Below are 52,161 nucleotides of genomic sequence, written 5' to 3'. Positions count from 1 at the left end.
CCCTCGAGCAGTGCACTGTCAAATCCACTAAAGCAGGCACAGAAGCGCCTGCCCCTGCCGCCGACCACCAGTCGTGGTACAATGCGCCTCGACGGGTCTATCCTAGTGGAGCCCCTCTCGCAGCGTTGATATCGATTGATGGCCCACATCAAGGGGGATAGATGCATTTTGTAGTGCCACAGCTCAGCGAAGTCCTGTTTGGCGCAGGATGGCTCGCACTGATCGGCGCCATCGGCTTCGCGCTATTTAAGGGGTTCCGAAGTGGGCGCGGCAAGACGGGTGGGGCAAACAAGTGAAAACTAATCGTCGCGCAGGCCCACTGACCGCTCTGCTTATTGCGTTCATTATCGGGATCGGTTTCCCGGCTCATCGCATCTGAGGGTGTAGCTGGTTTCTGAATCCTCCTGATTCGAGCAGGCTGCGGGCGACGTAGTTGGTGAGGTTTCGGAAGCCGAGGGCGGAGCCGCGGAGGTGTTCAAGCCGTCCGTTGATCGCCTCTGTCGGCCCGTTGCTGGTGCCGGGGCGATCGAAGAACGCCAGGACGTCGTCGGCGCGCTTGGTCAGCGTCCGGCCCAGCTTTCCCAGCTCGACGAGGGTGTCTGGGACCTTCGCCCTGAGGGCCGCGATGACCTTCTCCATCTTCGATCTGGCTCTGGCCCGGTCGGGCTCTCGATAGGCGGCGATCATGGCCTGGTGGATCTCCCAAGTAGCCTCGACCGCAGCGTGAGGGTGGTGGGCGAACAGGGCGTTGAGGCGTTCGCGCTGCCGCTGGGTCAGCAGCTTGGTCCCGGTATGGAGGGTGCGGCGGGACTTGTAGAGAGGGTCGTCCTTGCGGCCTCGACGCTTGTGGAGCTTCTGCTGGATCCGCCGCCGGCAGTCATCCAGAGCGTCCCCGGCGAGGCGGACGACGTGGAAGGGATCCATGACCGCGACCGCTCCGGGCAGGGCCTCGCTCGTCGCGGTCTTGAACCCTGTGAATCCGTCCATCGCGACGACCTCGACGCGGTCCTTCCACGCCTTGGGTCGCGCTTCGAGCCAGGCCTTGAATGCCGCCTTGGAGCGTCCTTCGACCATGTCCAGCAGCCTCGCCGGCCCGGTCTTGTCCCTGGCGGAGGTGAGATCGATGATCACGGTGACGTACTTGTCGCCGCGGCGGGTGTGGCGCCAGACGTGCTCATCAACGCCGATCACGCGGACTCCGTCGAAGCGGGCCGGGTCATCGATCAGCAGGCGCTTCCCCTCGGCCAGGACGGCGTCGTTCGCGGTGTGCCAGGCCACGCCCAGCCCGGCAGCGACCCGCGCGACCGAGAGGTGATCGATGACCAGCGCCTCCAGCGCCCACCGGGTCCCGCCCCGGGAGAGCTTCGCCCGCCCGGCCGCTGCAGCCGTGGTGTCTTCGCGCCAGTGGGTTCCGCAGTGGTCACATCGGTAGCGCCGGATTCGCACCAGAAGCGTCGTGGGGCGGTGGCCGAACGGCTCATGCGCCAGGGACCGCGAGATGGAACCCCGCGACGTCGCCCGTCCTCCGCAGGCACGGCACCACGATTCCTCCTCGGCGACCCGACACTCCAGCACCGCTCGATCGGCCGTGAGGTTCTGGCCGACCACGACCAGACCAAGCTCCTCAAGGCGGGTGAAGGTCGTCAGGTCGGGGTCGCCGAAGGTAGCGTTGGGCATGTCGAGGTCTTCCTGATGGCGACCGTGAGAACTTCCATCATCGGGAGACCTCGACGTTTATCCCGGCACCGACGCGCCCACCCCACGCCCCGCAGCTACCCCCTCAACTGCGAAGAGCCGCTTTGATCTCTTCCGGTGTTGACGCGGGTACTAGGCGGCCTCTCTGGCGCCCCCTCGCCTCTCCGCCGAGCTCGTCCTGACGAGGGTCCATTTGGACCGAAACGCGAGCTCGCACACCGAAGAGTCGAGGACGGACCCCGCCTTCGCTAGCTGTCGCGCTGGGGTATACCCCAACGGTGCACCCAAGCCGTGGTGTCGCCCTGGTTGCGGATAGGGCCCCCGCCGGGTGTTTCGTGACAGATCTGCTCGCCGTGCAGGGCCGGGCACCTCAACGGGGATTCCGGGAAGAACTGCCCCGGTACGCAAAGCTCCAGCGTCACCGGAGCATTCGCGCAGGTGGTCCAGCGTCATCGCTGAGGCAGCGCGGGATAGCGTGGCGCCCATGGCTGTGACGACACTGGTTATCCGCGAGGCGCGCGTCGACGATGAGGCGGAGCTGTGGCCGATGGCTTCGGCCCTCGCCACGTCATACGTGCCCACGCGCGAGCGCGTCCGGGCCGGCCTGAGGGGGATCACGGAGGATCCCCGTGCCGCCGTGCTCGTCGCCGACCTGCACGGGCGCCTCGTCGGCTACGTGCACGTGCTCGTCCATGACGCGTTCCATGCCGACGGGATGATCGGCTGGGTCGAGGAGCTGATGGTGGGGGAGGACCAGCGCGGCACCGGATGCGGCCGCGAGCTGATGAATGCTGCCGAGCGGTGGGCCACGGAGAACTTCGACATCGCCTACCTCGCCGTCGCGACCCGCAGGGCCGAGGGCTTCTACCGTTCCATCGGGTACGACGAGTCCGCGACGTACTTCAAGAAGTCCTTCCGCTGATCCCGGGACCGTCTGTGCGCAGCGCTCGCCGAGAGGGCGTCCCCGGGCACTGCGATACCTTGACCCTTCGACCCCCGTGACCCGGGCGGACTTCCCCACGGATGGACCGACGAATGAATGGCCCCCAGATGAACCCGATTCTGCCCGACAGCTCCGAGTCCGACAGCTCCGAGGGAGCGCGTCGGTGAACCTCGTCTTCCTCGGCGCCGTCGTCGCGCTCGTCATCAGCCTGGTCGGCACGCGTTCCTACACCGCCCTCGCGCAGCGCAGGGGCTGGGCCCAGTTCGTCCGGGACGACGGCCCCACCAGCCACCATTCGAAGCGCGGCACCCCGCAGATGGGCGGCCTCGTGATCATCGGGGCCACGGTGGCCGCCTACGCCCTCGCGCATCTGGCCACCTGGAGCGCGCCGACGGTCTCGGGTCTGCTGGTGCTGTTCCTGATGGCGGGGGTCGGGTTCATCGGCTTCCTCGACGACTGGACCAAGATCAAGCGCGAGCGGTCCCTCGGGCTGCGCTCCGGGCAGAAGCTCGTGGGCCAGATCGTCGTGGCGGTCGTCTTCGCCCTCCTGGCCACCCGGTTCCCCCGCGAGGGGATCACCCCGGCCAGCTTCCGGATCTCCTTCGTGCGGGACACCTGGGTGGACCTCGCCGTGCTCGGCACAGTCATCGGCCTGCTGCTGTTCGTCGCCTGGTCCGTCCTCATGATCACCGGGGCGAGCAACGGCGTGAACCTCACCGACGGTCTGGACGGCCAGGCGGCCGGTGCCTGCGTCATGGTGTTCGGCGCCTACGTGCTGATCGGTGTGTGGCAGTGGATCCACAACTGCCAACGGGTCACGTCGACCGGATGCTACGCGGTGCGCGACCCGCTGGATCTGGCGCTGGTGGCGGTGTGCATCATGTGCGCCTGCATCGGCTTCCTGTGGTGGAACACCTCGCCGGCCCGTCTCTTCATGGGGGACACCGGATCGCTCGCGCTCGGCGGCGCCCTGGCCGGCATGGCGATCATGACCCATACCGAGCTGCTCATGGTCATCCTCGGCGGACTCTTCGTGTTCGAGACCATGTCGGTGATCCTGCAGGTCAGCTACTTCAAGGCGACCAAGCGTCGCAACGGCGGCGTGGGCAAGCGGCTCTTCCTGATCACACCGATCCACCACCACTTCGAGATGCTCGGCTGGGAGCAGATCACCGTCTCGATCCGCTTCTGGATCATCTGCGGGATCTGCGTCGCGGCGGGCCTGGGCATCTTCTACGGGGAGTGGGTGCTCCTCGACGGGTGACGCGCTGTGCCGCCGCTCTCCCGAGGGCCGGGCCCCTCTCCCGCTCCCGTGCGAACGGGGATAGGTTTGCTCTGCACGGTGTGTACACCCGTGCACTGCGGCGCATCCCGTCGCCCCGTCGTCGGCCCCGCCGCCCTGCCATCCCCCTCGAGGAGCCCTCGTGCCCATCCCGCTGCGTCGCCGTCGCTGGGCGCTGTACGCGCTGTTCCTGCTGCCCGGCCTGAGCGTCTCCGCGTGGGTCACCCGCACCCCCGTGGTCCGCGACCTGCTGGAGGTCTCCACCTCCCAGATGGGCATGGTGCTGTTCGGCCTGTCCGTCGGGTCGATGATCGGGATCCTCTCCTCCGGCCCGCTCGTGATGCGACTCGGCACGCGGCCCGTCGTGCTGGTCGGGTCATCGCTGATAGTGCTGGCCATGCCCACGATCGGACTCGGGGCGATGGCGGGGCTGCCCGTGCTGGTCGCGCTCGGGCTGGCCCTGTTCGGCGCCGGCATGGGCGGCGGCGAGGTCGCCATGAACATCGAGGGGGCCGACGTCGAACGGATCGGCGGGCGCCCCTTCCTCCCGGCCCTGCACGGCTGCTTCAGCCTCGGCACCGTGATCGGTGCGGGCCTCGGCATACTCGCCAACGCGGTCCGGTTCCCCGTCGCCGCGCACCTGTCGCTGACCGGAGCGCTCGGTGCCGTGCTGCTGATCTGGGCCCTGCGCTCGATCCCCGTCGGCACCGGTCTCGTCTCCTCGCAGCAGCGCACCGAGCAGGCCGCGACGCCCGGCCCCGCGATCTGGAAGGACACCCGGCTGCTGTTCATCGGCGGCATCGTGCTGGCCATGGCGCTCGCCGAGGGCACCGCCACCGACTGGCTGCCGCTGGTCATGGTCGACGGCCACGGCTTCGGGGCGACCATGGGGGCGAGCGTCTTCGCCCTCTTCGCGGCGTCCATGACAGTGGGCCGCTTCGCCGGCGGACCGATCGTGGCCCGGGCAGGCCGCGCCCGGGTGCTCATGGTCAGCGCCCTGTTCGCCGCCGTGGGGCTCGCGCTGATCGCGTTCGTCGACAGCCAGGGCGTGGCCGTGGCCGCCGTGATCCTGTGGGGCCTCGGCGCCTCGCTGGGCTTCCCGCTCGCGCTCTCGGCCGCGGGCGACTCGGGCTCCAACCCCGCCGGACGCGTGGCCCTGGCGTCGACCATCGGGTACCTGGCGTTCCTCGTCGGCCCGCCCACGCTGGGCTTCCTCGGCGAGCACATCGGGCTGCGTCTCGCCCTCGTGGTCCCGCTCGCGGTGGTGCTCGTGGCCGTATTCCTGGCCCCCTCGACCGCCCCGCGCTCCATCCCCGACGAGGACCGGTCCGAGGAGTTCGAACCCGCTCGCTGAGCGTAATCGCGGGGTGGCCGTGCGGCACCGCGGAAAGACGTCGCGCAGCAGCGGATAGCCGTGATCCGATGGGTGCATGAGCACCGTGCAGATCACCGACGTCGATCCGACCCGCGCGGGGGATCTCCTTGCCTGGAACGCCCTGCTGAGAGACGGGTTCATCGCCGGACGCGAGGCCGCCTGGTGGGCGAGCGACGAAGCCGTCCTGGCCCGTTACGGGGACCCGAAGCCCGGCCACACCGCCGTGCTGCTGCTCGCCACTCTCGAGAGCCGACCCGTTGGTGCCGCAGAGGTCGACGCCGGTCCCGGGGAGCCCGCCGAGGTGGAGATCTCCGTGCTGCCCGACGCCCGCCGTCAGGGCGTGGGCACCGCGCTCGCCGAGGCGGTGCGGGAACGACTGCGCGGCGTGGCCGACGTGGTCCAGGCCGAGACGTACTCCGAGGCCGGAGCGGGTTTCGCGACCGAGCTCGGGCTGCGTGTCGGGAACCAGGAGCACCGGCTCCTGCTCGACCTCCCCGTCGACCTGGAGGCGCTGCGTGCGCAGCACCTGGCGCCGTCTGACGTGGAGGTGCGGTCGTGGACCGGGGCCTGCCCGGACGACGTCATCGAGGACTGGGCGCGCCTGACCACGCAGATGGAGGAGGACGTGCCGATGGGCGACCTCACCCGCCCCGCCTCCCGCGGCGACGTGGAGTCCGTGCGCCGCGGGGAGCAGCGGATGGCGGACCAGGGCTGGATCCTGGTGCGCAGCCTCGCCCGGCTCGACGGCGTGAGCGTGGGCTACACGGAGATCTTCGTCAGCCGCCACGACCCCGAGATCATCACACAGGACGACACCCTCGTGGACCGCGACCATCGCGGCCACGGCGTGGGACGGGCTCTCAAGCTCGCCAACCTCGAGAACCTGATGACGCTCGAGGAGACCCGGCGGGCCCGCTGGGTGCAGACCTATACGGCACTGGACAACGCCGCGATGCTCGCGCTGAACCTCGCGTTCGGCTTCCACACCGCCGATCAGCTGACGATCCTCGAGGGGCCCGTCGGCTGATCGGCCCGGAGTTGGCCGTCAGCTGAAGAGCTCCAGCAGGCGCCGGCACTTCGGCGGGTCCAGGGTCAGGCCCTGCTCCAGCCCCCACAGCAGGTAGGACATCGAGCGCACGAGCACCCAGTCCCGTGCCCGCTCCGGCGGGACCTGCGCCGCCTCGACGAAGGCGGCCAGCGCCGCGCGGACGTCTTCCTCGGCCGGCAGCTCGTCCAGGCGCGACCACAGCGCACGGCCGACGTCGTACTCGCGGTTCCCGCGCAGCAGCACCGGGTCCACGACCGTCCATCGATGCCGGGCCCCGGTGAGGACCTGCTGGTCGTGGAGGTCGCCGTCGACCGATCCGTGGCCGGGATCGTCGGCGGTGCGTCGGCCCGCGGCGGCGATCCCGGCCTCCAGGAGCGTGCGCGGAACGGGCTCACCCAGGGCCTCCCAACGGGCGGTGGCCGAGCGGGCCTCGCCGGCGGCGATCTCGTGCGTGCCCGTCGCCGTCCCCGGGGCCGGGACGGCGAGGGTGCGGGTGAGGGCACCGAGCACGGCGGCGGAGCGCTGCGGGGACTGTGCCGACAGGGAGCGCGAGGGGTCCAGGCGTTCGAGCAGCATCACGCCCGCCGCCTCGTCGCTGTCGAGCAGCTCCACGACCCCGCGACCGTCCCAGTGCCGCAGCGCCGCGCACTCGAGAGCCAGATCGTCCCCGGGAGGGGAGAGCCGCAGTGCGGCCTCCTGCGTGCCCCGGCGCACGGGTACGACCAGCGCGTTCGAGCCGTGCACGGGGTCTCCGTCGACCTCCAGGCCCCAGTCCTCGCACCGGCGGGCGACCAGCGCGGGCAGCCGGTCCAGCCACGCCCGTCCGGACTCGTCGTGCCACCAGCGCGGCATCCGACGGAACGAGGAGGGCACGGTGATCATGAGGTCATCCTGCCGTGGCGTTGGCGTTGGCGTTGGCGTTGGCGTTGGCGTTGGCGGCCGGCCCGTGGCCGGCGAGGCGCAGCAGGTAGCGCTGCTCGGGGAGGCTGTGCGTGCCCTCGGCCGCGCGCAGGAACGCCTCCCGCGCCTCCGACTCCCGGCCCAGCCGGGTCAGGAGGTGCCCGGTGATCGCCTGGTGGCGGTGGCTCTGCTCAGGGCTCCGGGCCAGCAGGTCGAGACCGGCCTGCGGCCCCGCCACCTCGGCCGTCGCGACCGCGAGGCCGAGCGCGACCGACGGGGTCGGGTCGACGCGCTCGAGCATCCGGTAGAGCTCGAGGATCTGCGGCCAGTCCGTCGCGGCGAACGACGGGGCCTCCGCGTGCACCGCGGCGATCGCGGCCTGCAGCTGGAAGGCGCCGACGTACCCGGAGCTCAGCGTCGGCACCAGCAGCGCGATGCCCTCTGCGATCAAGTCCTGGTCCCAGAGTCGGCGATCCTGCTCCGGGAGCGGGATGATCTCCCCGTCGCTGTCGAGACGGGCGGGTGAGCGGGCGTGGGTGAGCAGCAGGAGCGCCAGCAGGCCGGCGCTCTCCGGCTCCGACGGTCGCGCATGATGCACCTCCCGGGCCAGCCGCACGGCGCTCTCCCCGAGCAGCGGATCCGCTCCGCGCACACGCTCGGCCAGGGAGTGGTCCTGCGTGTAGATCGCGGCCACGGTATGGCGCACTGCATGGAGCCGGCGCGGGAGCTCGGCCGGGGAGGGAGGGGAGAAGATCGCCCCGTACGTGCGGAGGGTGGCTTTGGCGCGACTGATCCGCTGCGCCATCGTCGGTTCGGGCACGAAGAAGCAGGTCGCGATTTCCGCGGTCGTGAGCCCGGCGACCGCCCGCAGGGTGAGCGCCACCTGCGAGGGCGCGGTCAGGGCGGGGTGAGCGCAGAGCATCATCAGGGTCAGGGTGTCGTCCCCGTCGTCCCTGTTGCCGCTGTCGTCCTCGGGAAGGTTCTGGTCTCCGACGTCGCGGACCTCGAGCCGGGCCGCGCGCTCCTCCCGATCCCGCCGGGAGGCGTCGGCCCGGATGATGTCCACCAGGCGCCGGGAGGCGACCCGGTGCAACCACGCCCGCGGCGTCGTCGGCAGGCCGTCGCGCGGCCACTGCTCGGCAGCGGCGAGGAGCGCGAGCTGGACGGCGTCCTCGCAGTCCGCGAGATCCCGATGGCGGCGCAGCAGCGCGGCGAGGACGTGCGGCGCCTCGTCGCGCCACACGTCCTTCCACGCGTCGGCCTCCGCCATCAGGTCGGGCATGCGTTCAAGACCCGTCGGGCCCTAGCTCATCACCGGGCGCAGCTCGATCGTCTCGCCGCGTGCCCCGAAGAGGTTGGCGATCTCCTCGGCGCGCTCGAGGGTGTCGACATCGATGACGAAGAACCCCGCCAGATGCTCCCTGCCTTCGGCGTACGGGCCGTCGATCGCGACCTTCTGCCCGTCCTTCCACCGGAACAGGCGGGAGGTCGACGGGGCGCCGAGCGCCTCGGCGTGGACGAGCTCCCCGCGGTCCATGACCTCGGCGAACCCTTCGTCGAACGCCTTTCCGCCGGCATCTCGCTCTTCCTGGGGGAGGGCCTGGTGCTCGGGCAGGTAGTCCGCGGTGGGGTGGCCCCAGGGCTGCGGGTTCGAGTGGATGAGGATGACGTACTTCATGACTGCTCCTTCGAAGAGGGGTCGAGAGGAGGCGCCGTGCGGCGTCTCCGTCCGGTGGTCGGAACAGGTCCGGGTTTCTCGACATGTCCGGGGTGGCGGGGCTGCGGCCGGGCCGACGCCGGTCTCTTCCCGTCGGCCAGCCGGTCCGCTAGAGTCACCGGCGATGATGACCAGTCAGGCCCCAGCGGGCCGCTCCCGGAACGGCCACCTGGTCGTGGCCTGATCCGCGCTCCTCCTCGCGTCTGTGCGACCTCGACCCTCGACCCCACAGACCCACGGAGAACCATGACCGCACGTTTCAACCACACCATCATCGCCTCGACGGATCCGGCCGAGATGGCCGATTTCTACCGCGAGCTGCTCGAGGCCGACGACGCCCCGGCCTGGGGCCCCTTCCGCAACCTGCAGATCGCCGACGGCGTGCTGCTCCAGTTCGCGGCACCCCCGATCGACTTCCCGCCCCAGCACTACGCCTACCTGCTGGACGACGAGCACTTCGACCGGGCGTATGCGCTGATCACCGGCCAGGGGCGGGAGCACTGGGCGGATCCTCGGCGAACCCTGCCCGGGGAGATCAACCACGAGCACGACGGCCGAGGGGTGTACCTGCTGGACCCCTCCGGCCACTACCTCGAGCTGATCACCCGCGCGTACCTCTGAGCTCAGGCCTGCTCGGGTGCGCCGATGTTGACCTGCCAGATGATCCCGAACCGGTCGGTGAAGGAGCCGTAGACGTCGCCCCACATCTGCTTCTCCAGGGGCATCGTGATCGAGCCGCCCTCGGAGAGTCTTTCGTAGGCGCTGCGCAGCAGGGTCTGGTCGTCGCCCATGAGCGAGAGGGTGACGTTGGTGCCCTGGACGAAGCCCTCGGGGCTCATGCCCTCGATGACGTCGGAGACGTACAGGCGGATCAGCTCGGTGACCTCGAGCGAGCCGTGCATGATCTTGTCGGCTGCAGGGTTGTCGGCAGGAATGGCTCCGGCCTCGCCGAAGGTCACGAACTGCGGGATCGACCCGAGGGCCTGGCCATAGAACTCGAAGGCCTCGCGGGAGTTCCCCTTGAAGTTGAGGTAAGGGTGCAGGGCTGCGGGCATGGCGTCCTCCTCGACGTCGGCGCGGGCACGATGCCGTGCGCTCAGGAGTGAGCGTAGGTGCCCGGGCCGACGGGCGGAAGACTCAGCAGCAGCTTTCGCCGCCCTCGCTCTCGCCGACCAGTGCGGAGACCGGCTGCTTGCACGCGTCGCCGCGCCACGCCTCGAGGCCCTCGCGGAGTGCGAACACGGCGATCACCAGCGCCGCGACCGCATCGGCCCAGGCCCACCCCAACAGGGAGTTCGCGACCAGCCCCAGCAGCACGGCCGCGGAGAGGTAGGAGCAGATCAGGGTCTGCTTCGAGTCGGCGATCGCGCTCGCCGAGCCCAGCTCCCGCCCCGTGCGGCGCTCGAACCAGGACAGCACCGGCATGATCACGACGCTCACCGCGGCCAGGGCGATGCCCACGGGCGAGTGGTCGGGATCGGCCGCGCCGAGCAGCGAGCGCAGCGCGTCGACCGTGACGAAAGCGGCCAGACCGAAGAACGAGATCGCGATGACCTTCAGGGCGACCTTCTCGCGACGGTGCGGGTCGGGGCCGGCGAACTGCCAGGCCACGGCCGCGGCGGAGAGCACCTCCACGATCGAGTCGAGCCCGAACCCGATCAGCGCGGAGGAGGATGCCGCGCGGCCGGCGGCCAGGGCGATCACCGCCTCGAGGACGTTATAGGTGATCGTCGCCGCGACGATCCAACGGATCCTGCGCTGGAGGAGCAGGCGGCGGACGGAGGGCGCGGGAGCGGCGGCCGGGATCATGCGCAGGTGCACTCGTCGCCGGAGCAGCAGTCGGGGTCGACGACCAGCACGAGGCGCACGAGATCGCCGAGGGCATCGGCGAGGTGCGGGTCGCTCAGTCGGTACCAGGTGTTCCGGCCGTCCTTCACGCCTTCGACCAGTCCGCATCCGCGCAGGCAGGCGAGGTGGTTGGAGAGCTTCTGGCGGGACACCCCGAGGGCGTCGGCGAGGTCGGAGGGGAAGGCGGGGGCTTCGCGCAGCGCCAGCAGCACCCGTGCCCGGGTCTCGTCCGAGAGGGCGTAGCCGAGGCGGGCGAGGGAGGCGGTGTGGCTGAGCGTCACGGTCTCGTGCATCCTCCGACAGTACAGCAAAATCTGTACTGATCGTGTGTCGGTCAGGTCGGATGGGGCCGGGTCGTGTCGAGCCGGTGCGGTCAGCCGCCGAACAGGGTCCCAAAGTCGAAGCCGCCGAGCGTCAGGCTGATGCCGGTCGCGGCGACCAGGAAGATCCCGACGAGCCAGCCGATCATCGCGAGCAGGTTCAGGAGGATCCCCCAGGCGGCGCGGCCGCGGGCGAAGGGTTCGCTGCCGCGGGACATGAATCCGAGGATCAGGCCCAGCGCCGGGGCGATCAGCGTCCATCCGGCCAGGAGGGAGAGGATCCCGAGCAGCAGGCTGGCGGTGCCCTTGCCGGTTCCGTGATGGGTGATCGTGCCGTAGGTGGTCAAGGCGATCCCTTCGTTCCGAGGCGGTCCCGCCCGATGTCCCGGGCGAGTGCTCTCAGCGTAGGAACGGGGCGGGGGCCGGCGGATCCGCCTGCGGGATGGTCGGGGTCCGACTGGGGGTGGACATCATGGGCTGGCACTGAGCGTGGTCTGGGGCGGTCAGTTACCGGTATGACGCGGGAGGTCCATGGACTCATGGAGAACTCGGCCCACGATCAGCACGTCGCCCTCGCGGCGGCAGACGAGAAGGTGCCGTGGTCGGCGCACCAGACCGCCTTGAGAATGGCCGCGACTTCGCGCGAGATGCCAGACGAACACCCCGTGGCCGAGTTCGGGACGGTAGAGGTTGAGGTCGAAGGTCTGCGCCGATGCGTCGCGGATCGCGGCGGCCAGCAGCGCTTCATATCGCTCCCGTGCCTGCGCGCCGAAGCTCTGCTCGGATCGAGCGAGAACTTGGACGATGTCCTGCTGCGCGGACTCGGTGATCCGGAAGTTGACCATCACCCCATGCTCGGGGACTCGGCGCCGGGTTCCCCGAGCTGTGCGATCAGGCCGTCGAGGGTGGAGTCGTCGACGTCACGGAAGCGGCCCGCCGCGACGTCGGCCCAGCCTCTGTCGGCAGCTGCACGAAACGCGGCGAGGCGTGCTGCGTCTTCTGCATCCCGTTGCTCGAGCAGGCGAAGGCCGGCACGGAGGACCTCGCTGGCGTTCTGATATCGCCCTGAGGTCACAAGGGAGTTCACGAGCTCGTGCTGATGGTCGCTGAGGACGACATTCCGAGTTGCCATGGCGTTTCCTTCCGTTGGCACTTTATGCCAATCATCTCTCCCGGGGACCACTTGCGCCAGTGCGCGTCCAGTGCCCGTTCTGGCTTCGATCGCCGCGGGAGTCAGGCGGCCAGTTCAGGAGAGCTTCAGGGAGGACAGTTTCAGGCACCGCCGTATCGTGACGCCATGGCAGACAGGGCGCACACGGTGGTCGAACTCGTTCCGTACGACAGAGACTGGCCGGAGAGGTTTTCCGTGAGCGCCGCCGAGATTGCAGCTGTGCTGCATAGCGCCCGCATCGAGCACGTCGGATCGACCAGCGTCCCGGGGCTCTCCTCGGAAGACACCATCGACATCGCCGTCGGAGTCCGTGACGTCGCGGAGGTTCTTGCCCCTCGAATCGTGGACCAGCTCGAGAGGCTGGGCTTCGACTACCTGCCCGGCTCTTTCGCCGACGACCCGGATCACGCCTTCTTCCAGACCATCCAGCGGACGCCGTCGCTCTCCCGGTGTCCCGGGCGAGTGCTCTCTGCGTAGGAACGGGGTGGGGGCTGGCGGATCCGCCTGCGGGATGGTCGGGGTCCGACTGGGGGTGGACATCGTCCCGCGTCGCGAGGGGTGGTCCTGGGAGGTGGCCACCTGGAGCCGTGTCACGGACGGGCCGCTGGTGACGTGACCTGGTCATATCGCCAGTGCACCCCACCATCGGCCCGTCCCCGACGTGGCTCCCGATGAGGCCCGCGAGCAAGGGCAACGGGCTCGTCGAGCGTGGTTCTCCAGCAGGCGGTGGAGCCTCAGGCCCTAGCCTGTTCCCATGCGTTCATGGCAGATCGACTCCCTCGCGCAGCTCCGCAGGGGACTCCCGGACGCCGAGGTGACTCCGTATGGCTCAGTGCTGGAGCCCGATTCCCTGGACTCGTGGAGCGATCTGGATGTCGCCGTCCGCACGACCTCAGTCGTGGATCTTGAATCGGTGCTGGGCGCTCGGATCTGGGCTTCCCAGACGGCGCGGGACGCGGAATGGCAGGTGATCCGCCTCGTGCTCGAGGACGGCCGACGGGTCGACCTCACGATCACCGGTGCCGAGGCGGACGTCCCGGCCCCGGCTGCCGACAACGAGGTCCGGTTCGACGCCGCGCTCGCCGCCGCGAGGTTCGGACGCGGCAGCGACCTGATCGGTCTCCACCTGGTCCTCGGGATCCTTCGCGAGTCCCTCGTGCACCGGATGGTCGCTGCTGATCGCCGGGAAGGACGCACTCACCATCGACACGCCACCGCCCAGGACGCGCACACCGCCGACGTCGCTGCCCTGCTGCGCGCGCCTCTCGGACCGGCGACTGCTCGAGGGGCGTACGAGCTCTACTGCGCGTGCCGAGCCGAGGTCGACCCGGATTTCGTCGCGGCGACCGAGGGGCTGGACGCGGTGATCACTCGAGGTACTGAGGAGATCGGGGAGGGTCTGGTCACCCCGAGAGATATCGAACTCGCATGAGCGCGAAGGCCAGGCCCTACGAAACCGCAGGTGTCCTGGCCTCTACTCCCGGTCTCCCAGCGGGAGATGGCTACTCCATGAGACCTCCCGCCGAGGGGCTGAGTCAATGGCCGCTGATTCCGTGACCAGTTCGAGCACCTCGAGGGTGGAGGGTGCCTGCACGGTCGGCGGTGCGTCGAGCTCCCAGTCCTGGCCGTGGCTCACCCATCCGGTGCGGCACCCGGCCGCCTGACCGCCCTGGATGTCGGCGGTGGCGCGGTCCCCGACCATCCAGCGGACGCCGTCGGCCCCGAATCCGTCCAGCGCGGCCGTGAAGATCTCCGGGGCGGGCTTCTTCGCGGCGACGGCTTCCGAGATCACCACTCGGTCCACACGACCTTCGAGGCCGCTCACCTGCATCTTCCGAGACTGCTGGGCGACGGGTCCGTTGGTCACGACGATCAGCGTCCATCCCCGATCGCGCAGCTCGGCGAGCTTCTCGAGCAGGCCGTCGTAGCACCGCACGGACCCGGCATGACCGTGCAGCAGGGTCTGGATGAGCTCGTCGCGGGTCGAGGTCAGGTCGAGCCGCTCGAGCAGTCCGTCGGCGAGGATCGCCCGATGCGTGTAGCCGTGGCCGTCCGTCTCGAGCAGCCAGCGGAGGTCGTCCTCCGTGCCTCCCTGGGCGGCGATGAACTCCTCGGCCCAGGCGGCGAAGGCACCGTCACGATCCACCAGCGTGTTGTCGAGGTCCAGGAGCAGCAGCATCGGGCGAGCCTAGCCGGGGAGGGGCGCCGGGAAGGTGCGTCGGCCCGCTTCGCGCATCGCGACGAGGCGGCTGCGCCAGCGGGTGGGCCATCCCTGAACCACCCAGGTCGCATGGGGCTCGTGGCCGTGGGCGCCGAGCCATTCGACCTCGTCGATGGCCTGCTCATGGCGCGATACCGCAACCTCGACGACGTCGATCGGGGCGTGCCAGCCGTAGCCGTCGAGGAGCGCTCGGGCGCGGGCTCGTCGACGCTCGGCCTCGTCCTGCGGGAGTGGGGCGTCGTCGGGGTCGACGTCGACGGGAGTGACCCAGAGCAGCGCATAGGCGAGGTCCTCGGCAGGGTCGCCCGGCCGCGCGGCATCCCAGTCGAAGAGCCCGACGGCGATGCCGTCCCGCCAGGCGACGTTCCCCGGCTTGGGATCCCCGTGGCAGATGGTGGTGCTCGGGGTGCTCGGGACCGACCAGACGGCGTCCGCCGGAGGGACCCACGTGCGCGTCGCCTCGTGCACGGCGCGCAGCAGCCGGCCCAGGGAGCGGGCGGCGTCAGGGGAGAGACCATCGGGCCAGGCCTCGTCACGCGCGATCCCGGGCACGAGGCTCACGTGCTCGAAACGGTCATCGAGGCCCAGCGGCCGGGGCACCGGGAGGCCCTGCGCCCCCAGATGCTCCAGCAGGGAGTGGATAGTCGGCGTCCAGGGCTTGCGCGGTCGGCGCACCGTGGTGCCGTCGATGCGGATCTCGCGAGGTCCTGCCATCATGCGGGGATCGCCGACGGGGTCCGCTCGGTGAGCTGGCCGATCGTCGCCTCGTCGACTTCGACTCCGGCAGCCTCGAGGGCCAGGATCGCCGCTCCGCCGAGGGGGTCGAGCTGTGAGGGGACCAGGTCGAGGGCGCTCGGTTCGGCCTCGACCAACATGCGGTCGAGGCGGTCGCGGAAGCTCGGAGCGTCCGCGAGGGAGCCCGTGCAGGCCACAGGGACCGGTCGGGGCCCGGCCACAGGGGCGAGCAGGCGCACACCGCGCGCGGTGCGGGCGGCCAGGTCGGTCAGGGCTCGGTCGGCGAGGGCGGACTGCTCGCCCATCGCCGTGACCTGGGGCGCGAAGTCCCCGTAAGACCGTTTGATGGTGTTGCGATGGGTCGAGGAGCGGGCGAGGACGGCCTCGTGCAGCGACGGGACGTCAGCCACGCCGAAATGCTCAAGAGCCGCCGGCACCAGCGGATCCGTCGGGGAGCAGTCGTTCATCAGGATCTGCTGGACGACGTCGTACACGAGGTGCCGTGCGGCCCCGGCGTAGTGCTCGAGCTGACCGCTCTCCGTCTCGACGCCCTCCTCGTCGATCGCGAGGATCATCGACCCGGTGCCGGCGACCACCACGATGCCCGGCCGGCCTGACAGCGCGCCGCGATGGGCGATCACGGCGTCGTTCACGACGATCTTCGGGCAGGTCAGACCCGGTGCATCGACCAGGGCGGCCGTGCGGTCGTTGTCCCCGTCGCTCTGGTTGGAGCCGGTGCGCTCGAATCCGGCGATGCCGGCCGCGAGGGCCACGGCGCCCGCCGGGTCGAGCCCGCCGGACTCGAGTGCCTGCGCGATGGTGCCGCGGATGTTCTCGAGCGCGTCGTCGTTGTGGCTCGGGTTCCCGCCCCTGCCGACGGCCGCGGCAAGGCGCGTCCCGTCCAGCGCGAAGCAGCCCACGCGCGTGTGCGTGCCGCCCGCGTCGATGCCGATCACGAACTCGTGCTGCGGGGTCGTCGAGGTCATGACCGTGAACCTAGCAGCGGCCGGCCCACGCCACTGTTACTCTTCCTGCTCGTGTCGTCGCGAGCGAAGGAGCTGCGTCCGATGGGCTCGACCCTCCGCACCACTCGCACTTCCCGCACCTCCTCCCCGAGCGGTCTTCTGCTGAACCTGCAGGACCACGCCGTGGGCGTGGACGGTGACGGGCTGCGATGCTCCTGGATCGTCCCGATGCTGGGCGATGCGCTCCAGCGCGCCTATCGCGTGCAGATCGCCGAGGACCCGTCCTGCGCCGAGCCGCTCTGGGACTCCGGCCGGGTGCTCTCGGCGGACTCCACCGGTGTGCTGATCCAAGACGTCCCGCTGCGGGCCTCGACCCCGTACTGGTGGCGCGTGCAGGTCGACACCTCGGAGCGCGGCGACTGGTCGCTCGCCGCGCGGTTGACGACGGCGCCCTTCACGACGGGCCACTCCGCACTCGACCCGGCCGAGTGGCCGGCGACCCCGATCTGGGCCGGGGACTTCGCTGATTGGGCGCTGCTGCGCACCGAGATCGACCTGCCGGTGACACCGATCCGCGCCGCCTTCGTGGAGGCCGTCGGACTCTCCCCGGCGGGCGGCCCCGGCGAGGACGGGCCCCGCGGCGGACGCCAGCACGTCTACAAGCTGTGGGTGAACGCCCAGGTCACTGGCTTCGGGAGCGTGCGCAGCCAGGACGATCACCCGCGGCTGCATACTCACGACCTCACCGGCCTGCTGCACCCGGGTCGCAATGCCCTCGCCGCTCTCGCCTGGGCGCAGGAGGGCCGCCAGTTCGCCGCCCGCCTCGTCGTCGTGCTCGAGAACGGCAGCAGGATCGAGCACGTGACGTCGCCGGAGACCTGGCGCGCGCTGCCCGGGAACGCCCTGCTGCCGGGGGAGCGGAGCATCGGCGGCGGCTGGTACCACGCTCCCGCGGAGGACTGGGATCTGCGCGAGGAGCCCGTCGGATGGACCTCGCCCGGGGTCGACGACACGGGCTGGGCGGCGGCGTCGGCCGCTCCGGCGCTGCCCGCGGAGCCGGCCCCGGCGATCGTGAGTCTCGGGCAGGCCGACGGGGACCCGGCTCCGCTGGAGCCCGTCGGCCCCGGGGCCTGGCGGTTCGACCTGGGCCGGGAGATCGTCGGCGGACTGCGCCTGCGAGCCCGGGCGAGCGACGGGGCCCGGATCGAGGTGCGCCTGGGCGAGCAGCGCGACGCCGACGGGCGGGTGATCTCCTCGATGCCCACTGGGAACGTCTACGAGGAGACGTGGACCCTGCGCGACGGCGAGCAGGAGGTCGAGCACTGGGGGTATCGCGCCTTCCGCTACGGCGAGCTGTGCGTGCTCGGGGGCGAGGCCGAGGACCTGCAGGTCACCCCGACGATCCTGAGCAGCGGGTCGGCGCGCGACGGGGAGACCGGGCACACCGAGGGAACCGGGCACTCCGGCGCATTCGCGTCGTCGGACCCGGATCTGGACCGCGTGCACGAGCTGTGCCGCTACTCGATCGAGGCCACCACCCTGGATCTCTATCTCGACACCCCCTCGCGCGAGCGTGGGCCCTACGAGGGCGACACCTACGTCAACCAGCTCTCGCAGTACGCCTGCGAGCGCAGCTACGTGCTGGCCCGGGTCTCGAACCAGTACCTCTCCCGCCGGCCCACCTGGCCGGCCGAGTACCACCTGATGCCCGTGCTCGTGGCCTGGGAGGACTACCTCGCCACCGGGGACGACGCCCAGCTGCGCACCGACGTGGACCTCTGGCGTCGCGCGAACTATGACCACCACCTCGAGGCCGACGCTCTGCTGCACAAGGACCCCGGCCCCTCGAGCGCCTGGGACGCCGACCTCGTGGACTGGCCGCAGACCTGCCGCGACGACTACGAGTTCACGTTCGTGAACACTGTGCTGAACGCCTTCCAGGCTGCGGCGCACGAGGCGCTCGCGAGGATCTGCACGGTGCTGGGCCGGGATTCGGAGGCCGACTCGTACGCGGCGCTCGCCGCCCGGATGCTCGCGGGGATCGAGGCGCACCTGGTGCGGGAGGACGGCATCTACCGCGACGGCCTCGGCAGCGAGCACTCGGCTCAGCACGCGACCGCGATCCCCGTGGCTCTGGGTCTCGCGCCGGCGTTGCGCCACGAGGTGCTCGGCGAGGCGCTGGCGGCCGGCGGGATGCGGATGAGCGTGTACGGGGCGCAGTTCCTGCTGGATGCGCTGTTCGCCCTGGGAAGGGCCGACGAGGCGCACGCCCTGATGACCTCCCGGGGGCAGCGCGGCTGGCTGCATCAGCTCGATGACCTGGGCGCGAGCATCGTCCCCGAGGCCTGGGACCCCTCGCTCAAACCCAACATGACCTACTCCCACGCGTGGGGCACCGCGCCCGTGAACGCCATCGCCCGCTGGGTGCTCGGGGTGCGCGTGGTGGCTCCCGGCGCCGCACGGCTCGAGATCACCCCGCAGCCCGGGCCGCTGGCGTGGATGGAGGGCACGGTGCCCACGATCCGCGGCGACGTGCACGTGCGCTACGACCGGGCGGAGAACCTGCTCGAGGTGCGCATCCCCGCGAACACGACCGCACGGGTGCGACGCGGCGACATCGACGTGGAGGTCGGCCCAGGGAGCACCACCCTGACATCGACGTGACCGCGCAATGCCACCGTCGGGGTGGCGGTGATCCCGTAAGCGTGACGAAGTTGGGGGAATGGGCGCTTGATTCCCCCAACTTTGCCCCGTTCGTGACGCTCGTTCGGGTCAACTCCGGGTGGACTCGGGGCTCTCCCCGTCGAGCGGCTTCATCATCCACCGGGCCGGGTCGGCGACGTGGTGCACCTGGTGCGCATCGTCGATCCACGTGTACCGGTCGAGATAGTCCCGCCCGGTATCGACGTAGCCGAGTCGCAGGTAGAGGCGCATCGGGCCGGAGTCGTCGACCCCCAGCCCGAGTTCGTGGTGACCGCGTGCTCTCGCCTCCTCCTCGAGCAGACCGAGCATCTGCGTCCCGATCCCCTGGGACTGGAGGCGTTCTGGCCATACCTGCAGGCCGTTGACCTCGGGGCAGCGCGGCACCTCGGTCGCCGCGCATCCGGACCACCGGATCTCGCAGGAGCCGACAAAGGTGTCCGGGTCCTGTCGGCAGGCAGCTAGGAAGTATGTGCTGGTGCCGGCCTCCTGGTGGGAGAACCTCTTCGCATGGGTCCGGCTGTTGCCCGTGGGCGCCCAGGCCTCCAGGGCGGGCAGGTCGGCGGCGGTGCACGGGTGGAGGGCGACGTCGCAGGTCTGCATGCGGTTCATCGTCCGGGATCCACCGAGGCGGGGCCAGGGATTTTTGCCGTTGCCTCCGCGGCCGGAGCGCTCGGCACGGGTGAACCTCGGGTGCGGACACTGTCGCTACTCCGTCTCCGCATCGTCAGTTACCCGGGAGTAGAGTGCCCGGCGCAGTGACACGAGACGGGAGTTCACGATGCACGGAACGAGCACGATCAGGATCGAGAACGTCAGGGTCTTCGACAGCCGGGCCGGGGTGAACACCGGTCCTCACGACGTCGAGATCGCCGGGTCCACGATCCGCTCGATCAGACCGTCAGGAGGCTTCTCGCCGAGCCGGGAGACGGACGCTGGGTCGGATCCAGCCATGGACGGGACCACCCCGACCGTGATCGACGGGACCGGCGGCACGCTGATCCCCGGGCTGATCGACGCGCACTGGCATGCCGCCTTCACCGAGATCGCGCCGACGGCGATGATGTCCGGGGACTCCGGATACCTCTTCGCGAAGGCCGTCGTCGGCGCCGGCCACACCCTGCAGCGCGGGTTCACCACGGTGCGGGACCTCGGCGGTCCCACGCATGGCCTGAAGCGCGCGGTCGACGAGGGCGTCACCCCCGGTCCCCGCATCTACCCCTCCGGCGCGTTCATCTCGCAGAGCGGCGGTCACGGCGACTTCCGGATGCCGCACGAGGTGCCTTGTGGGGCGGCCGGCCATCTCAGCCATACCGAGCTGGCCGGCGTGGCCGTGATCGCCGACGGCGAGGCCGAGGTGCTGCGGGCCGCCCGAGAGGTGCTGCGGCAGGGCGCCACGCAGGTGAAACTCATGGCGGGCGGCGGGGTCGCCTCGCACTACGATCCGCTGGACGTCTCGCAGTACACGGTCGCCGAGATGCGGGCGGCGGTCTCCGCCGCGGAGAACTGGGGCACCTACGTCACGGTGCATGCCTACACGCCGCGGGCGATCAGGACGGCGGTCGAGGCCGGGGTGCGCTGCATCGAGCACGGCCAGCTGATCGACGAGGAGACCGCCGAGCTCCTCGCCGAGCACGACGTGTGGTGGTGCCTGCAGCCGTTCCTGGACGATGAGGACGCGATCCCGATGTCCGGGCCGAGCAGGCAGAAGCAGCTGGCCATGGTGTCGGGCACCGATCGCGCCTACGAGCTCGCGATCGCCCATGGCATCAAGGTGGCGTTCGGGACCGACACCCTTTTCGACCCGCAGCTGGCCGGGCGCCAGGGAGCCCAGCTGGGCAAGCTCTCCCGGTGGTACACCCCGGCGCAGGCCCTCCAGCAGGCGACGATCCGCAATGCCGAGCTGCTCCAGCTCTCCGGCGAGCGGAACCCCTATCCCGGGGTGCTCGGCGTCGTCGAGGAGGGCGCCCTCGCCGACCTCCTGCTCGTCGACGGCGACCCGCTCTCCGACCTCTCGCTCCTGGCCCGACCCGAGGAGGCCTTCGCGATGATCATGAAGGACGGCCGAATCATCGAGCGGACGAGGACTGCTGCCACCTGGTGAGACGTCGTCGCTGGTCGGGCGGCTCTGCGACTCGACGGGTCCGCCGGAACGGTGCGCTTCGCGGGGACGAGGACTACGGTGATGGGGGAGCGAGGAGGCCCCGATGACGTATCCCGTGCTCAGCTGCACTGCGATCGATGCCCGGAACCCGCGCGCGCTCGCCGAGTTCTACAGCGCGCTGCTGGGACTGCACTGCCGCCCCGGGGACGAGCCCCCGCCACCTCCGGCGGCCGACGACACCGATTGGATCGTGCTGCTGGACGCCGAGGACCGTCGCGTGCTCGCCGTCCAGGGCAAGCCGGATCTGCGCCCCTCGACCTGGCCGAGCGAGGAGATCCCCATGCAGCTGCACATGGACTTCCGGGTGCCCGACGCCGCCGAGCTCGAGGTGCAGCGACGCCGCGCCGAGGACCTCGGGGCCACCCTGCTCATGGACCGCAGCACCGATCCTCACGAACCGCTCCACGTCATGGGCGACCCCGAGGGCCATCCGTTCTGCCTGCTCGTCGGCTGAGCCGCCCGGACCCGACGAAAGGCACGTCATGACCGACCCCGCTCAGATCCTCGCTGCCGCTCATCACGTCCTGCTGCACAACTGGCCCTCGACCGACGTGCCGCACACCCTCGCCCGCGCCGGCTTCGCGGTGACCGTCTTCGGCGGCCCCGCTCCTGACGACGTCTCGGTGACTGAGCTGGTCGACGGGGAGATCGTCGACCGGCGGACCGGGGTGAGGCCGGAGTCGGCCGACGTCCTGTACGTCTACCCGTGGCCGGGCTTCGAGCTCGAACGCGACCTGCCGGACGTGGCCCGCACCGCCCGCGAGCTCGGCGCCGGGACGCTCTGGTTCCAGTCGGCCCTCGCCGCGGACGGATCGCAGGACGACCACGGGACGTGGGTGCCCGAGGACGACGCCGCACGGATCGACGAGATCAGCAAGGCCGAGGGCCTCAATGTCGTCCGCGACGCCTACATCGCCGACGTCGCGCGGAAGCTCGGGGCAGGACAGGGCTGACCGGAATCGGCCTCGAGCGAGGAGGACCCGGGGTGGTGCATCCACTGGCGCATAGCGTGCAGGCATGCCCCTGAGGGAGCTGGCTGCGCGTATGACGCCAGTGGATGCGGCGCCCTCGCGTCACCACGAGTCACCAGGAACGGACCCGGGCCATTTCGGGCGACGACGCCGGGGTCACCAGGCGTAGGCCTCCGGGGCTGGCCCGCCGGGACCGGGGAAGATCTCGTCGAGCGTTGCGAGGTCCTCGTCGGACAGCGTGATGTCGACGGCGTCGATCGCCGAGTCCAGCTGCTCCATCGTGCGCGGGCCGATGATCGGGCCGAGCACGCCGGGCCGGTGCAGCAGCCACGCGAGGGCCGCCTGGCCGGGTGCCAGATCGCGCTCCGCGCAGAACGCCTCCCAGCGGTCCAGCTGCGCGGTGAGGTCAGCCGGGTCGTGGCGGCGGTCGGCGGTGCCGCGGCGCACGCCCGTCTCCGAGCGACCGCCGAGCTTGCCACCGGAGAGCGGTGACCAGGCGATGACGCCCATCCCGTAGTGCTCCGCGGCGGGGAGCACCTCGAGCTCGATGTCGCGGGTGAACAGGTTGTACAGCGACTGCTCGGAGACCAGGCCCAGCGAGTGGCGGGCGCGGGCGGCCTCGTTCGCCTGGGCGAGGTGCCAGCCGGCGAAGTTCGAGGAGCCCACGTAGGTGATCTTCCCCTGCGCGACCAGCAGCTCCATGGCCTGCCAGATCTCCTCCCAGGGCGCTGAGCGGTCCACGTGGTGCATCTGGTAGAGGTCGATATGGTCGGTCTGCAGGCGGCGCAGGGACTCGTCGACCGCGCGCCGGATGTTCAGCGCCGAGAGCCCGCGGTCGTTCTTCCCCGGGCCCATCTCGCCGAACACCTTGGTCGCGAGCACGATCTCCTCGCGTCGGCCGCGGGAGGCCAGCCAGCGGCCGATGATCTCCTCGGTCCAGCCGCGACGATCCTTCCCGCCGTAGCCGTTGGCCGTGTCGAAGAAGGTGACGCCCTGATCGAGGGCGCGGTCCATGATCGCGAAGGCGTCCTCCTCCGCGGTGTGGGGGCCGAAGTTCATGGTGCCGAGGACGAGCCGGGAGACGGTCGCTCCGGTGCGTCCGAGCTGGGAGTACTGCATCGTGATGAGCTCCTCGTGTCGTGGTGTCCCCGCGTCAGGAGCCCGGGGTCCGCCGCCGGAAAGCGTACGTCCGCCGGCGAGCCGTGACCAGTGGAGCTCAGCGCCAGGCCGCGGTGATCTCCGCGACGTGGTCGGCCAGGGCGGCCTGCAGCAGCGGCCCGAAGCTGACCCGATGCACGCCGAGCTCCGTGAGCCGCGCGAGGTCGAGTCCCTCCGGGATCGCGCCGTTCACCGGGTGGGCGGTGACGTTCAGCGGGGTGCTGACCGCGGCGAGCAGTGCTTCGAGCGTCGCGACGTCGGGGACGCCGACGGGGTACAGCGAGTCGGCGCCGGCGGCCTCGAGCAGGGTCAGGCGGGTGATCGCCTCGGCCAGCCGGTCGGGGATCTCCTCCTTGGTCTTGAACACGTCGGTGCGCCCGTTGATGACCAGGTGCACTCCGGACGTATCGGCCGCCCGGCGGATCCCGGCGATGTAGTCGGCGTGCTCCTGCGCCCCGCGCAGCCTGCCCTCGGAGTGCACGGTGTCCTCGATGTTGACGCCGACGGCTCCCGCGTCCAGCACGCGGTCGACGAGCTCGGCGGCAGCGGTGTCGTAGCCGGATTCCACATCGGCGGAGACCGGGACGTCGACCGCGCGGGTGACACGGGCGATGCCTGCGAGGGCATCCTCGAGGCTCATGTCCTCACCATCACCGGCCCCTACGGAGTTCGCGACGGGATGGCTGCCGACGGTCAGCGCTTCGAAGCCGGCGGAGACCGCAGCCTGGGCGGACCAGGCGTCCCACACAGTAGGAAGCACCACCGGGGTGGACCGGTGGTGCAAGGCGAGAAGGGCTTCGGCGCGTTCGCTCAAGGAGGTCATGGGCCCATCACACTCGGGTTCCGTGACCTGGTCAAGGAATCGGGCGCCGGGCCGACATCGACACCCCGTCGTCGCGGTGGGCCGACTCGTCCGTTCAGCGGTCGTACACGTCGCGGCGGTGTCCGAGCGTGACGACGACGACGAGCAGGCGAGTGTCTTCGACGGTGTAGATGATGCGGTAGGCGCCGACGCGTATGCGCAAGCCATCTCGACCCTGTAACGCCTTCGCGCCCGGGGGTCGGGGTTCGGCGGCGAGCAGTGCGATCGCGCCCTGAATGCGGCGACGATCCTGGTGGTCGATGCACTTCAGCGCGCGCAACGCCGCGGGGCGTACCTCGATCTCGTAGGGCACGTAGTCACCACCCGAGATCGCTCTTGACCTGCTCCCAGGGGATGTTCGGTCCCTCCTCGGCCATGGCCGCGTCGAAGGCTCGGGCGTCCTCGGACTCCTCGGCGGCGTCCTTGAGCCGTTCGTACTCCGCTGGACTGAGAACGACCGCCTGGACCTCGCCTCGACGCTCGACGAGGACCGCCTCATGCTGGGCGGTCTCGATGACGGCTGCGAAGCTCTTGCGTGCGTCGGAAGCGCTGATGGTCGACATGCTCTGATTGTACATTTGGACCGACGAAACGTACATGACCTGTGTGGCAAGAGCCTTCCGGACACGCCCTGGACGACACCGCGTACCGCCTCTCGATCTATCGGCCGAGCACGGCTAGAGCTGCATGCTGCTGCGAGGAGCGTCGTACAGCGCGAGCTCGTCGGCCGTCGGAACCTCGAACGCCGTTCTGTAGGCGGCGAGGTGCTCCCGGGTGATCGGCGGGTCCTCCGCCGCGCGAGCGCTGATCCGCCGCCACAGCTCGTCGTCGTCGGCGTCCAGGACGAGCAGCTCGACGCGGGCTCCGAGCGCTCGGGCGCCCTCGCGCAGGCGGTCGCGCTCCTCGCGCCCCCAGGTTCCCCATTCGATGACCACGTCCACATTCTCTTGGAGCAGCTCCTGGCCGATCTGCCACTGCAGCTGTTCGATGCGCTCGCGCAAGCCCTCGTCCCACTGCGAGCTGCCCAGCCGGGCCATCCAGTCGTCGGGGCTGAGCCGCGCCGCCCCGGTGGCCTCCACGATCCGGTCCGCGACGGTGGTCTTCCCGCTGCCGGGGAGCCCGCAGACGATCGTGAGCGTGGGGCGGGGTGGGTCCGACCTGCGCCGATGAGCCATGAGCGTGCGCACCTGGTCCAGCCAGCCGATGCCCAGCAGCTGCCCGTCCGGCAGGGAGTCCTGGTGGTCCCAGCGCCAGGTCGTCACCAGGGCGCGGGACAGGATCCGGCAATCCTCGAGCAGCTCGGTGTCGACCCCCGGGTAATGGTCTGCGACCTGCCCCGGGGCATGCGCGAGATCGAACTCGACCGGACCCGTGCAGCAGGTCTCGAGGTCGATGAACAGCGGTCCATCCGCAGTGTCGAGCACATTGCCCGGATGGGGTTCCCCGTGGAGCACCTGCTGGGGGCCGCGCTGAGTCACCTCCTCGCCGAGGCTCTGCAGGGTCTCGCGCAGGAACGCACGGTCAGCCTCGGGCAGACGCGGGGTGCGGACGGGATCGTCGACGAGGGCGAGCGCCTCGGCGACCCGGCTTCCCACCGGCAGGACGCCCAGGTCTGCGGCGCGCATCGCGGCATGCAGGCGGGCGAGGGCGCCCGCGTACTCGCCCGCCGGCAGCGCACGATCCTCGCGCGGTGCGTAGTGGGTCCACAGGGTGATCTCGAAGCCGTCGCGCACGTGCACCTGCGGGGGAGTGCGCGGATCGAGGCGGCCGACGGGCGCGCCTGCTTCCGCCAGGCGCAGCACCCGATCCACCTCGACCTGTGCCCCGGCGTGGTCAGCGGGTCCGATGCGGGCGACGAGATCGCAGGGCAGCACCCGCACGGTGAGCCGGTTGGAGTCCTGGAGGTCGACGATCTCGTCGGCCTCGAGCCCGAGGGATCGCACCACCTCCATCGCGGCGAGACGGGCGCGGGCTGCCGCGTGAGGATGCATCCGGCTGACGCTAGAGCGGTGGGCGCACGCGCGCAACGCCTCACTCGCTTCCGGTCTCGATCCAGATGTTCGCGGGGTCGCTAGTGCCGCAGACGGTCGGCGAACTCGGCAGAGCCTGCAGGGATCAGCCCGGCGGGGAGCGGAGTTGGCGCAGGACCTCCTGGCACAGGGATTCCGACGATCGCGGTCCAGGTGTCCTGCGGGTGGGGTGCAGGGCCGGGCACGTCGCGCATCATCGCGGGCTCCAGCTCCTCGGTGGCGTGCGAGTCGATCAGGAGCACGTCGCCGTCGGCGCTGCGGTCGATGACGACGGCGAGGCAGGCCTCCATGTCCTCCCGGGCCGTCCGCCCCTCGTGCGGCGTGGACTGAAGGGTGATCTCTATGCCGCCGTCGGGCTCGGGTGGCCAGGCCAGGGCCTGGGCGACGATCACGCCGTCGCGCATCAGCACTGCGCTGTGATCGGGGTCGAAGCTGCCCTCTCCGCCCGGCACGAAATCCGGGGCGTTCTCTGCTCGCAGCTCCGCCGGGGCGGCCGCCGGGGACCAGCGGGCGTGCTGCGCGGTGTAGTGCTCGACGTACAGATCGAGCATCTCCTCGCGGCGTGCGTCGTCCACATTTCCGGCCCGAAGGCCGTCGCTCGTCGTGCGATGCTCCGCAGCCCAGGCGCGCATCGCATCATCGACCACGTAGCGCCACGGCGGCATGAGCTGTACGAGCACGCCGCCGTGCCGGGCGCACAGATCCAGCAGCTCCGGCTCGTGGGCCGCCGGCTTCAGCCGCAGCGGCAGGGTCGAGACCGCGATCTGGGCCTCGAGCAGCACGTCGGCGACCTCGTCCCACGGCTCGCCGTCCAGGACCTCGAGCACGAGCGAGCGGGAGTCGGGATGGAAGCTGTTGTCGATGCCGCGACAGTGCCCGAGCAGACGGCCCGCCGAGTCGGTGGCGACCACCGAGCGGCAGTTGTCACCCTCCCGCCAGCGATCCGGGAGCAGATCCTCGAAAGCAGGGTCCGCGGAGTCGGCCGGCGTGGCAGGTCGGGTGGTCAGGGTGGGCATGGGCTCAGGGTATCGACGCCCCGACCACTACCCTGGCGCGATGGACACTGATGTCAGGCAGCAGCTGGAGGCGATCCCGGGCCCAGCTGGGGAGAGCATCGTGATCCCGCACCCCGTCGGCACGGCGGTCGCGATCCGCAGCATCCGGGACTTTCCGGATCGGGAGCCGGCAGTCAGCTTCGCCGTCGCCGGAACGGTCCTGCAGGACGACGAGGACCTGATCGTCGTGATGACGTCGCCCGGCTCCGACCGTGCCGCCCGCGCCGGCCGACGGACCGGCCCGCGCGGACGCAATGTCGTCGTGACCGGGTGGGACGGCACCCATGATGTCGCCACCTGGGAGGGGCCGACGGTGGTTCGCGTGCATCCGCGCGGGAGCTGCTGGTCGCTCTGGCGCTGGCACGACGGCGAGAACTGGGTCGGGGACTGGTACGGCAACCTCGAATCTCCCTGGCGGCGCAGCGCCGTCGGCTACGACACCCAGGACTGGGCGCTCGATGTGGTCGGCGAGGGAGTCCCGGGCGCTGAGGGACTGGCCGTCCGGTTCAAAGACGAGGACGAGCTGGACTGGTACGTCGAGCAGGGTGCCTTCAGCCCCGAGCGTGCCGCCTACTTCCGGTCCGTCGGCGCCGAGCTCGCGGAGCTGCTCCGCCGTGGGCGCGGGCTCGTCGGCGCCGATTGGTCCCGGTGGATTCCGCCCCGCGATATGCCGCCCGTGCCGCTCCCGAAGGGTTGGCAGCGCCTCACAGACTGAGCAATGCGCCATGATGTCCTGGTGCCGACGGCGACACCTCGCTCGCCACCCCGATCACAGGAGATCCCATGGCCCACTCGCTCGACCCCACCAAGGCGCTGCACACCTGGTCCGTGTTCCGGACCATGGGGCGGTACGTCGCGCCCGGCTCGGCCCCGTCGGGCGTGCTCACCGAGAACACCTCCGGGGGAGGCCTGGACCTGCTCGAGCTGCCCGGTCAGCTCGCCGCGCACGGGTTCCGCAGCGCCCAGCTGTGCCACTTCTACCTGCCGCGCACCGATGCCTCCTACCTCGCCGAGGTGCGCGCTGCTTTCGATGCCGCGGGCGTGGACATCGAGTGCCTGCTCGTGGACGACGGGGACGTGACCCATCCCGAGCAGGGCGAGGAGCAGCAGCGCTGGCTGTCGGGCTGGATCGGTGTCGCCGAGCAGCTCGGCGCCCCGCGGGTGCGGGTCCCCGCCGGGGACCAGGCGCCGACACCGGAGACGATCGCGCTCAGCGCCCGCCGGCTCCGGGAGCTCGCCGCCGAGCATCCGGACATCCGGGTGATCACCGAGAACTGGAAGTCGCTGCTGATCGATGCGGCGACCACCCGCCAGCTGTTCGACCAGCTGGGCGGCGAGGTCGGCTTCCTGATCGACACCGGCAACTGGACCGGTGAGGACAAGTACGAGCAGATCGCGCAGGTCGCCGGCATGGCGGAATGCTCGCAGGTCAAGGCCCGCGAATCCTCCCCGGGTGTGCTCGACGCCGAGGACCTCACCCGCGCGCTCACCGTGCTGCGCGACGTCGGCTACGCCGGGCGGATCTCCTACGTCTACGCCGGCAGCGACGACGACGAATGGGCCCGCCTCGACGAGATGCACGAGATCGCCAGCACCGTCACCGGCTGAACGCCGATTCCCGCGCTGCCGAGTGGCCCGAGCCGGGCCAGGGGTAGCGTGGCGGCCATGATCGTGATCGGAAACAGAGGAATCACTCTGATCGTGGGAGTGCTCGTCGTGGCGACGATGCTCGTCGCGTACAGCTCCCTCGTCTCGGGCAATGACAAGGTGACCGTCACTCTGGTCGGGATGCTCATCTCCCTGCTGACCGCGGAGTACCTGAAATCCCGTCTGCGCCGCCAGGCCCTGTCTGACGAGGGTGCTGGCGCGCGCGACGGGGCCGAGCCGGCGAAGTAACGCCGCCCGCTCCGACCGGACCCGACCGGACCGGACTGACCCAGCTCGACCTGGCACGCCCCGCCGTCAGCGGCTCAGGGTCAGATCCGCGGCGGTCGTGCGGTCTGTGCCGTCGTCGGCCGCTGTCGGATCCTGCATCGGCGCAGCCGGATCTGCCGTCGGCCCCGCCGGATCCTGCGCCGACCAGTTCGGTCGACGCAGCCCGATCGCCACGAACATCAGGCACAGCGCGCAGATCCCGGCGACGATCACGAGCCCGCCCGTGTAGGGCAGCACCGGGGTGAGTGTGGCGAGGATCGTGGGCAGCAGGAACCCCAGGTAGGACAGTGAATAGTAGACGCCGGTGATCCCGGCGAGGTCGCGCGGGGTGGCGAGGGACTGGGCGATGATCAGCCCGGCCACGACGCACACCCCGTAGGAGGCGCCCAGCAGCGCGGCGACGCCCACGACCATCACGGGGCTGTGCAGGTCGCTCGCCACGGCGGCGAGGATCATCCCCGCGGTCATCCCGCTCATGCCCACCAGCAGGGCGCGTCCGCGGGTGAGCCGGTTCAGCAGTCCGACGGTGCCCTGCGCGAGGGCGCCGATGCCGAGGGTGAGCACGGTCAGCGCGGTCGCGTAGATCGTGGCCGAGTCCCCGATCCGGTCCTCGACGGTGCTGGGCAGGATCGCGTAGGCGACGCCCGCGGCGGCGAACACCCACGGCGCGGCCGGCAGCACGAGGCGCATGAAGACGGGATGCGCGGCCGAGGGGACCCGCAGGTCATCACGCAGCGAGCCCCGGGCGCGCAGCTCACGCGGCAGGCTCTCCGGGGCGGTGAGCAGCGCGGCCGCCGCGAGCAGGCACAGCAGCAGATGGGCGGCGTAGGGCAGCTGGCCGGGCAGCGGCGCGAACTGGGCGAGGGAGCCGGTCACCCCGGCGCCGATCGCGAAGCCCAGGGTGAGGGTGAGCGAGGACCGCTTCGCGCCGGAGATCGCCGTGGCTGTCGCGTCGTGCGCCGGATCGGACAGCTCCTTGATCCAGCTCGAGCCCACCGACATCCCGACCCCCACGCCGATCCCGGCGAGGACGCGGCCTGCGCACAGCACCACGAAGCTCCCCATCCCGGCCGCGAGCAGGGAGCTGGCGATCATGGCGGCGAGGAGTCCGGCGATGGTGAGGGGCTTGCGCCCGTAGCGGTCCGACAGGGCCGCGGCCAGCAGCATGCCCGGCACGATCCCCAGCACATACATCCCCAGCAGCAGGTTCGCCTGCCACGGGGCGTAGCCGCCGAGCGTCTCGTACACGTGCAGCAGCGGGGTGAAGTGGTTGCCGCCCCAGGCGAGCACGAAGCCGGTGGGGGCGACCCGCAGCCAGGAGGCCACCGGCCTGCGACCGTCGCCGTGGCCCGCGGCGTTGTGCACGGCGCGGCTCACGGCGTGACTTCGTAGTGCTCGTGCCCGGAGGTGAGATGGCGCTCGATGAGCGCACGGAAGGTGTTGGTGTCCTGGCGGCGCACGGCGTCGGCGAGTTCCACGTGCTCACGGTGCAGGGCCGGCAGATCGGCCGACGGGGCCGTCACCGCGAGGCGGGAGAGGCGGTAGAGCCGCGGGGCGAGGGAGCCGATGATCCCCTCGACGACGCTGTTGCCCTCGTGACGGATGATCCGCAGGTGGAAGGCGTGATCGTGGACGGCGAACTCCGCGGGGCGGCCGACGGAGCCGGCCTGCTCGGCGAGGGACTCGTCGAGCGCGGCGAGCAGGCTCGTGCGCAGCTCGTCGTCGCTCACGATCCGGGAGACCGCATGGCTCTCGAGCATCGAGCGCACCGACAGCAGCTCGCGCCGCTCCCGCGCCGTCGGGCTCGTGACCAGCGATCCCTTCTTCGGTACCAGGCGCACGAGGCCCCAGCTCGACAGGGTCAGCATCGCTTCGCGGGTGGGGGTGCGGCTCGCGCCGTGCTGCGCGGCGATCTCGACCTCGGTGAGCAGCTCACCGGGTTCGATGTCGCCGTCGGCGATGCGGCGGGCCACGGAGGCGGCGATGCGATCGGCGAGCGGGCGGCTCGGGGACTCGTCATGCCAGGGCAGTTCGAGGGGGTCCATGAGCTCCACCCTAATGCATGCATCAATGGATGCAAGACGATCGGGGTGTGGCTCGGAACTCTCTCGGGGGTGCCATCGCCCGAGTAGGCGAGGGTTCTGGACGCGCTCGCCCCGCTCGCCCCGCTCGCTCTAGTTGGTCTGGTCGCGCTGGTGCGCCCCGCTCCGGTGGACTAGCATCCTCTAATATTCGACGAGGCGAACATTGTGAAGCAGATGATGCGAAGAAAGATGTGTGAGCATGCGTAGACGATGGTGGACGGCGATGGCGAGCGTCTTGGCGGGGGCCCTCGTGCTCGCCGGCTGCGGGCATGACCCCCGCGGCGAGGAGAGCGGGAAGCCGGTCGTGCTCACCACCTTCACCGTGCTCGCGGACATCGCGCAGAACGTCGCCGGGGACGATCTCGAGGTCGAGTCGATCACCAAGGTGGGCGCCGAGATCCACGGGTACGAACCCACTCCTCGCGACATCGCCAAGGCGTCCCGAGCGGATCTCGTCGTGGACAACGGGCTCGGCCTCGAGCTGTGGTTCGAGCAGTTCATGGAGTCCGTCGACGCACCCCACGTCGTCGTCTCGGAGGGGGTGGATGTCCTCGACATCACCGGAGATGCCGATGCCGGGAAGCCGAACCCGCATGCCTGGATGAGCCCGGTGAATGTGCAGATCTACGTGGACAACCTGGTCACTGCGTTCAGCGAGCTCGATCCAGAGCACGCCGAGGAGTATGCGGCTCGCGGTGAGGAGTACAGCGCGCAGCTGCAGGACGTCCAGGACGATCTCGTGGCGGAGCTGGAGACCCTGCCGGAGGCGCATCGGGCCCTGGTCACGTGCGAGGGCGCGTTCTCCTACCTCGCCCGGGACGCCGGGCTGACGGAGCACTACATCTGGCCCGTCAACGCCGAGCAGCAGGCGACGCCGCAGCAGATCGCGTCCGTGATCGACGTCGTCGGCGCCCGCGGGATCCCGGCGGTGTTCTGCGAGTCGACCGTCTCGGACAAGCCGATGCAGCAGGTGGTCGCGGCCACAGGGGCGGACTTCGGAGGCACGCTCTACGTCGACTCCCTGTCCGGGCCCGACGGCCCCGTGCCCACGTACCTCGATCTGCTCCGCCATGATGCGGACACGATCGTCGGCGCGCTCGCCGGGGATCCGGCGTGAGCGCGGCGATCAGCGTGCAGGGCATCGTGGTGCGCTACGGCGAGGTCCTCGCGCTCGACGGGGCGAGCATCGAGGTGCCCGCAGGGAGGGTCACGGGACTGGTGGGTATGAACGGCTCGGGGAAGTCGACCCTGTTCAAGGCGATCATGGGCATGGTGCGGCCGGAGGCCGGGGACGTCCGGATCGAGGGGAAGGACCCCCGCGTCGCCCGCCGGGCCGGCCTGGTCGGCTACGTGCCGCAGAGCGAGGACGTGGACTGGACGTTCCCCGTCTCCGTGCGGGATGTGGTGATGATGGGCCGTTACGGACTGCAGGGTGCCACCCGACGGGTGCGACCCGTCGATCGCCGGGCCGTCCAGGAGGCGCTGGAGCGGGTGGAGCTGGCCGACTTCTCCGCCCGCCAGATCGGTCAGCTCTCCGGGGGTCAGAGGAAGCGGGCGTTCGTGGCCCGGGGCATCGCCCAGCAGGCCCGGGTGCTGCTGCTGGACGAGCCGTTCGCCGGCGTCGACAAGCGCAGCGAGGCCACGATGGTCGCGCTTCTGCGGGGCCTCGCCGCCGAAGGGCGCACGATCCTCATCTCCACCCATGACCTGCACGCCCTGCCGCAGCTCGCCGACGAGACCGTGCTGCTGCAGCGCAGGGTCCTCTTCCACGGCCCGGTCGCCGAGGCCCTCGCTCCCGACCGGCTCGCGGAGGCCTTCGGCCTCGATCCGCTCGGCACCCTCGATCGCCCCGGCACCGCGGATCCGCTCGGCATGTCCGGGACGGGAGGCCCCGCATGAGCCCCCTCGACCTGATCCTCGAGCCCCTGCAGTACGACTTCATGGTGCGGGCCCTCGTGGCGACCGTGGCGGCGGCGATCGTGTGCGCCCTGCTCTCGTGCTGGCTGGTGCTGGTCGGCTGGTCGCTCATGGGGGACGCCGTCTCCCATGCCGTGCTGCCCGGCGTGGTGCTCGCCTACGTGCTCGGTGCCCCGTTCGCGCTCGGTGCACTCATCTTCGGCGTGCTGGCCGTGGTGCTCATCGGGGCGATCCGAGGCACGAGCCGGGTCAAGGAGGACGCCGCGATCGGGATCGTCTTCACCACTCTGTTCGCGCTCGGGCTGGTCCTGATCTCGGTCACGCCCAGCCAGACCGATCTGAACCACATCGTCGTCGGGAACATCCTGGGGGTCGGCACGGGGGACCTGTTCCAGATCTGCCTCCTGGCCGCGGTCGCCTTCGTGGTGCTGGTCCTGAAGCGCCGGGACCTCACGCTCTACGCCTTCGATCCCCTCCACGCCCAGGCGATCGGCCTGTCGCCCCGGGTCCTCGGCGGTGTGCTCCTGGGCGTCCTCGCCCTGACCTCCGTCGTCGCGCTCCAGGTGGTCGGGGTCGTCCTGGTGGTGGCGATGCTCATCGTCCCCGGTGCCACCGCGCATCTGCTCACCGATCGCTTCGGACGGATGCTCCTCCTCGCCCCGTCGATCTCGGTGAGCTCCTCCGTGCTGGGGATCCTCCTCAGCTTCTGGCTCGACGCCGCCTCCGGGGGACTCATCGTGCTGGTCCAGGGCGGGGTGTTCGCCCTCGTCTATCTGCTCGAGCCCCGACGCGGGCTGCTGGGGCGCGGGCTCACCGCCCGTCGGCGCCGCGAGCAGAGGCAGTGCGCCGGGTCGCCCGAGCGAGAAGCTCCCGGTGATGGCGCGGCCGTCCTCCCGCGAGGTTCATGAGATCGCGGGCTGCGCGATGACCGAGACCCAGACGGAGCTCGTCGCGGATCGTCCGAGGGACAGGCCCGCAGCGACCCCGCTGAGGGCCACCTCGATCGCCTCGGAGTACGGAGCCCCGGGGCGCACCTCCAGCTCCGTGCCCACCCCGATGCCCTGCTCGGCGAAGTAGGTGAGCAGGTGGGGGTCGTCGTCGGAGATGCGCTCCACCCTGGCGGTCGACCCGATGGGGACCGCGGCGAGCAGCATCGCATCCGGACGGTCCACGCGACCGTCGGAGGTCGGGATGGGGTCGCCGTGGGGATCGCGGGCGGGGTGTCCCAGGTGCTGGTCGATCCGCTCGATGAGGAAATCGGAGACCGCGTGCTCGAGGTGCTCGGCCTCGTCGTGCACCTGGTCCCAGCTGTACTCGAGGACCTCGACGAGGAACGTCTCGAGCAGACGGTGGCGGCGCACCATGGCCAGCGCGTACTCGTGCCCCAGCGCGCTGAGCGCGATGGCGCCGTAGCGGGTGTGCTCCAGCAGGCCCTGCTCGGTCAGCTTTCGCACCGCGTCCGAGACGGTCGAGAGCCGCACCCCGACGCGCGCGGCCAGCGCGGAGGCGGAGACCGGGTCCGCCGACCATTCCCCGAGGCTCCAGATCGCCTTGAGGTAGTTCTGGGTGCTCGTCGAGAGCGTGGAGACTGACATGCTCGAACGCTAGCAAACGGTGGAGTTCGGTCGGACGAACGTGCTCGTCGGATACGATGCACCGTCGGTGCGACGAACAGGGGATGCTCGATGACGACCTGGTGGCCCTGCGTTCGACTGATCGCCGCGGCGCTCGCGCTCGCTGCGATCCTCCGGCAGCTCTCCCTCGCGATCAGCAATGCCCGCGCGGCGGGAACCGCCTGGGGATCCGATGTGCCGACGGTGGTCGCGAACTTCTTCAGCTACTTCACGATCCTGTCGAACGTGAGCTGCGTGGTCGCGCTCGTGCTCGGAGGTGTGTGGCTGCTGCGCCATCGCCGCGGCACCGCGGTGGAGCCCGCCTGGCTCACGACCCTGTTCGCGTGCGCGAGCACGTACATCGTCGTCACCGGGATCGTCTACAACCTGCTGCTGCGGTCGATCTCGATCGCCGGGATCTCGGACGTGTGGACGAACGAGACGCTGCACGTGGTGATCCCGCTCGTGCTCCTGGTCGATGCCGTGATCGCGCCGCGGCGCGGCCCCCTCCCGTGGCGCACGATCGGTGTGGTGGTCGTGTTCCCGATCCTCTGGGCCCTGTACACGATGATCAGGGCGAACCTCGTCACCGGACCGGCGACGGGCGACCCCTGGTGGTACCCGTACCCCTTCCTCGATCCGCACCTCGTCGCAGGCGGCTACCTGGGCGTGGCCGGGTACATCGTCGGTATCGCGGTCGTGATCACAGCGGTGGCCGCGGGCGTGGTGTGGATCGGCCGACGGCGCTCCCGCGACGACGGCTCGGAACACACGGGGCGCTCTGGGCTCGCGGGCCATTCGGGGCCTCCTGAGGTGCGCCCGTGAGCGGCCGCCCGCAGGCTCCTCGCGAGACCCGACGGCTGCAGCTCGACGCTCCTCGCGAGGCAGATCTCGAGGATCTCCACCGCATCTACTCCGACGCCCGTACCTGGACCCACCTGCCCAACGGACGCTTCGCCGACCTCGCGACGACGCGAGGCGCCCTGGACAGGTGGCGGGAGGACTGGCGGGCGCATGGACTCGGCGCCTGGGTCGCTCGGGAGGGCGGCGTGCTGGTGGGGCACGGCGGATGCGCCGTGCGGCAGGACGTGTTCTGGAACCTCGGGTACCGCTTCGCCCCCGAGGCGCAGGGGAGGGGTCTCGCCACGGAGCTGTCCCACGCGGCGATCGCCGCTGCCAGGGAGGTGCATCCTGAGCTCCCTGTCGTCGCGTACCTGCTCGAGCACAACGCGGCTTCCGCCGTGGTCGCCGAGAAGGTGGGGCTCACCCTGCGCCATCGCGGCCCCGATGCCGGCAACCCGGATCCGTCGGCCGTGCGGCTCGTGTACTCCGATCGGGAGCTCAGCGACCAGGAGCTTTCAGCGACGATGCGCTGATCGCGCTGATCGCTCTGATTCCTTGGGTCAGCTCGATCGTTCAGTCGGCCGACGGGACGCCCAGGTGGAAGTCCTGACGGCCAGAGGCGACCCCGTTGATCTGGAGGGAGATCGCGTGCGGCCCGTCGTAGTAGCGGCGGGTGGTGATCGGGCGGAACGAGTGGGCCTTCCGCACCGCGAGCTCCTGCCCGGGGTCGAGGAAGGCCGTGGTGAGCTTGAACGTCTTCGTGCTCTGCGTGCCTCCCGCGGTGGCGTGGTGCACGACGTAGTCGATCATCAGGCGCACCGGCTCTGCGCCGGTGTTGCGCACGCTCGCCCGCAGCTCGATCGTCTCGCCCATCTCGACTCGCTCCTGATCCAGGTGCGGTCCGTCCACCTCGAGGGTGCCGGCGGGGTCCGGGTACCCGAGCAGTGCGAGGGCGGAGGGGTCGCCCCGCTTGAGGAGGGTGCGCAGCGCATGGCGGACGAGCTTCTGCGTCGTCCGTGTCGTCTGCGCCGTCTGCCCTGTCGGCGCATCTGGCCCGCCGGCCTCATCCGTCGCGCCGAGCCACCGGGCGGCCGTGGCCACGACGAGCGCCGGATCGTCGCGGCTGAGATCGTTGAGATGGTTCGCGACGGAGCGTCGCACGTACTCCGACGGGTCGCGGTGGAGGCGGTCGAGGATCGGGATGGTCCGGCCGGGATCCGCGGTCAGGCGCGGAACACGCACCGCCCACGGCAGATACGGACGGGTGCCCTCGGAGGCGAGGCGCCGCACGTGCTCATCCTCCGAGCCCGTCCACACCAGTGCCCGCTCCAGGACCTGCTCGAGGTCATTGCGCATCAGGATCCGCAGCGCGAACTCCGAGCTCAGCAGTCCGGTGAGTTCGGCGAGCAGGTCGAGGGCGTCGGAGGTCGCCTCCGGGCCGCCGTCGGCCGCCGCGGACTCGGCGACGGCGGTCGAGGCCGGCCAGATCATCCAGCCGCGGAACGTCGGCGCATCGCGGATCGCCCGCCGGACCACCGTGGCGAGGTCCGGGTAGGAGTCGCCGAGGTCCTGGAGCATCGCCGCGCGGAGCGCATCGACCCGTTCGCGAAGGCTCAGCGCCGACAGGGACTCGGCGGTCTCGCGGAGGCGGTCCGGCGGCGTGCCGGGGGCGGCCGTCTCGAGCGCGTCGGCGAGATCGAGGGCGGTACGTCGATCGATCATCTCGTCAGCGAACGGCACGGCGCTCCTCGGGTGCAGTGGCGGCGGTGGACCCGGCGTCGGGGCGCTCCCACTTCGCGGCAGGGGCGAACCAGCTGCTCAGCTCGCTGATCAGCTGCTCGGGCTCCGACGCGACGACCAGGGAGGCGCGGAGCTGCGTCGAGAGGAATCCTGCCGCGGTCATCTCGTCGAGGGCGGTCAGCAGCGGCTGCCAGTAGCCCGCGACGTCGTAGAGCGCGACCGGCTTGGCATGGATGCCCAGCTGCTGCCAGGTCCAGACCTCGAACAGCTCCTCGAGCCTGCCCGCGCCGCCGGGGAGAGCGACGAAGGCATCGCCGAGCTCGGCCATGCGCAGCTTGCGCGCGTGCATGTCCGGGACCACCTCGAGGTGCGTGAGGCCCTGGTGGGCGATCTCGCCGTCCACCAGCGACTGGGGCATCACTCCGAGCACCTCCCCGCCGGCCTCCAGCGCGGCGTCGGCGAGGGTCCCCATCAGGCCGACGCGGCCACCCCCGTACGCGATCCCGATACCGGCCTCGGCGAGCCCGCGCGCCAGTCGCGCGGTCTCCTCGGCGTAGACGGGCGAGTTCCCGTGCGCGGAGCCGCTGAAGAGCGTGACTCGTGACAGGTCACGCTCCGCGACGGGCTGTTCTCCGTGGGCGTCGGGCATGGGGTCCTCCGAGGGGCGGGGTGGTCGTGGTCGCCGACGAGCTTGCCATGTCCGTCGCCTACCCCGAGAGGCGAGCGCTGCCGATCGGGTCCTCCACCAGGCGGCGCAGCGTCGAGCGGCCCAGGGCGGCCATCGGGGGATTGGAGGTGTCGTAGTACCAGACCAGCCCGATGGCCTGCTCGAACGCCCAGGCGGCGCCGCGCTCCCACTCCAGATCGGAGCTGCCCAGATGCTTCCGCAGCAGGGCCCGACGGGGAGCGTCGAGCAGGTGCCACGCCGGGACGAGGTCGACGGACGGATCCGCCGGGCAGAACCCTCCGGTGTCGAGCACCCCGGTGAGCCACCCGTCGGCGCAGAGCATGTTCATGGGGGTGAGGTCGCGATGGCACATGACGTCGGGCCCGGACCTGCCCAGTGACCGCCAGCGTGACCAGCGCGCCGCCAGCTCGTCGAGGTCGGCAGCACAGATGTGCTCGGCGTGCCCAGGAGTTTCCGTCTGCTCCAGCAGCTCGTGGGTCCGCTCCAGGCACTGCTGCACCCAGTGGTCATGCGCGGCGAGGTCGCCTCCCCGGCCGAGCGCCGTGAAGCGGCGTCCCCGGGTCGGGGTGGCGTGCAGGGCGGCGAGGAGCTCGGCGAGATCCCCGGCGGCGGCGTCCGAGCTCGCGACGGAGTCGGGGTCCGCCACGTCGCCGGGAACCCACGTCTGCACGGACCAGGGCATCGGGTACTCCGGGTCGAGATCCCCGATCGCCACCGGCTCCGGGGCGGGCAGAGGGCTGGCGGCAGCGAACTCCGCCATCGCCCGATGCTCGACCTCGATCGCCGTGCGGGCGTCGCGGGGGTCGGTCAGCACGATCGGGAACCGCGCCGTCAGATCCGGTCCGATGCGGACGATGTGACTGGTCGTCGCCGTGCTCGCCACCCGGTGGACGTCAGAGGGGGCGACCCCGGGGAGCAGGGCGACGAGGAGCCGCACAGCGACGTCGTGCGGAAGATCGAGCTCATCCTCGTGCATGGTCATCCCGGGAGCGTACGGCGCACCGGACCATCGGGCACGGGAATTCGCGGCCGACGGGGCCCGGAGGGGGCGAGCGGCCGGAACGTGGGGACCCCGTGCGGGTCGGGACGACGGGGGAGTCGTCCCGCGGCTCAGCGGGTGATCGTGACCTGGCCGACCGAGGTGATCGGCGAGACCCGGCCGTCGGCGAGGCGGTACTGGCAGCCGACGATGCCGAGCGCACCCTCGGCGACCGCGTCGCTGATGACCTTGGACTGGCGCATGAGGGCGTTGATCGTCTCGTCCAGGTGGCGCCGGCCCACGGCGTCGGCATCGATCAGCTCGGGATCCACGTAGGGGCTGATCCGCTGGGAGGCGAACCATTCCTGCTGGACGGCGGGCTGGATCGCCTCGAGCTCCTTCTTGATCGCGGGAGTCGTGGGGCTCGGCGAGGCCGTGGTCTGGTCGATGGCTGCCTTCACCGCACCGCAGGAGCCGTGGGCGAGCACGACGATCACGGCGACGCCGAGCTCGGCGACGGCGAACTCCATGGTCGCCGTCGTGTTCTCGTTGGCGATCTGGCCGATGTTGCGCACCACGAACAGATCGCCGAGACCGCAGTCGAAGAGGATCTCTGCTGCGACCCGGGAGTCCGAGCAGCCCAGGAACGCGGCGTTCGGGGCCTGGCTGCCGGCTAGTTCGCTGCGACGGGCGGCGTTCTGCTGCGGGTGGAGCAGGCGACCCTCCATGAATCGTTCGTTCCCGTGTGCGAGCTCATCCCAGGCCTGCTGGACGGTGACGCGCGAGGTAGTCATGGAGAAAGTCCTCAAGATAGTGCGGGGGTGGCGCGGACGGCCGGGAGGGAGCGGGCTATCGGCCGCGCTCCACCCGCACAATAGACCTGACGACCTCCCGGGCGATCGCGAGGTCCAGCGGAGCATGCGGCTCCGGAACCGCCTCGAGGGGGAACCAGCGCACGTCGACCAGTTCGTCGGAGGGGCCAGCTGCGGGGCGTTCGACGAGGTCAGCGAGGTATACGGCCGCCTGTTCGTGCCGGGGAGGGTTCAGCAGAGAGAACGTGGCGCTGCCACCCCACCGCAGGGTGGCGGGAGTCACCAGCACGCCGGTTCACTCGTCAATGGCCTCGCCCCCACCCGGGAAGCAGAACGGGCTGCTCGGCGTTGCACCGTCCATGACAACACTGGGAATCATCGGCGCAGGACACATCGGCAGCCAGATCGCACGGGCCGCCCTCACGGCAGGGTATGACGTGGTGATCGCGAACTCGCGGGGCCCGGAGACCCTCGCCGACCTCGTGGAGGAGCTCGGCCCGAAGGCTCGCGCCGCGACGGCGGAGGAGGCCGGCTCGGCAGGGGACGTCGTCGTGGTGACGGTGCCGCTGAAGGCACTCCAGCAGATCCCCGTCGAGCCGCTCGCCGGCAAGATCGTGCTGGACACCAACAACTACTACTTCGAGCGTGACGGCCACATCGACGCGCTGGACGCGGGCGAGACGACCACCTCGCAGATGCTGCAGGAGCACCTCCCCACCTCCAAGGTGGTCAAGGCGTTCAACCACATCTTCTCCGCGGACATCACCACGGACACTGCTCCGGCGGGGACCACGAACCGGCGTGCTCTCGCCACCTCGAGCGACTTCCCCGAAGCGGTGGAGCTCGTGACGAGGCTCTACGACGAGATCGGCTTCGACACGGTCGACGTGAGCCCGCTGAGCGAGTCCTGGCGCGTGGAGCGCGACCGTCCCGCCTACGTGGTGCGGCAGACGGCCGACGAGCTGCGCGCGAACCTCGCCACGGCGAACCGCCTGCCCTGAGAATCGAGGTGGGTCGGGCAGTGCCCGAAGGCCCCGCCGCCGGTCAGTTGGTGCTCATGAGGGGCTCCCGTGACCGGCGTCGGGGCCCTCGGCGTCCGGGGCGGGCACCGGCGGCGTCGTCCAGGCCACTGCCACGGAAAGGACGCAGCCCAAGCATCCGGTGACGACCGTCGGGATCGTTCCGATCAGAGCCGCTGAGAGGGCACCGGTCAGGGCACCGAGAGCCTCGCCGCTGCGGGAACAGAACAAGAAGAGTCCCTGAATGCGACCGAGCCTCTCCTCGGGGGATCGCAGCTGTGTCTCGGTGCGCTTGCGAACTTCCCAGAGCGTCCAACCGAATGAATTGAGAAATCGTGCGCCGGCCAAGAAGTACACCTCCTGTCCATCCATGAACACTGCGAGAGGCATGAGGGCCAAGCCGAGCGCTCTCACGGTCGATCCGACGATCAGGTGCTGTCTGAGGGGCAGATGACTCAGGTGGACGGACACCACGCCGGAGAGGATTCCTCCGACGCTTCCTGCTGCGAATATCAACCCCACGAGCATCGCGGTCATGCCGAGTTCACGGACGAAGAAGACCATGATCACCGCGAACGCGATATTGAAGAAATAGAGGTATCCGACCTCCGAGAGGAGCATCGCCCGGACGGTCTTCTCTCCCCACAGGAAGGACGCGGTCCCGCGCAACGACCCTGTGCTTAGGCGTCGACGCTCCCCGCGCTGCCCGTCGGCCGGTGTCATGCATGCCGTAGCGACTCCGGCCAGGGCGTACCCGGCCGATTGCGTGAGGAGCGCGGCGGAGCTCGAGAGAGCGTCGACGACATAGCCCGCCAGGGATGGGCCCGCAGTGCGCGAGAGCCCGTCCGTCACGGCAAGCTTCCCGTTGCGCGGCCCCAGTTCGTCTCGTGCGGACATGGTGGGCAGCAATGCCTGGTAAGCCGTCTCAAACACCATGCTGAGGGCGCCCACCGCGAAGACCGCGCAATAGAGGTAGGCCATGCCGAGCGTGCCGGACATCGCAAGGACGGCAACCGAGGCCAGGAGCGCGGCTCTCAGGACATGGCTGAAGATGATGGACCGCCGGAAGGGGACATGATCGACCAACGGGCCGACGAACACCCCGAGAACGAGCCACGATGCCGAACTGAGGCTGGTCAGGAGACCGACCTGGGCTGGTGACGCATCCAGCGTCAGGACCGCGGTCAGAGGGATGGCGACGATCCCGAACTGGACGCCTGTCAACGATGACGTCTGGGCGAGCCAGAGGAGCCTGAAGTCGCGTGACGAGCTCGACCGGCCGGGTGCGATGGGCATGGGTGTCTCCCGATGCCCACCCTTTCCCTGTTGATGACGAGCGTATTCAGTTGTGTGCAGTCACGGCGCTTCCCTCGCTGCCTGGACCTCAGGTGGTTGCCGAGGCCGTTACGGAGAGGGTAGCTCGCGGAGCATCCCTCGGACCGTGGATCGGCGCTGCCGACCCTAGGGAGGATTCCGCCGTGCAGGTACGTGGACTCCAGCGGATCTCTGGCCGCCCCTCACAGGAGACGAGGGAATGCTGCCACTGCTCCTGCAGAAGCAGCGCGTCTCGCCGGGCGTCAGGCGCGGGCCGCGCGGCGACCGATCGTCACGGCGTACAGGAGCGACATGACGGCCAGGAACCCTGCGCCCACCAGCAGCGCCGTGTGATAGTCGGGCTGCCACACCATGATGCCGAAGGTGAACACGATGAAGACGATCGCGAAGACCTGGCCGACCGGCCACAGCGGCACCGGGAAGGCAAGCTCCGCGCGCTCCTGGCGGGACATGCCGCGCCGGGAGGCGACCTGCGCGAGCAGGATCATCAGCCACACGAAGATCGTGGCGAAGGTGGCCAGGGACGCGACGATCGTGAAGACCTCCGCGGGCAGCGCATAGTTCAGCACCACACCGACCACCAGCACGCCGAGCAGCGAGAGGGTCGTGACCACGGGGACACCGCGCACCGTCGTCGCCATCGCGCGTGGAGCGAGGCGTTCGCGGGCCATCCCCGCCACGACTCGGCCGGCGCCGAAGAGGTCCGCGTTGATCGCGGAGAGCGCCGCGGTGAGCACCACGACGTTGAGCAGGGCGGCGGCCCAGTTCACGCCGAGGGTGTCGAAGATCTGCACGAACGGCGACACCTCGCCGGTGATCGATCGCCACGGGTTGATCAGCAGGATCACACCGATCGCGAGCACGTAGAACAGCAGGATCCGCACGGGCACGGTGTTCACGGCCTTGGGGATCGCCGTGGCCGGGTCCTCCGCCTCGGTGCCCGCCACACCGATGATCTCGGTGCCGCCGAAGGCGAACAGCACCAGGATGAACGCGGAGATCATGCCGCCGGCGCCGTGCGGGAAGAAGCCGCCGTCGGCCGTGAGGTTCGCCAGCGGATCCCCGCCGCCGCCCTCGCCGAGGCCGAGCACGAGGATCGCGGCGCCGCCCACGATCATCCCGATCACCGCGGCGACCTTGATGATCGTGAAGACGAACTCGAGCTCCCCGAACCAGCGCACGCTGGCGAGGTTCGCGGCCCCCACGATCAGCAGCGTGAGGATCACCCAGATCCACTGCGCGGTGTCGGGGAACCAGAAGCGCATATAGATAGCGATCGCCGTGAGGTCCGCGAGGCACACGATGAGCATCTCGAAGGCGAACATCCAGCCGGTGATGTACCCGGCCCAGCCGCCCAGGAAGCGCCGGGTGTACTCGGCGAAGGAGCCCGAGATCGGCATGCGCACCGCCATCTCCCCGAGCGCCCGCAGCATGAAGTACACGACCGCGCCGCCGAGCAGGTACACCAGCAGCACCGACGGTCCGGCCGCCTGGATCGCCCCGGCGGAGCCGTAGAACAGGCCGGTGCCGATCGCCGAGCCGAGCGCGATGAAGTGGATGTGCCGCGCCTTCAGCCCGGGTGCCCGTCGCGTGGTGTCGGGGGTGGCGTTCGCGGTCGTGCTCATCGTGGGAAGTGCTCCGGGGCTGGGTCTGTGCGCGCGGCGAAAGAGGCTAGCGCAGTGGGGCGGCAGGGATCTGCCCGTCGACACGGTACGTCCGCCCGGGGGCGGAGATCACGGTCCGTCGGGTCCCTGGGGCACGGATCACGGACCCGGACGACGATCGGTAGGGATCCGGAATCCTCGGCATGACCCGCGCCGACGATGAACATCGGGCAAAGGGTGTGTCCGTCGTCACCCGGATTCGATAGCGTCGCCGGACCGCCCGGCGGGGATCGGGCGGCGAGCAGGGGCCGCCCGTCCCGACGAGAGGCCCGCCCCGACGAGGAGGGAAGGATCCGAGATGAACACCATGTCAACCCGACCCGCTCACCGCATCGACCGTCGCACCGTGCTGCGCTCCGCGCTGCTCGGCACGGCCGGAGCCGTCGCCCTCGGCAGCACGTCCGCCGCTCTGCTGCCCGCACGAGCCCGGGCGGAGGACGCCGGGATCCGCGGCCAGGACGTCTCCTCGCACCAGGGGAACGTCGACTGGGCGGCCCAGAAGGAGCTCGGCTCGAGGTTCGCCTACTGCAAGACCACCCAGGGGAACTGGTACCCCAACCCGTACTTCGCGCAGCAGTACGGCGGCTCCTACGACGCCGGTCTGGTGCGCGGCGCCTACCACTACGCCGAGCCCGGCAACAGCGGACCGGTCGACGAGTGCGACTACTTCCTGGACAACGGCGGCGGCTGGACCGACGACGGCCGCACCCTGCCCGGCATGCTCGATGTCGAGACCAACCCCACGGGCCTCGGTCGGGAGGACCTCCAGGCCTGGGTGACCGAGTGGGTCGATCACTACCGCACGGAGACCGGCCGCACCCCGGTGGTCTACACCGGCGCCTGGTTCTGGGACGACCAGGTGGGGCCGCAATGGGCCCCGAAGAACGTGCCGCTGCACGTGGCCGCGTACACGGAGAACCCGCCCGAGGGCGTCGAGATCCCCGGCACCTGGAACGCCTGGGAGATCTGGCAGTACTCCGAATCCGGTCCCTTCGCGGGGGATTCGAACCTCTTCTACGGCAGCGAGGAGCAGTTCGAGGCGTTCGTGTCCGACAAGGATTACGACCCCGTCAGCAACTGAGCCGGGCTCAGGGCGTCGAGAGGGACTGCACGCGCACCAGCACCTCGGGCCGCCCCGTCGCGGGATCGCCCACGGCGAGCTGGACGGCGCGCTGCACCTCCTCGACCACGCTGCGCACCGGGAGCGGGCCGCCCACGCTGATCTCGACGATCACGTCACCGGTCCCCGGGTCGATCACCAGCCCGTAGCGGGCGGCCGAGGGGGTGGAGCGGCGCAGGCGCGCATCGAGCGTGCGCAGCGTGGTCGCGATCCCGGGTTCGAGACCGACCACGCCGGGCACGGCCGTGACCACGTCGATCAGGGCGGCGGCCCCGGTGGCGGGGGTCCGGGCGGGCTCAGTGCTCATGGGGCGCTGGGGACTGACGGGGTGCATGGAGATCCTCGATGTGGATGTCGACGGTCAGGTCGGTCAGGCCGAGGTCCGTCTCGCAGGCGAGGCGCACCGCGGCGCGGACCTCGTCGGCCAGAGCGGGCAGGTCCGGGGTGCCGAGCCGCGCGGAGAGGCGGCAGGACGCCCGGGTGGGCAGTCCGCGCGAGCGTGCGGACGACCCGAAGGACGCAGTCGACCCGGACGACCCGGACGACCCCGATGAAGCGGAGGACTCAGCGTCCGCGTACTCGAACGTCGTGCGCAGTGCCCGGGCGTCCGGGACCGCGTCGATCGTGCGGCGCACCAGGGTGCGCAGGGTCAGCTCGGACACGGTGAACGGGCCGGCGGGTGTGGGCGGCATGTGCACGTGGGCGCCGTGGCGGGCGTCGGCTCGCACCGACTCCTTGATGGTCGACAGCGCTCCGGCGGAGAGCTGCACCGAGCTGTCGCCGGCGCTCTCCAGGTCATCCCATTCGGTGTGCACGGCGCGGATCAGGTCGAGGTACCGCGCGGTGGCGGCCTGCTCGGACTCTTGGGGCTCCTCGGGGTCAGGGGTGTCCTGGTCGGGGTAGGGCATGGGGTTCACCTCCATTCCTCCATCTCTCGGACGATCTGGGTGCGTGCGCGGGCGATCCGTCCGCGCACCGTGGCTTCCGTCGCGTCGACGACGCGGCAGATCTCCCGGTACGACATCCCGTCGATCTCCCGCAGCACCCAGCAGGTGCGCAGGGCGGGATCGATCGAGGCGAGGATTCCAGCGAGGGCGCGCATCTGGGCGTTGACCAGGGCGCTCGCAGCCGGGTCGGCTGCGGAGGATCTGTTGGGCGACACGCGGGAGGAGCCTGCAGCCTCGGCAGGGCCGCCGGAGCTCGCCTCGAGGTCGTCGTCGGCCGCGGTGCTGGTGGCCCGGCGGGCCAGGCGCCGGACCACGTCGGTCGCACGGCGGGTGCAGATCTGGGCGACCCAGCTGCGGAAGGCTGCCGGGTCCTCGAGCAGGTGAAGGCGTCGCCAGGCGAGGACCAGGGACTCCTGGACCACGTCCTCCGCGTCCTGGCGGTCGCCGACCACCATGAACGCGATCCGGAACAGGCGGCCCTGGTGCAGGTCCACGAGCTGCTCGAAGGCGGCGGACTCCCCGTCCTGCGCCCGCAGGACGAGGGCCCGCTCCTCCGCAGTGGTCTCCGGGGTCATGCGGGCGCCATGCCGGAACCTGCCGGCGCCTCCTGCCGGGCGGACGCTCCGCGGTCACGGGCGCTCACGACGGCCTTGGAGGGGGCGGCCGAGGAGCGCAGGTGGACCAGCAGATCCACCTGACGGGCCTCGACGCCCAGCACGGTGCGGACGTCCGCCGCGAGCAGCTCGCGGACGGACTGCGCCGCCCAGCCGGTCTCGGCGTCCTCGGAGATCGTGACCGAGGCCTGCACCCAGGGAGAGGTGGTCGAGCCGCTGACCTGCACGGAGGCGTCGAGCACGCCGGAGAGCCCCTCGACGTGCTCGGACAGGGCGCGCTCGAGCACGGCGGGCTCGAGGGTGCCGAGCGCCGCGGAGTCCTCGTCGGAGAACCGCAGGGGAGCGGTCGCCGGGCGGGAGGGGGCCTGGGCGACGAGCAGCCAGATGCCGATCACCACGGCGAGAAGGGTCAGCACCACGGCGGCCGGGAGGACCCAGGCCTGATGGGCCGCGATGAGCGAGGCCGGGGTCGAATCGGCGTGGGGGAGGACTGCCTCGGCGCCGGGCCAGCGGTCCGCCAGGCCGAACGATGCGGCGGCGAGCCACACGGCCGCGACGAGTGCGACGAGGGCGGCCAGCACGAGGACCAGGCGGTTGCGGGGTCCGGAGACGGTACGCATGATCTCTCCTCTCAGTTCATCCGCCGGATCCGCACGCGGGTGCGGAACGCGGTGGCGGGGCGGAGCTCGTCGACGGACTCCTCGACGGCGGTGCGGGCGGCCCGCAGCACGGACTCGGAATCGTCGACGACGGTGCGGACCAGCACGTCCAGGCGGCGTCCGGAGACGTCGGCACGGGCGCTGTGCACGCCGTCGACCCGCTCCACGCGGAGCGTCACCCGGCGGGCCAGGTCACGATGGGAGACGGCGGTCTGTCCGGGGATCTCGTCCTCCAGCACGCGGCTGCGCGAGGCATGGCCGGGCAGCAGGGCGGCCAGGAGCAGGATCAGCCCCAGCACGGCGAGCACACCGGCGGTGACGAGCACCGGGGTGGAATCCAGGCGCAGGTCCCCGATCGTCTGGAGGCGGGACTGCGCCCAGGTGGGCCAGGCGCCGTCGATCAGGAACGCACCGAGCAGCCAGACGGCGAGCACGCCGAGCGCCAGGACGACCAGGCCCAGCAGGCCGACGGGCACGCTGCGGGTGGGGCGCCGATCGAGTCGGCGCGGGGTGGTGGTGCTCATCGCAGGGCCCTCCTCGCCGGGGTCGCCGGGTTCAGCCAGGAGATCGTGACGTCGAGACGCCCCACCTCCAGGCCGGTCAGGTGCTCGACCCGCTCGCGCACGTGCTCACGCAGCGCACCGAGTGCAGGGGCGAGCGGCGAGGGGAAGTCGACGCCGACGTCGAGCGTGAGGACGGCAGTGCGGCCGTAGACGTCGCAGCGGGCCGACGGGCGGGAGGCGAAGTCGCGCCTCGCCCCGACGCCGAGCACGCCGCCTGCGTCGGACCCGATGTGCGGGACCTCCGAGGCCACCTGCTCCGCGATCCGGGCGACGACCTGCGCCGGGAAGGTGGTGGTGCCGCGGTCCTCCAGCTCGGTGGCCGGGGCCGTGGTGCCGTGGACGGCGGACATGGTCACCGCCTCCAGCGATCGGTCAGGCCCCGGATCTCGATGCGGCCCTCGATCGTCATGCCGACGGCACGGCCGATCGCGGCGAAGATCAGGACCAGGAAGAACTGGCCGAACGTGCCGAACGCCAGGGCGGCGCCCAGCAGCAGCCCCACCAGCAGGGCGAATTGCGATGTCTTCATGACGACTCCTCGAGCGGGGCGCAGGGCGGGCACGGGGTCGGGTCCGCCCTGCGCAGAGCGGATCACTTCAGGTCGGCGCTGCGCTGCTCGGCGGCCGGATCGGCGTCCTCACCGGGCAGGTGGACGTCGACGACGTTCACGTTGACCTCGATGACCTCGAGGCCGGTGGTGCTCTCGACCTGATCGATGACGTTTCGACGGATCGCGTTGCCGACCTCGACGATCGAGGCGCCGTACTCCACGACCACGGTCACGTCGACGGCCGTCTGGGTCTCGCCCTTCTCGACGGCGATGCCGCCGGTGACGTTGGTCTGGCCGTTGGGGATGCGGTCGGTGACGGCGGAGAACGCACGACGCACGGCGTTGCCCATGTCGTAGACGCCGGGGACCTCACGCGCGGCCATGCCGGAGATCTTGGCGACCACGGTCTCGTCGAGCGTGGTCACGCCGCGATCGGTCTGCAGGTGGCCGCGCGGCGTCTTCTCCTGCACGGCGACCTGCTGCTGCTCGCGCGCCGTGCGCTGCTCGGCCTCGCGCTGCGCCGCCTCGCGCTCCTGCTGCTGACCGGTCTGGGGGATGGAAGCGTTCGACATGGGTGTGCTCCTTCGATGCGGCCCGGTTCCACCGGTGCCTGCGGATGCTGACACCAGGAAGACGTCATGGGGCCGGAGATCCTCACGGATCAGTATGTGTGGTGTCCGTCACGCGGGTGCGGGTATCCGACCGACCGGCCGCCGGGTCCTGTTCCGTATCCTCGACCTGCAGTCCGACGACGACCAGGAGGCGGGTCACGATGGCGGCAGCAGGACAGGATCTTCCCCGGGGCGACGCGGCGGGATCCCGCGGCGGCCGGGGCGCCGCGCCCAGTCTCACCCAGGTCGAGGCGCTCATCGCGGTGGTCGACCACGGCTCCTTCACGGCCGCGGCGGAGTTCCTGCGGATCTCCCAGCCCTCGCTGTCCCGCCGGATCCACGCGCTTGAGGACGCCCTGGACATCCGCCTGTTCACTCCCGTCGGTCGACGGATGGAGCTCACCGGGAGCGGCCGGGACGTGGCGGCCGCCGGGCGGCGCGCGCTGGCGGAGATGGGCTCGATCGTGGCCATGACCGCGTCCGCGAGGGCACTGAGCACCGGCTCGCTGCGCGTGACCGGACTGCCCTCGCTCGTGGCCAGCGTCCTGACCGATCTCGTCGGCCGGTTCCACCAGGAGCATCCGGGGGTGCGGGTGGAGGTGTTCACGGTCGAGGACGCGGAGGAGCTGTTCGAGGCGGTCCGCGTGGGCAGGGCGCATGCCGCCGCGGGGGTCATAGACCGCGTCCCCGCGGACCTCGCGGTGAGTCCGCTGCCCGCCCAGGAGTTCGCGGCCGTCTTGCCGTCGGCCGCAGCTGCCGTCACCGGCGAGGCGGCGTCCGCCGGCGAGCCGCTGTCCGCCGCTGACCTGGCCGAGCGCACGCTCGTCACCCTGCCACGCGGCACCTCCATCCGGCAGCTCCCCGACACCGTCTACCGGTCGCTCGGCGTCGAGCCCGCCCGGATCATCACCACCACGCAGCGCGACAGCCTCGTGCCGCTGAGCATCGCGTCCGACGGGGTCACCATCGTCCCCGACGTGCTCGCGCGCACGGCACCCGCGTTCGGCGGCCGCCTGGTCCCGCTGCGCTCACCCGTGCGGCGCGCCATCGGGATCATCCACCGTCCCGGAGGGCGCAGGAACCCGGCGCTGGGCGGGCTCCTGGAGCTCATGGAGGCCGAAGAGCCCCAGGCGCGGTAGGTCGCTGCGAACACCCGCTGACCTGGCTGGACGGTGCGCACATAGCGCGGGTGCATGGATCATCTCCCGCGAGCTATTGGAGGGAGCACGCCTGCTCATGGTGACCTGGTCAGCGGACCAGGACCAGACAGCTGTGGAGGAGGGCGCAACCGTGGGCGTTGCCTCGAGGAGAGATCGACCGATGAGGAGACCGATGGGGCGTCCGCAGCCCCAGCACCGACGGCTCGGGAGCCGGACCATCGCGCTGCGACCGGCACGGATCGCGACGGTGCTCACCCTCGTGGGCCTGCTCGTGCTGGGCGTCGGCGCGGCCGCCACGATGAGGCAGCTGAGCGGGAACATCACCACCTCCCCGCTCCGTGCCGGGTCGAGCGTGGAGCGCGGTGCGGCGCACGGGGATCTCAACATCCTGCTGCTGGGGTCCGACAGCCGCGACCTCGCCGAGGAGTCCTTCGGGGAGGCCGACGGCTCCCGACGCAGCGACGCGATGGTGCTCGCCCATCTCTCGGCCGACGACGACCGCATCGACGCCGTGCAGCTGCCGCGGGACACCCTCCTGGACCTGCCGGCCTGCGAGGACACCGGCGACGGGAGCTTCCCCGGCGGGCGCGGGATGCTCAACGCCGCTCTGAACTACGGTCCGGCCTGCTCCGTCGCCGCGGTGGAGGAGCTCACGGGCGTGCCGGTCGACCACTTCGTCGAGCTGGACTTCGAGGGCTTCATGGCGATCATCGACGCCCTCGGCGGGCTGCCCGTGTGCCTGCCCGATGCCTTGGAGGACCCTGCGGCGGATCTCGATCTGCCCGCCGGTCAGCAGACCCTCGGCGGCAAGGATGCGCTGGCCCTCGCCCGCACCCGGCACGCCGTGGGCGACGGCAGTGACATCGCCCGCCTCGGTCACCAGCAGATGGTGATGTCCGCGGTGGTGCAGGAGGTGACGAGCCGGCAGGTGATCGCGAGGCCCGACCGGCTCTACTCCTTCCTGGACGCGACCACCTCGGCGCTCACCGTCGATCCGGGTTTGAGCGGGATCGGCGACATGGCGGCGCTCGGGAGCCGGGTGTCCCGCGTCCCCACGGAGGACATCTCCTTCCTGACCATGCCGTGGGAAGCGGCGCCCGGTGATCCCAATCGGGTGGTGCCCTCCGCGGAGGCCGATGCCGTGTTCGAGCACCTCAGGCGCGACGTACCTCTCCTGTCGTCGGGCGGGGACGACGGGAGCGCTGCGGATGACGGCGGCGATACCGAAGGTGTGGACGGGCCCGGATCGACGGCTCCCGCAACGACTGCATCCCCCACCGGCTCCCCGGCCGGCCCGCAGGAGCCCTCCGACGTGACGCCGATCGAGATCGCGGCGAGGTCCGCCGACACCGACCTCTGCGCGAGCTGAGTCGGGCATTCCACGGCCGTTTTCCCTCGCCCCCTCCTCGGGCGAAGACGGTGATCGTGTGGTTGGAGGTCCGCATGGCTAGCCTGACCAGGTGGAGACGACAGGCGAAGCTGCTGCGCGTGAGCCGTACTCGGGGACGAGGCTCGCGCTGGTCATCTTCGCGGTGTCCGTGGCGCTGTGCGTCACCGCACCCCTCGTGAACAGTGGCGTCTACCTTTTCGTGCCGGTGCTGGGGATCGTGTCGCTCATCGTCTCCGTCCGGGGGAGATCGTGGTGGACCATCCCGCTGGGGCTCCTCGAGCTGATCTCACCGGCGATCCTGTACTTCATCGTGGACTACATCCTCTGGCACTCCTGAGGGCGGACTCGCAGGAGCCTGCTTCGATGAGGCCCCGGAGACCATCCGTGGTGGCTTGTCAGGGTGGCCTGCGCTTCCTGCGATGATCGAGTGATGGACACGCACTCTGAACGGCTCGCGCGCGGCGAGTGGTATCTCGATGGCCCCGAGCTGCAGGCCCGACGCCGCGACTGCTGGCGACTGCTGGACACGTTCAACGGCGCGAGGGCCGATGAGGACGAGGTGCGGCGTGATGCGCTGACCGCGATGCTGGGTGTCGTGGGGGAGGGGGCGACGGTGGTCCCGCGCTTCCAGTGCACCTACGGCACGAACATCCAGCTCGGAGAGCGCGCCTTCGTCAATGCGAATGCCTTCCTCATGGACGATGCGGCGATCACTCTCGGGGCGGACGTCCGGCTCGGCCCCGGGGCGCAGCTGATGA

Annotated in this window: 63 protein-coding genes; 25 read left to right on the top strand and 38 right to left on the bottom strand. The window is 70.7% G+C overall.

The window, feature by feature from the left end; all coding sequences use genetic code 11:
* Positions 1 to 366: 366 nt before the first annotated feature.
* Positions 367 to 1,677 carry an ISL3 family transposase gene (locus ACT3T5_RS16895; RefSeq protein ID WP_444594987.1) on the bottom strand — a complete coding sequence of 437 codons (1,311 nt, stop codon included), beginning with the start codon at positions 1,675 to 1,677 and terminating at the stop codon, positions 367 to 369.
* 502 nt (positions 1,678 to 2,179) lie between these two features.
* Between ACT3T5_RS16895 and ACT3T5_RS16890 the strand changes: the two genes are divergently transcribed.
* The 4 genes from ACT3T5_RS16890 to ACT3T5_RS16875 all read left to right on the top strand — a co-directional run bounded on the left by ACT3T5_RS16890 (position 2,180) and on the right by ACT3T5_RS16875 (position 6,322).
* The gene (locus ACT3T5_RS16890) at positions 2,180 to 2,617 is read left to right on the top strand and encodes a GNAT family N-acetyltransferase (protein ID WP_444594986.1); all 438 of its coding nucleotides are present in this window, start codon (positions 2,180 to 2,182) and stop codon (positions 2,615 to 2,617) included.
* A gap of 184 nt (positions 2,618 to 2,801) precedes the next feature.
* A complete protein-coding gene (gene mraY / locus ACT3T5_RS16885) occupies positions 2,802 to 3,902 on the top strand; it encodes a phospho-N-acetylmuramoyl-pentapeptide-transferase (RefSeq protein WP_444594985.1) in 1,101 nt (366 codons plus the stop codon).
* 160 nt (positions 3,903 to 4,062) lie between these two features.
* Positions 4,063 to 5,274: an MFS transporter gene (locus ACT3T5_RS16880; protein ID WP_444594984.1), complete on the top strand. Its 1,212-nt coding sequence runs from the start codon at positions 4,063 to 4,065 to the stop codon at positions 5,272 to 5,274.
* A 76-nt stretch (positions 5,275 to 5,350) separates the two neighbouring features.
* Positions 5,351 to 6,322, top strand: coding sequence for a GNAT family N-acetyltransferase (locus tag ACT3T5_RS16875; protein WP_444577020.1), 972 nt, complete (start codon positions 5,351 to 5,353; stop codon positions 6,320 to 6,322).
* Between the two features lie 18 nt (positions 6,323 to 6,340).
* On the opposite strand, the gene ACT3T5_RS16870 is transcribed toward ACT3T5_RS16875, so the two are convergent.
* The 3 genes from ACT3T5_RS16870 to ACT3T5_RS16860 are packed head-to-tail and all read right to left on the bottom strand — an operon-like array spanning position 6,341 to position 8,921.
* The gene (locus ACT3T5_RS16870) at positions 6,341 to 7,225 is read right to left on the bottom strand and encodes an aminoglycoside phosphotransferase family protein (protein ID WP_444594983.1); all 885 of its coding nucleotides are present in this window, start codon (positions 7,223 to 7,225) and stop codon (positions 6,341 to 6,343) included.
* Positions 7,226 to 7,229: 4 nt separating this feature from the next.
* A complete protein-coding gene (locus tag ACT3T5_RS16865; protein WP_444594982.1) occupies positions 7,230 to 8,525 on the bottom strand; it encodes an RNA polymerase sigma factor in 1,296 nt (431 codons plus the stop codon).
* 21 nt (positions 8,526 to 8,546) lie between these two features.
* Positions 8,547 to 8,921 carry a YciI family protein gene (locus tag ACT3T5_RS16860; protein WP_444594981.1) on the bottom strand — a complete coding sequence of 125 codons (375 nt, stop codon included), beginning with the start codon at positions 8,919 to 8,921 and terminating at the stop codon, positions 8,547 to 8,549.
* A 285-nt stretch (positions 8,922 to 9,206) separates the two neighbouring features.
* Here ACT3T5_RS16860 and ACT3T5_RS16855 point away from each other — a divergent pair, with 285 nt between their 5' ends.
* On the top strand, positions 9,207 to 9,581 hold the full coding sequence (locus ACT3T5_RS16855) for a VOC family protein (RefSeq protein WP_443426779.1): 375 nt from the start codon (positions 9,207 to 9,209) through the stop codon (positions 9,579 to 9,581).
* 2 nt (positions 9,582 to 9,583) lie between these two features.
* Here the strand turns inward: ACT3T5_RS16855 and ACT3T5_RS16850 are convergent, their stop codons facing one another.
* The 6 genes from ACT3T5_RS16850 to ACT3T5_RS16825 all read right to left on the bottom strand — a co-directional run bounded on the left by ACT3T5_RS16850 (position 9,584) and on the right by ACT3T5_RS16825 (position 12,260).
* Positions 9,584 to 10,015 (bottom strand): VOC family protein, encoded by a 432-nt coding sequence (locus ACT3T5_RS16850; RefSeq protein WP_444594980.1) that lies wholly within the window; start codon positions 10,013 to 10,015, stop codon positions 9,584 to 9,586.
* 82 nt (positions 10,016 to 10,097) lie between these two features.
* On the bottom strand, positions 10,098 to 10,769 hold the full coding sequence (locus ACT3T5_RS16845) for a cation diffusion facilitator family transporter (protein ID WP_444594979.1): 672 nt from the start codon (positions 10,767 to 10,769) through the stop codon (positions 10,098 to 10,100).
* Positions 10,766 to 11,101, bottom strand: coding sequence for an ArsR/SmtB family transcription factor (locus ACT3T5_RS16840; RefSeq protein ID WP_444594978.1), 336 nt, complete (start codon positions 11,099 to 11,101; stop codon positions 10,766 to 10,768). The genes ACT3T5_RS16845 and ACT3T5_RS16840 overlap by 4 nt, the downstream gene beginning before the upstream one ends.
* Positions 11,102 to 11,181: 80 nt before the next feature.
* On the bottom strand, positions 11,182 to 11,475 hold the full coding sequence (locus ACT3T5_RS16835; protein WP_444594977.1) for a hypothetical protein: 294 nt from the start codon (positions 11,473 to 11,475) through the stop codon (positions 11,182 to 11,184).
* A gap of 156 nt (positions 11,476 to 11,631) precedes the next feature.
* Positions 11,632 to 11,973 (bottom strand): type II toxin-antitoxin system RelE/ParE family toxin, encoded by a 342-nt coding sequence (locus ACT3T5_RS16830; RefSeq protein WP_444577035.1) that lies wholly within the window; start codon positions 11,971 to 11,973, stop codon positions 11,632 to 11,634.
* Positions 11,973 to 12,260: a type II toxin-antitoxin system ParD family antitoxin gene (locus ACT3T5_RS16825; RefSeq protein ID WP_444577036.1), complete on the bottom strand. Its 288-nt coding sequence runs from the start codon at positions 12,258 to 12,260 to the stop codon at positions 11,973 to 11,975. Before ACT3T5_RS16825 ends, ACT3T5_RS16830 begins: the two co-directional genes overlap by 1 nt.
* A 165-nt stretch (positions 12,261 to 12,425) precedes the next feature.
* Between ACT3T5_RS16825 and ACT3T5_RS16820 the strand changes: the two genes are divergently transcribed.
* Both ACT3T5_RS16820 and ACT3T5_RS16815 read left to right on the top strand, forming a co-directional pair.
* Positions 12,426 to 12,776 carry a GrpB family protein gene (locus tag ACT3T5_RS16820; protein ID WP_444594976.1) on the top strand — a complete coding sequence of 117 codons (351 nt, stop codon included), beginning with the start codon at positions 12,426 to 12,428 and terminating at the stop codon, positions 12,774 to 12,776.
* Between the two features lie 277 nt (positions 12,777 to 13,053).
* Positions 13,054 to 13,731, top strand: a complete 678-nt coding sequence (locus tag ACT3T5_RS16815) for a hypothetical protein (RefSeq protein WP_444594975.1) — start codon at positions 13,054 to 13,056, stop codon at positions 13,729 to 13,731.
* A 42-nt stretch (positions 13,732 to 13,773) separates the two neighbouring features.
* Here ACT3T5_RS16815 and ACT3T5_RS16810 read toward each other — a convergent pair whose 3' ends face one another.
* From ACT3T5_RS16810 to ACT3T5_RS16800, 3 genes are read right to left on the bottom strand one after another with little or no spacing between them, the layout of a single operon-like run.
* Positions 13,774 to 14,478 carry an HAD family hydrolase gene (locus ACT3T5_RS16810; protein WP_444594974.1) on the bottom strand — a complete coding sequence of 235 codons (705 nt, stop codon included), beginning with the start codon at positions 14,476 to 14,478 and terminating at the stop codon, positions 13,774 to 13,776.
* A 9-nt stretch (positions 14,479 to 14,487) separates the two neighbouring features.
* Entirely contained in the window at positions 14,488 to 15,237 is a 750-nt protein-coding gene (locus tag ACT3T5_RS16805; RefSeq protein ID WP_444577040.1) for a phosphotransferase enzyme family protein, read from the bottom strand.
* Positions 15,234 to 16,241, bottom strand: a complete 1,008-nt coding sequence (locus ACT3T5_RS16800) for an N-acetylglucosamine kinase (protein ID WP_444577042.1) — start codon at positions 16,239 to 16,241, stop codon at positions 15,234 to 15,236. The genes ACT3T5_RS16805 and ACT3T5_RS16800 overlap by 4 nt, the downstream gene beginning before the upstream one ends.
* A gap of 81 nt (positions 16,242 to 16,322) precedes the next feature.
* On the opposite strand from ACT3T5_RS16800, the gene ACT3T5_RS16795 reads away from it, so the two are divergent.
* Positions 16,323 to 18,884 (top strand): family 78 glycoside hydrolase catalytic domain, encoded by a 2,562-nt coding sequence (locus ACT3T5_RS16795; protein WP_444594973.1) that lies wholly within the window; start codon positions 16,323 to 16,325, stop codon positions 18,882 to 18,884.
* A 108-nt stretch (positions 18,885 to 18,992) separates the two neighbouring features.
* Here the strand turns inward: ACT3T5_RS16795 and ACT3T5_RS16790 are convergent, their stop codons facing one another.
* Entirely contained in the window at positions 18,993 to 19,532 is a 540-nt protein-coding gene (locus ACT3T5_RS16790) for a GNAT family N-acetyltransferase (RefSeq protein WP_444577046.1), read from the bottom strand.
* Positions 19,533 to 19,872: 340 nt separating this feature from the next.
* On the opposite strand from ACT3T5_RS16790, the gene ACT3T5_RS16785 reads away from it, so the two are divergent.
* The 3 genes from ACT3T5_RS16785 to ACT3T5_RS16775 all read left to right on the top strand — a co-directional run bounded on the left by ACT3T5_RS16785 (position 19,873) and on the right by ACT3T5_RS16775 (position 22,037).
* Positions 19,873 to 21,024 carry a metal-dependent hydrolase family protein gene (locus tag ACT3T5_RS16785; RefSeq protein WP_444594972.1) on the top strand — a complete coding sequence of 384 codons (1,152 nt, stop codon included), beginning with the start codon at positions 19,873 to 19,875 and terminating at the stop codon, positions 21,022 to 21,024.
* A gap of 103 nt (positions 21,025 to 21,127) precedes the next feature.
* On the top strand, positions 21,128 to 21,538 hold the full coding sequence (locus ACT3T5_RS16780; RefSeq protein ID WP_444594971.1) for a VOC family protein: 411 nt from the start codon (positions 21,128 to 21,130) through the stop codon (positions 21,536 to 21,538).
* Between the two features lie 28 nt (positions 21,539 to 21,566).
* On the top strand, positions 21,567 to 22,037 hold the full coding sequence (locus tag ACT3T5_RS16775) for a hypothetical protein (protein ID WP_444594970.1): 471 nt from the start codon (positions 21,567 to 21,569) through the stop codon (positions 22,035 to 22,037).
* A 174-nt stretch (positions 22,038 to 22,211) separates the two neighbouring features.
* Here the strand turns inward: ACT3T5_RS16775 and ACT3T5_RS16770 are convergent, their stop codons facing one another.
* From ACT3T5_RS16770 to ACT3T5_RS16745, 6 genes are all read right to left on the bottom strand, one after another.
* Positions 22,212 to 23,174, bottom strand: a complete 963-nt coding sequence (locus ACT3T5_RS16770) for an aldo/keto reductase (protein ID WP_444594969.1) — start codon at positions 23,172 to 23,174, stop codon at positions 22,212 to 22,214.
* A gap of 97 nt (positions 23,175 to 23,271) precedes the next feature.
* Entirely contained in the window at positions 23,272 to 24,036 is a 765-nt protein-coding gene (locus ACT3T5_RS16765; protein ID WP_444577053.1) for an isocitrate lyase/PEP mutase family protein, read from the bottom strand.
* A gap of 94 nt (positions 24,037 to 24,130) precedes the next feature.
* Positions 24,131 to 24,388 (bottom strand): type II toxin-antitoxin system RelE family toxin, encoded by a 258-nt coding sequence (locus tag ACT3T5_RS16760; protein ID WP_444577054.1) that lies wholly within the window; start codon positions 24,386 to 24,388, stop codon positions 24,131 to 24,133.
* Positions 24,389 to 24,392: 4 nt separating this feature from the next.
* Positions 24,393 to 24,638: a type II toxin-antitoxin system Phd/YefM family antitoxin gene (locus ACT3T5_RS16755; RefSeq protein WP_444577055.1), complete on the bottom strand. Its 246-nt coding sequence runs from the start codon at positions 24,636 to 24,638 to the stop codon at positions 24,393 to 24,395.
* Between the two features lie 114 nt (positions 24,639 to 24,752).
* Positions 24,753 to 26,066 (bottom strand): AAA family ATPase, encoded by a 1,314-nt coding sequence (locus ACT3T5_RS16750; RefSeq protein WP_444594968.1) that lies wholly within the window; start codon positions 26,064 to 26,066, stop codon positions 24,753 to 24,755.
* An 80-nt stretch (positions 26,067 to 26,146) separates the two neighbouring features.
* Positions 26,147 to 27,121, bottom strand: a complete 975-nt coding sequence (locus ACT3T5_RS16745) for a hypothetical protein (protein ID WP_444594967.1) — start codon at positions 27,119 to 27,121, stop codon at positions 26,147 to 26,149.
* Between the two features lie 40 nt (positions 27,122 to 27,161).
* Between ACT3T5_RS16745 and ACT3T5_RS16740 the strand changes: the two genes are divergently transcribed.
* The 3 genes from ACT3T5_RS16740 to ACT3T5_RS16730 all read left to right on the top strand — a co-directional run bounded on the left by ACT3T5_RS16740 (position 27,162) and on the right by ACT3T5_RS16730 (position 29,056).
* The gene (locus ACT3T5_RS16740) at positions 27,162 to 27,875 is read left to right on the top strand and encodes a DUF402 domain-containing protein (RefSeq protein WP_193118806.1); all 714 of its coding nucleotides are present in this window, start codon (positions 27,162 to 27,164) and stop codon (positions 27,873 to 27,875) included.
* 68 nt (positions 27,876 to 27,943) lie between these two features.
* Positions 27,944 to 28,768 (top strand): sugar phosphate isomerase/epimerase family protein, encoded by an 825-nt coding sequence (locus tag ACT3T5_RS16735; protein ID WP_444594966.1) that lies wholly within the window; start codon positions 27,944 to 27,946, stop codon positions 28,766 to 28,768.
* A 57-nt stretch (positions 28,769 to 28,825) separates the two neighbouring features.
* Positions 28,826 to 29,056, top strand: coding sequence for a hypothetical protein (locus tag ACT3T5_RS16730; protein WP_444577061.1), 231 nt, complete (start codon positions 28,826 to 28,828; stop codon positions 29,054 to 29,056).
* A 66-nt stretch (positions 29,057 to 29,122) separates the two neighbouring features.
* Here ACT3T5_RS16730 and ACT3T5_RS16725 read toward each other — a convergent pair whose 3' ends face one another.
* The gene (locus ACT3T5_RS16725) at positions 29,123 to 30,472 is read right to left on the bottom strand and encodes an MFS transporter (RefSeq protein WP_444594965.1); all 1,350 of its coding nucleotides are present in this window, start codon (positions 30,470 to 30,472) and stop codon (positions 29,123 to 29,125) included.
* Positions 30,469 to 31,140 carry a GntR family transcriptional regulator gene (locus tag ACT3T5_RS16720; RefSeq protein ID WP_444577063.1) on the bottom strand — a complete coding sequence of 224 codons (672 nt, stop codon included), beginning with the start codon at positions 31,138 to 31,140 and terminating at the stop codon, positions 30,469 to 30,471. Before ACT3T5_RS16720 ends, ACT3T5_RS16725 begins: the two co-directional genes overlap by 4 nt.
* Positions 31,141 to 31,402: 262 nt before the next feature.
* On the opposite strand from ACT3T5_RS16720, the gene ACT3T5_RS16715 reads away from it, so the two are divergent.
* The 3 genes from ACT3T5_RS16715 to ACT3T5_RS16705 are packed head-to-tail and all read left to right on the top strand — an operon-like array spanning position 31,403 to position 34,004.
* Positions 31,403 to 32,296: a metal ABC transporter substrate-binding protein gene (locus ACT3T5_RS16715; RefSeq protein ID WP_444577064.1), complete on the top strand. Its 894-nt coding sequence runs from the start codon at positions 31,403 to 31,405 to the stop codon at positions 32,294 to 32,296.
* On the top strand, positions 32,293 to 33,078 hold the full coding sequence (locus ACT3T5_RS16710; RefSeq protein ID WP_444577065.1) for a metal ABC transporter ATP-binding protein: 786 nt from the start codon (positions 32,293 to 32,295) through the stop codon (positions 33,076 to 33,078). The genes ACT3T5_RS16715 and ACT3T5_RS16710 overlap by 4 nt, the downstream gene beginning before the upstream one ends.
* Positions 33,075 to 34,004 carry a metal ABC transporter permease gene (locus tag ACT3T5_RS16705; RefSeq protein ID WP_444577066.1) on the top strand — a complete coding sequence of 310 codons (930 nt, stop codon included), beginning with the start codon at positions 33,075 to 33,077 and terminating at the stop codon, positions 34,002 to 34,004. Before ACT3T5_RS16710 ends, ACT3T5_RS16705 begins: the two co-directional genes overlap by 4 nt.
* Here the strand turns inward: ACT3T5_RS16705 and ACT3T5_RS16700 are convergent.
* On the bottom strand, positions 33,999 to 34,691 hold the full coding sequence (locus tag ACT3T5_RS16700; RefSeq protein WP_444577067.1) for a metal-dependent transcriptional regulator: 693 nt from the start codon (positions 34,689 to 34,691) through the stop codon (positions 33,999 to 34,001). The genes ACT3T5_RS16705 and ACT3T5_RS16700 overlap by 6 nt on opposite strands.
* Before the next feature lie 90 nt (positions 34,692 to 34,781).
* Here ACT3T5_RS16700 and ACT3T5_RS16695 point away from each other — a divergent pair, with 90 nt between their 5' ends.
* Both ACT3T5_RS16695 and ACT3T5_RS16690 read left to right on the top strand, forming a co-directional pair.
* Complete coding sequence (locus ACT3T5_RS16695) at positions 34,782 to 35,534, top strand: Pr6Pr family membrane protein (RefSeq protein ID WP_444577068.1); 753 nt, start codon at positions 34,782 to 34,784, stop codon at positions 35,532 to 35,534.
* On the top strand, positions 35,531 to 36,085 hold the full coding sequence (locus tag ACT3T5_RS16690; protein WP_444577069.1) for a GNAT family N-acetyltransferase: 555 nt from the start codon (positions 35,531 to 35,533) through the stop codon (positions 36,083 to 36,085). The genes ACT3T5_RS16695 and ACT3T5_RS16690 overlap by 4 nt, the downstream gene beginning before the upstream one ends.
* Before the next feature lie 40 nt (positions 36,086 to 36,125).
* Here the strand turns inward: ACT3T5_RS16690 and ACT3T5_RS16685 are convergent, their stop codons facing one another.
* The 5 genes from ACT3T5_RS16685 to ACT3T5_RS16665 all read right to left on the bottom strand — a co-directional run bounded on the left by ACT3T5_RS16685 (position 36,126) and on the right by ACT3T5_RS16665 (position 40,060).
* Positions 36,126 to 37,274 carry a DNA alkylation repair protein gene (locus tag ACT3T5_RS16685; protein WP_444594964.1) on the bottom strand — a complete coding sequence of 383 codons (1,149 nt, stop codon included), beginning with the start codon at positions 37,272 to 37,274 and terminating at the stop codon, positions 36,126 to 36,128.
* Positions 37,275 to 37,278: 4 nt separating this feature from the next.
* Positions 37,279 to 37,941, bottom strand: coding sequence for an LOG family protein (locus ACT3T5_RS16680; protein ID WP_444594963.1), 663 nt, complete (start codon positions 37,939 to 37,941; stop codon positions 37,279 to 37,281).
* A gap of 58 nt (positions 37,942 to 37,999) precedes the next feature.
* Positions 38,000 to 38,962 (bottom strand): phosphotransferase, encoded by a 963-nt coding sequence (locus ACT3T5_RS16675; RefSeq protein ID WP_444594962.1) that lies wholly within the window; start codon positions 38,960 to 38,962, stop codon positions 38,000 to 38,002.
* Positions 38,963 to 39,090: 128 nt separating this feature from the next.
* Complete coding sequence (locus ACT3T5_RS16670; protein WP_193118793.1) at positions 39,091 to 39,753, bottom strand: carbonic anhydrase; 663 nt, start codon at positions 39,751 to 39,753, stop codon at positions 39,091 to 39,093.
* 55 nt (positions 39,754 to 39,808) lie between these two features.
* Positions 39,809 to 40,060 carry an NUDIX hydrolase gene (locus ACT3T5_RS16665; RefSeq protein WP_444577073.1) on the bottom strand — a complete coding sequence of 84 codons (252 nt, stop codon included), beginning with the start codon at positions 40,058 to 40,060 and terminating at the stop codon, positions 39,809 to 39,811.
* A gap of 16 nt (positions 40,061 to 40,076) precedes the next feature.
* Between ACT3T5_RS16665 and ACT3T5_RS16660 the strand changes: the two genes are divergently transcribed.
* Entirely contained in the window at positions 40,077 to 40,772 is a 696-nt protein-coding gene (locus ACT3T5_RS16660) for an NADPH-dependent F420 reductase (RefSeq protein ID WP_444577074.1), read from the top strand.
* 54 nt (positions 40,773 to 40,826) lie between these two features.
* Here the strand turns inward: ACT3T5_RS16660 and ACT3T5_RS16655 are convergent, their stop codons facing one another.
* Positions 40,827 to 42,086 carry an MFS transporter gene (locus ACT3T5_RS16655; protein WP_444594961.1) on the bottom strand — a complete coding sequence of 420 codons (1,260 nt, stop codon included), beginning with the start codon at positions 42,084 to 42,086 and terminating at the stop codon, positions 40,827 to 40,829.
* A gap of 281 nt (positions 42,087 to 42,367) precedes the next feature.
* Entirely contained in the window at positions 42,368 to 43,750 is a 1,383-nt protein-coding gene (locus ACT3T5_RS16650; protein WP_444594960.1) for an amino acid permease, read from the bottom strand.
* Positions 43,751 to 44,087: 337 nt separating this feature from the next.
* On the opposite strand from ACT3T5_RS16650, the gene ACT3T5_RS16645 reads away from it, so the two are divergent.
* On the top strand, positions 44,088 to 44,870 hold the full coding sequence (locus ACT3T5_RS16645) for a GH25 family lysozyme (RefSeq protein ID WP_444594959.1): 783 nt from the start codon (positions 44,088 to 44,090) through the stop codon (positions 44,868 to 44,870).
* Between the two features lie 7 nt (positions 44,871 to 44,877).
* Here ACT3T5_RS16645 and ACT3T5_RS16640 read toward each other — a convergent pair whose 3' ends face one another.
* The 8 genes from ACT3T5_RS16640 to ACT3T5_RS16605 all read right to left on the bottom strand — a co-directional run bounded on the left by ACT3T5_RS16640 (position 44,878) and on the right by ACT3T5_RS16605 (position 48,814).
* A complete protein-coding gene (locus ACT3T5_RS16640) occupies positions 44,878 to 45,216 on the bottom strand; it encodes a hypothetical protein (protein ID WP_343925169.1) in 339 nt (112 codons plus the stop codon).
* Positions 45,206 to 45,817, bottom strand: a complete 612-nt coding sequence (locus ACT3T5_RS16635; protein ID WP_444594958.1) for a hypothetical protein — start codon at positions 45,815 to 45,817, stop codon at positions 45,206 to 45,208. The genes ACT3T5_RS16640 and ACT3T5_RS16635 overlap by 11 nt, the downstream gene beginning before the upstream one ends.
* A 5-nt stretch (positions 45,818 to 45,822) precedes the next feature.
* A complete protein-coding gene (locus tag ACT3T5_RS16630) occupies positions 45,823 to 46,431 on the bottom strand; it encodes an RNA polymerase sigma factor (protein ID WP_444594957.1) in 609 nt (202 codons plus the stop codon).
* Positions 46,428 to 47,090 (bottom strand): hypothetical protein, encoded by a 663-nt coding sequence (locus ACT3T5_RS16625; RefSeq protein WP_444594956.1) that lies wholly within the window; start codon positions 47,088 to 47,090, stop codon positions 46,428 to 46,430. Before ACT3T5_RS16625 ends, ACT3T5_RS16630 begins: the two co-directional genes overlap by 4 nt.
* Positions 47,091 to 47,101: 11 nt before the next feature.
* Positions 47,102 to 47,653, bottom strand: a complete 552-nt coding sequence (locus ACT3T5_RS16620; protein WP_444594955.1) for a DUF6286 domain-containing protein — start codon at positions 47,651 to 47,653, stop codon at positions 47,102 to 47,104.
* Positions 47,650 to 48,042, bottom strand: coding sequence for an Asp23/Gls24 family envelope stress response protein (locus ACT3T5_RS16615; protein WP_444594954.1), 393 nt, complete (start codon positions 48,040 to 48,042; stop codon positions 47,650 to 47,652). Before ACT3T5_RS16615 ends, ACT3T5_RS16620 begins: the two co-directional genes overlap by 4 nt.
* A gap of 2 nt (positions 48,043 to 48,044) precedes the next feature.
* The gene (locus ACT3T5_RS16610) at positions 48,045 to 48,221 is read right to left on the bottom strand and encodes a hypothetical protein (protein WP_443416041.1); all 177 of its coding nucleotides are present in this window, start codon (positions 48,219 to 48,221) and stop codon (positions 48,045 to 48,047) included.
* 62 nt (positions 48,222 to 48,283) lie between these two features.
* Positions 48,284 to 48,814, bottom strand: coding sequence for an Asp23/Gls24 family envelope stress response protein (locus ACT3T5_RS16605; protein WP_444594953.1), 531 nt, complete (start codon positions 48,812 to 48,814; stop codon positions 48,284 to 48,286).
* Positions 48,815 to 49,014: 200 nt separating this feature from the next.
* Here ACT3T5_RS16605 and ACT3T5_RS16600 point away from each other — a divergent pair, with 200 nt between their 5' ends.
* The 4 genes from ACT3T5_RS16600 to ACT3T5_RS16585 all read left to right on the top strand — a co-directional run.
* A complete protein-coding gene (locus ACT3T5_RS16600) occupies positions 49,015 to 49,992 on the top strand; it encodes a LysR family transcriptional regulator (protein WP_444594952.1) in 978 nt (325 codons plus the stop codon).
* Between the two features lie 193 nt (positions 49,993 to 50,185).
* Positions 50,186 to 51,382: an LCP family protein gene (locus tag ACT3T5_RS16595; protein ID WP_444594951.1), complete on the top strand. Its 1,197-nt coding sequence runs from the start codon at positions 50,186 to 50,188 to the stop codon at positions 51,380 to 51,382.
* Between the two features lie 91 nt (positions 51,383 to 51,473).
* Complete coding sequence (locus ACT3T5_RS16590; protein ID WP_444594950.1) at positions 51,474 to 51,740, top strand: hypothetical protein; 267 nt, start codon at positions 51,474 to 51,476, stop codon at positions 51,738 to 51,740.
* Positions 51,741 to 51,833: 93 nt separating this feature from the next.
* Positions 51,834 to 52,161, top strand: a 328-nt coding sequence (locus ACT3T5_RS16585; RefSeq protein ID WP_444594949.1) for a maltose acetyltransferase domain-containing protein, incomplete at its 3' end; no start/stop codon positions are given.

The sequence above is a fragment of the Brachybacterium sp. AOP3-A1-3 genome (genome assembly GCF_052378285.1).
In the GTDB taxonomy this organism is placed as follows: Bacteria; Actinomycetota; Actinomycetes; order Actinomycetales; family Dermabacteraceae; genus Brachybacterium.
This window is presented reverse-complemented; position numbering and strand designations above follow the sequence as displayed.

Bases quoted from the DNA above. Each gene is read 5' to 3' on its own strand.
- ACT3T5_RS16655 (WP_444594961.1), bottom strand. From the start codon at position 42,086: ATGCCCATCGCACCCGGCCGGTCGAGCTCGTCACGCGACTTCAGGCTC.
- ACT3T5_RS16625 (WP_444594956.1), bottom strand. From the start codon at position 47,090: ATGCGTACCGTCTCCGGACCCCGCAACCGCCTGGTCCTCGTGCTGGCC.
- ACT3T5_RS16740 (WP_193118806.1), top strand. From the start codon at position 27,162: ATGGACACTGATGTCAGGCAGCAGCTGGAGGCGATCCCGGGCCCAGCT.
- ACT3T5_RS16620 (WP_444594955.1), bottom strand. From the start codon at position 47,653: ATGAGCACCACCACCCCGCGCCGACTCGATCGGCGCCCCACCCGCAGC.
- ACT3T5_RS16695 (WP_444577068.1), top strand. From the start codon at position 34,782: ATGACGACCTGGTGGCCCTGCGTTCGACTGATCGCCGCGGCGCTCGCG.
- ACT3T5_RS16610 (WP_443416041.1), bottom strand. From the start codon at position 48,221: ATGAAGACATCGCAATTCGCCCTGCTGGTGGGGCTGCTGCTGGGCGCC.
- ACT3T5_RS16805 (WP_444577040.1), bottom strand. From the start codon at position 15,237: ATGATGGCAGGACCTCGCGAGATCCGCATCGACGGCACCACGGTGCGC.
- ACT3T5_RS16670 (WP_193118793.1), bottom strand. From the start codon at position 39,753: ATGACTACCTCGCGCGTCACCGTCCAGCAGGCCTGGGATGAGCTCGCA.
- ACT3T5_RS16855 (WP_443426779.1), top strand. From the start codon at position 9,207: ATGACCGCACGTTTCAACCACACCATCATCGCCTCGACGGATCCGGCC.
- ACT3T5_RS16650 (WP_444594960.1), bottom strand. From the start codon at position 43,750: ATGAGCACGACCGCGAACGCCACCCCCGACACCACGCGACGGGCACCC.
- ACT3T5_RS16870 (WP_444594983.1), bottom strand. From the start codon at position 7,225: ATGATCACCGTGCCCTCCTCGTTCCGTCGGATGCCGCGCTGGTGGCAC.
- ACT3T5_RS16730 (WP_444577061.1), top strand. From the start codon at position 28,826: ATGATCGTGATCGGAAACAGAGGAATCACTCTGATCGTGGGAGTGCTC.
- ACT3T5_RS16810 (WP_444594974.1), bottom strand. From the start codon at position 14,478: ATGCTGCTGCTCCTGGACCTCGACAACACGCTGGTGGATCGTGACGGT.
- ACT3T5_RS16705 (WP_444577066.1), top strand. From the start codon at position 33,075: ATGAGCCCCCTCGACCTGATCCTCGAGCCCCTGCAGTACGACTTCATG.
- ACT3T5_RS16850 (WP_444594980.1), bottom strand. From the start codon at position 10,015: ATGCCCGCAGCCCTGCACCCTTACCTCAACTTCAAGGGGAACTCCCGC.
- ACT3T5_RS16745 (WP_444594967.1), bottom strand. From the start codon at position 27,121: ATGCCCACCCTGACCACCCGACCTGCCACGCCGGCCGACTCCGCGGAC.
- ACT3T5_RS16750 (WP_444594968.1), bottom strand. From the start codon at position 26,066: ATGCATCCTCACGCGGCAGCCCGCGCCCGTCTCGCCGCGATGGAGGTG.
- ACT3T5_RS16790 (WP_444577046.1), bottom strand. From the start codon at position 19,532: ATGAACCGCATGCAGACCTGCGACGTCGCCCTCCACCCGTGCACCGCC.
- ACT3T5_RS16785 (WP_444594972.1), top strand. From the start codon at position 19,873: ATGGACGGGACCACCCCGACCGTGATCGACGGGACCGGCGGCACGCTG.
- ACT3T5_RS16890 (WP_444594986.1), top strand. From the start codon at position 2,180: ATGGCTGTGACGACACTGGTTATCCGCGAGGCGCGCGTCGACGATGAG.
- ACT3T5_RS16780 (WP_444594971.1), top strand. From the start codon at position 21,128: ATGACGTATCCCGTGCTCAGCTGCACTGCGATCGATGCCCGGAACCCG.
- ACT3T5_RS16775 (WP_444594970.1), top strand. From the start codon at position 21,567: ATGACCGACCCCGCTCAGATCCTCGCTGCCGCTCATCACGTCCTGCTG.
- ACT3T5_RS16860 (WP_444594981.1), bottom strand. From the start codon at position 8,921: ATGAAGTACGTCATCCTCATCCACTCGAACCCGCAGCCCTGGGGCCAC.
- ACT3T5_RS16825 (WP_444577036.1), bottom strand. From the start codon at position 12,260: ATGGCAACTCGGAATGTCGTCCTCAGCGACCATCAGCACGAGCTCGTG.
- ACT3T5_RS16685 (WP_444594964.1), bottom strand. From the start codon at position 37,274: ATGATCGATCGACGTACCGCCCTCGATCTCGCCGACGCGCTCGAGACG.
- ACT3T5_RS16815 (WP_444594975.1), top strand. From the start codon at position 13,054: ATGCGTTCATGGCAGATCGACTCCCTCGCGCAGCTCCGCAGGGGACTC.
- ACT3T5_RS16895 (WP_444594987.1), bottom strand. From the start codon at position 1,677: ATGCCCAACGCTACCTTCGGCGACCCCGACCTGACGACCTTCACCCGC.
- ACT3T5_RS16830 (WP_444577035.1), bottom strand. From the start codon at position 11,973: ATGGTCAACTTCCGGATCACCGAGTCCGCGCAGCAGGACATCGTCCAA.
- ACT3T5_RS16635 (WP_444594958.1), bottom strand. From the start codon at position 45,817: ATGCCCTACCCCGACCAGGACACCCCTGACCCCGAGGAGCCCCAAGAG.
- ACT3T5_RS16770 (WP_444594969.1), bottom strand. From the start codon at position 23,174: ATGCAGTACTCCCAGCTCGGACGCACCGGAGCGACCGTCTCCCGGCTC.
- ACT3T5_RS16875 (WP_444577020.1), top strand. From the start codon at position 5,351: ATGAGCACCGTGCAGATCACCGACGTCGATCCGACCCGCGCGGGGGAT.
- ACT3T5_RS16600 (WP_444594952.1), top strand. From the start codon at position 49,015: ATGGCGGCAGCAGGACAGGATCTTCCCCGGGGCGACGCGGCGGGATCC.
- ACT3T5_RS16735 (WP_444594966.1), top strand. From the start codon at position 27,944: ATGGCCCACTCGCTCGACCCCACCAAGGCGCTGCACACCTGGTCCGTG.
- ACT3T5_RS16605 (WP_444594953.1), bottom strand. From the start codon at position 48,814: ATGTCGAACGCTTCCATCCCCCAGACCGGTCAGCAGCAGGAGCGCGAG.
- ACT3T5_RS16795 (WP_444594973.1), top strand. From the start codon at position 16,323: ATGGGCTCGACCCTCCGCACCACTCGCACTTCCCGCACCTCCTCCCCG.
- ACT3T5_RS16755 (WP_444577055.1), bottom strand. From the start codon at position 24,638: ATGTCGACCATCAGCGCTTCCGACGCACGCAAGAGCTTCGCAGCCGTC.
- ACT3T5_RS16660 (WP_444577074.1), top strand. From the start codon at position 40,077: ATGGCCTCGCCCCCACCCGGGAAGCAGAACGGGCTGCTCGGCGTTGCA.
- ACT3T5_RS16700 (WP_444577067.1), bottom strand. From the start codon at position 34,691: ATGTCAGTCTCCACGCTCTCGACGAGCACCCAGAACTACCTCAAGGCG.
- ACT3T5_RS16720 (WP_444577063.1), bottom strand. From the start codon at position 31,140: ATGGACCCCCTCGAACTGCCCTGGCATGACGAGTCCCCGAGCCGCCCG.
- ACT3T5_RS16615 (WP_444594954.1), bottom strand. From the start codon at position 48,042: ATGTCCGCCGTCCACGGCACCACGGCCCCGGCCACCGAGCTGGAGGAC.
- ACT3T5_RS16675 (WP_444594962.1), bottom strand. From the start codon at position 38,962: ATGACCATGCACGAGGATGAGCTCGATCTTCCGCACGACGTCGCTGTG.
- ACT3T5_RS16680 (WP_444594963.1), bottom strand. From the start codon at position 37,941: ATGCCCGACGCCCACGGAGAACAGCCCGTCGCGGAGCGTGACCTGTCA.
- ACT3T5_RS16765 (WP_444577053.1), bottom strand. From the start codon at position 24,036: ATGACCTCCTTGAGCGAACGCGCCGAAGCCCTTCTCGCCTTGCACCAC.
- ACT3T5_RS16645 (WP_444594959.1), top strand. From the start codon at position 44,088: ATGAACACCATGTCAACCCGACCCGCTCACCGCATCGACCGTCGCACC.
- ACT3T5_RS16840 (WP_444594978.1), bottom strand. From the start codon at position 11,101: ATGCACGAGACCGTGACGCTCAGCCACACCGCCTCCCTCGCCCGCCTC.
- ACT3T5_RS16865 (WP_444594982.1), bottom strand. From the start codon at position 8,525: ATGCCCGACCTGATGGCGGAGGCCGACGCGTGGAAGGACGTGTGGCGC.
- ACT3T5_RS16640 (WP_343925169.1), bottom strand. From the start codon at position 45,216: ATGAGCACTGAGCCCGCCCGGACCCCCGCCACCGGGGCCGCCGCCCTG.
- ACT3T5_RS16715 (WP_444577064.1), top strand. From the start codon at position 31,403: ATGGCGAGCGTCTTGGCGGGGGCCCTCGTGCTCGCCGGCTGCGGGCAT.
- ACT3T5_RS16595 (WP_444594951.1), top strand. From the start codon at position 50,186: ATGGGGCGTCCGCAGCCCCAGCACCGACGGCTCGGGAGCCGGACCATC.
- ACT3T5_RS16630 (WP_444594957.1), bottom strand. From the start codon at position 46,431: ATGACCCCGGAGACCACTGCGGAGGAGCGGGCCCTCGTCCTGCGGGCG.
- ACT3T5_RS16800 (WP_444577042.1), bottom strand. From the start codon at position 16,241: ATGACCTCGACGACCCCGCAGCACGAGTTCGTGATCGGCATCGACGCG.
- ACT3T5_RS16845 (WP_444594979.1), bottom strand. From the start codon at position 10,769: ATGATCCCGGCCGCCGCTCCCGCGCCCTCCGTCCGCCGCCTGCTCCTC.
- ACT3T5_RS16820 (WP_444594976.1), top strand. From the start codon at position 12,426: ATGGCAGACAGGGCGCACACGGTGGTCGAACTCGTTCCGTACGACAGA.